The organism is Mycolicibacterium xanthum, from assembly GCF_019710635.1.
GTDB classification, from domain to species: Bacteria; Actinomycetota; Actinomycetes; order Mycobacteriales; family Mycobacteriaceae; genus Mycobacterium; species Mycobacterium xanthum.
In genome coordinates this window covers 1-55892 of record NZ_JAIFZS010000055.1, presented here as the reverse complement: position 1 = coordinate 55892, position 55892 = coordinate 1, and the positions used below count along the sequence as shown (strand labels likewise).

Genomic DNA, 55892 nt, shown 5'->3' with positions numbered 1-55892 from the left:
GAGCAGTGGCGCGACAAGAAGCGCTACCTCTGGCTGATGGGGCTCATCGCCCCGACGGCGCTGTTCGTGATGCTGCCGTTGGTCTGGGCTTTCAATCAGCTGGGCTGGCACGCCGCGGCGGTGGTGCCGCTGTGGATCGGCCCGATCCTGCTCTACATCCTGCTGCCCGCACTGGACCTCAGGTTCGGGCCCGACGGGCAGAACCCGCCCGATGAGGTGATGGAGCGGCTGGAGAACGACAAGTATTACCGCTACTGCACCTACATCTACATCCCGTTCCAGTACGCCAGCGTGATCTTCGGCGCCTACCTGTTCACCGCGTCGGACCTCAGCTGGCTCGGCTTCGACGGCGGGCTGAGCTGGCCGGCCAAGATCGGGCTGGCGCTGTCGGTGGGCCTGCTCGGCGGCGTGGGCATCAACACCGCCCACGAGATGGGCCACAAGAAGGACTCGCTGGAGCGCTGGCTGGCCAAGGTCACGCTCGCGCAGACCTGCTACGGGCACTTCTACATCGAGCACAACCGCGGCCACCACGTCCGGGTCGCCACGCCGGAGGACCCGGCGTCGGCCCGCTTCGGTGAGACGTTCTGGGAGTTCTTGCCGCGCAGCGTGTTCGGCAGCCTGAAGTCGTCGTGGGAACTGGAGGCCGCGAGGCTGCGGCGGGCCGGTAAGAGCCCGTGGCACTGGTCCAACGACGTGCTCAACGCGTGGGCGATCTCGGTGGTCCTCTACGGTGCGCTGATCGCGGTGTTCGGGTGGGCGCTGATCCCGTACATCGTCATCTCCGCGGTGTTCGGCTTCACGCTGCTGGAGGCGGTGAACTACCTCGAGCATTACGGGCTGCTGCGGCAGAAGAACCCCAGCGGGCGCTACGAGCGCTGCGCGCCGGTGCACAGCTGGAACTCCGATCACGTCGTGACCAACCTGTTCCTTTACCACCTGCAGCGGCACAGCGACCACCACGCCAACCCGACCCGGCGTTACCAGACGCTGCGCAGCATGGAGGGTGCGCCCAACCTGCCCAGCGGCTACGGGTCGATGATCGGGCTGACGTACTTCCCGCCGCTGTGGCGCCGCGTGATGGACCACCGGGTGCTCGAGCACTACGACGGCGACATCACCAAGGTCAACATCCACCCGCGGGTGCGCGACAAGGTGCTGGCCCGCTACGCCGCAGACCAGGAGCAGCAGGCGGACCAGGCGGCGGCGCGATGAGCGCCCACCGCTGCCCGGGCTGTGGCTATGTCTATGACGAGGCCACGGGCGCCCCGCGCGAAGGGTTTCCCGCCGGCACCGCGTGGGGCGACGTGCCCGACGACTGGTGCTGCCCGGACTGTGCGGTCCGCGAGAAGGTCGACTTCGAACCCGCTTAGCCCACGCTTAGCCCCGTTGACACTGCGCTCACGGCGCCGAAGTGCGAGTGATCGCCGCCGTGAGCGCAGTGCCAACGCAAGAGAACGCAAGAGAACGCAACAGAAAGGAAGACAGATGAGCGACACCGACTACAAGCTGTTCGTCTGCGTGCAGTGCGGCTTCGAGTACGACGAGGCCAAGGGTTGGCCCGAGGACGGCATCGCCCCCGGCACCCGCTGGGACGACATCCCCGAGGATTGGAGCTGCCCGGACTGCGGCGCGGCCAAGTCCGACTTCGAGATGGTGGAGGTCGCCCGGTCGTGAGCGCGCGCTGGCTCCCCGCGAGCGCGCGGTGCTGCACGCGCCGCGCGGCGCGGCGCCGTGCAGACCCGCGCTCTCGCGGAAAATGAGGGAGGAAGGGATATTGTCGCGCGTGTGAGCAGCACCAACAGCCGACGGGTCTCCTACGCCGAGGCGTCGCGGGTGCTGCTGCGCGACTCGATCCTCGACGGCATGCGCGAACTGCTGCTCAGCCGGGACTGGTCGGCGATCACGCTGTCCGACGTGGCCCGCGCCGGCGGAATCTCCCGCCAGACCATCTACAACGAGTTCGGTTCCCGGCAGGGCCTGGCCCAGGGGTATGCGCTGCGGCTGGCCGACCGGCTGGTCGACCAGATCCACAACGCCATCAACCACAACGTCGGCGACGTGTACGCGGCGTTCCTGCAGGGCTTCCGCGACTTCTTCATGGAGTCGGCGGCAGACCCGCTGGTCATCTCGCTGCTGACCGGGACCTCCAAGCCCGACCTGCTGCAGATCATCACCACCGACAGTGCGCCGATCATCACGCACTGCTCGTCGCGACTGACCGAGTCGTTCATGGACAGCTGGGTGCGGTGCAGCGAGGAGGACGCCGGGGTGCTGGCCCGCGCGATCGTCCGGCTGGCGATGAGCTACATCTCGATGCCGCCGGAGGCCGACTACGACGTCGCCCGCGACCTGGCCCGGTTGATGACCCCGTTCGCCGAACGCTACGGCGTCATCGACGCCCCATAAGGCCCGGCGGAGCGTGCTCATCACCGGGCGGTACGGTGTCAGGGATACCGCTTAGCCGGCAGAGCGCCCACCGCGCGCCTGTCCCGCGAGCCCGCAGGCTATGCGTGTCGGCATGGGTGTCCGCACGGCGCCGCCGCTGCGTCCCCATGCGATCCCGGCAATGACGAACAACAAAAGGGGCTCTAGATGACTGCGCTGACCGCCGATGTCCGCAACGGTCTCGATTTCAAGGTCGCCGACCTGTCGCTGGCCGACTTCGGGCGCAAGGAGATCCGCCTCGCCGAGCACGAGATGCCCGGCCTGATGGCGCTGCGCCGCGAATACGCCGAGGTTCAGCCGCTCAAGGGCGCGCGCATCTCCGGCTCGCTGCACATGACCGTGCAGACCGCGGTGCTGATCGAAACGCTGACCGCCCTCGGCGCCGAAGTCCGCTGGGCGTCCTGCAACATCTTCTCCACCCAGGACCATGCCGCCGCGGCCGTCGTCGTCGGACCCAATGGCACCCCCGAGGAGCCCAGGGGCATCCCGGTGTTCGCCTGGAAGGGCGAGACCCTCGAGGAGTACTGGTGGGCCGCCGAGCAGATGCTGACCTGGCAGGGAAGCCCGGCCAACATGATCCTCGACGACGGCGGCGACGCCACCATGCTGGTGCTTCGCGGCGCCGAGTACGAGCGGGCCGGCGTGGTGCCGCCCGCCGAGGACGACGACCCCGCCGAGTGGAAGGTCTTCCTGGCGCTGATCCGGGCGGGCTTCGAGACCGACAAAACCAAGTGGACCACGATCGCGAAGTCGGTCAAGGGTGTCACCGAGGAGACCACCACCGGGGTGCTGCGGCTCTACCAGTTCGCCGCGGCCGGCGAGCTGTGCTTCCCGGCGATCAACGTCAACGACTCGGTCACCAAGTCCAAGTTCGACAACAAGTACGGCACCCGGCACTCGCTGATCGACGGCATCAACCGCGGCACCGACGTGCTCATCGGCGGCAAGAAGGTGCTGATCTGCGGCTACGGCGACGTCGGCAAGGGCTGCGCGGAGTCGCTGGCCGGCCAGGGCGCCCGTGTCTCGGTCACCGAGATCGACCCGATCAACGCGCTGCAGGCGCTGATGGACGGCTTCGACGTGCGCACCGTGGACGAGGCGATCGGCGAGTCCGACATCGTCATCACCTCGACCGGCAACAAGGACATCATCACCCTCGAGCACATGAAGGCGATGAAGGACCAGGCCATCCTCGGCAACATCGGCCACTTCGACAACGAGATCGACATGGCCGCGCTGGAACGCTCCGGCGCCACCCGGCTCAACATCAAGCCGCAGGTCGACCAGTGGATCTTCGGCAGCGGCAAGTCGATCATCGTGCTGTCCGAGGGCCGGCTGCTCAACCTGGGCAACGCCACCGGCCACCCGTCGTTCGTGATGAGCAACAGCTTCTCCAACCAGGTCATCGCGCAGATCGAGCTGTGGACCAAGAACGACGAGTACGACAACGAGGTGTACCGGCTGGCCAAGAAGCTCGACGAGAAGGTGGCCCGCATCCACGTGGAAGCACTGGGCGGCGCTCTCACCCGCCTGACCAAGGAGCAGGCCGAGTACATCGGCGTCGACGTCGAGGGGCCGTACAAGCCGGAGCACTACCGCTACTGACATGGTTGCGGTGAATCGGGCGCGCACAACGACCGTGGCGGTCGGTGCGCGCGCCCGACTCGCGGCGGCGCTCGGCGCCCTGCTCGCCCTGACCGCATGCCAGCAGGCGCAGCAGGAGGAGCCGGCCGGCACCGCGCCACCGCCGCCGGTGGTGCGCCACGACGTCGAGGAGCTCGCCCGGATGTTCCCCGCGCTGGGCACCCCGGTGTCGGCGTCGTGGATCCGCTGGGACAACGGTGACCAGTCCGCGGTCAAGGTGGTCTGGATCGACGCCGTCGTGCAGGTCACCCCGGCCACCATGGATGAGCTCGTCTCCGGGTACGCCTCCGAGGACCGCGGGCAGCATCCCGCGGTGCAGAAGGTCCTCGAGCCCGACGTGCCACCCGGGCCGTTCCGCACCGGCGTCGACCTGAACATCGCCTTCGACGGCGACCGGATCAGCACCCGGGTGTTCCTCGACGAGCAGCGCGACACCGTCGTGCTGCAGTCCTGGAAGATGGGGCGCGGGGGCTCCTAGGCCGCGGCGGTGGGCGACCCTTTGCCGGATAGGCTCGCCGCGTGCTGATCGTCATCGAGGGAGTGGACGGCGCGGGCAAGCGCACCCTGACCGACGGGCTGAGGTCGGCGTTCGAGGAAGCCGGGCACTCGGTGGCCACCCTGGCGTTCCCGCGCTACGGCGCGTCGGTGCACGCCGACCTGGCGGCCGAGGCACTGCACGGCGGCCACGGCGACCTGGCGCAGTCGGTCTACGCGATGGCGGTGCTGTTCGCGCTGGACCGGTCCGGTGCGCGCGCCGAGATCGACCACCTGACGTCGACGCACTCGGTCGTCATCCTGGACCGCTACGTGGCGTCCAACGCCGCCTACAGCGCTGCCCGCCTGCATCAGGGCGTCGACGGCGAGGTGGTGGCCTGGGTGCGCGACCTCGAGTACGGGCGGCTGGGGCTGCCGGCGCCGGACTGGCAGGTGCTGCTGGACGTGCCGACCGAACTCGCCGCCCAGCGCGCGGTCAACCGGGCCGCCGAGGAGGCCGACCGGGCCCGTGACGCCTACGAACGCGACGACGGGCTGCAGCGGCGCACCGGGGCCGTCTACGCCGGTCTGGCCGCCGTGAACTGGGGTGGACCGTGGGCGGTGGTGCCGCCCGACGTCGACGCCGAGTCGCTGGCCCGACGTTTGCTGAAGGGTGTTCGCTGATTGGTGGCGGAACGCCGGGCCGACGCGTAGGCTCCAGTCGGGGGGTGTCCGCGAATCGCTTCCCGGACAACGAAGCACAAGCTCATAGGGGGGTCTATGGCAGTCGGACCGCGTTCCCGTGCCGAGTTGCTGGCGGTGCTGGACGATCTCGTCACCTGCGTCAGATCGGCCAACGAGCGGTTTGACCAGGGCAAGTTCCTCGAGGCTCGCGGCCTGGCGGGCTACGTGCGTCGCCTGCTGCACCAGAGCGGCGAATCGCAGGCCCTGATCGGTCAGCTCGGCCTCGAGGACGACCTCACCTGGGTGGACACCGCCGGCGTGCCCAACCCGAAGACCACGTCGGCGGCGGCCTGCCTGACCCTGATGCGGATCCGCACCGGGGTGCCTGGTGGCGGCAGCTATGTGCCGAAGCTGGCGATCTACCCGCCGGCGCCGATCCGCACCCGCAGCGGCGGGCACATCGAACGCGGCTCCCGGATACCGTTCGAGCACTGGTGGACCAACCCGGTGGTCAAGGACGACGACGGCGAGCAGTACTCGCGCAAGCAGCTGGTGCTGGCGCTGGCCGGCCAGAACGACCTGGAGAGCCGGGAGGCGTTCGAGACGCTGGCCGACAGCAGGTCGCTGGGCTGGGTGCTCTCCGGCGGCGCCGCGGTGGCGCGGGCCCTGGACGCCAGCCCGGTGATCGCCAGCGTCCGCCAGATCGGCTACGAGGTGCTGGCCTCGATCAGGCAGCAGCGCGACATCATCGACGCGGCCGTCGACGAACCGATCGTCATCCACACGCTGTCGGCCTGACCCGTCGGGTCACCTATTCGGGGCGAAACCGGCCGGTGGCCCGGTAAACACACCCAACACTCCGTGTGGTAGACGCGGTTTATCGCGATCTGGTGACACCATGGACACCATGAGGCAAAGGATCCTGGTCGTCGACGACGACCCTTCGCTCGCCGAGATGCTCACCATCGTGTTGCGCGGCGAGGGTTTCGACACGGCGGTCATCGGCGACGGCACCCAGGCGCTGACGGCGGTGCGCGAGCTGCGGCCCGATCTGGTGCTACTGGATCTCATGCTGCCCGGCATGAACGGCATCGACGTGTGCCGGGTGCTGCGCGCCGACTCCGGGGTGCCGATCGTCATGCTGACCGCCAAGACCGACACCGTCGACGTGGTGCTCGGCCTGGAGTCGGGCGCCGACGACTACGTCATGAAGCCCTTCAAGCCCAAGGAGCTCGTCGCGCGGGTGCGCGCCCGGTTGCGCCGCAACGAGGACGAGCCGGCCGAGATGCTGTCGATCGGCGACGTCGACATCGACGTCCCGGCCCACAAGGTGACCCGCCAGGGCGAGCAGATCGCGCTGACCCCGCTGGAGTTCGACCTGCTGGTGGCGTTGGCGCGCAAACCGCGCCAGGTGTTTACTCGTGATGTGCTACTCGAACAGGTGTGGGGCTACCGGCACCCCGCGGACACCCGTTTGGTGAACGTGCACGTCCAGCGGTTGCGAGCCAAGGTCGAGAAGGATCCGGAGAACCCGCAGGTGGTGCTCACCGTTCGAGGAGTGGGATACAAGGCCGGACCCCCGTGACCTGGCACGGCTCGGCCGTGGGCGTGACCCGGCACGGCCGGCCCGGGGACATCAGCTGGCACGGCCCGCCCGGGGACGCGCACCGATGATCTTCAGCTCGCGGCGGCGCATCCACCGCCGGTCGGCGCCACTGGTCCGGGGCATGGCGGCGCTGGGCCGAGCAATGGGCCAGGCGTGGCGGCGGTCCCTGCAGCTGCGTGTGGTGTCGTTGACGCTGGGGTTGTCGCTGCTCGTCATCCTGGTGCTCGGGTTCGTGCTGACCAGCCAGATCACCGACCGCATCCTCGAGGTCAAGGTCGGCGCCGCGACCGAGGAGATCGAGCGCGCCCGCACCACCGTCAGCGGCATCGTCGGCGGCGAGGAGACCCGGTCGCTGGACAGCAGTCTGCAGCTGGCCCGCAACACGCTGATCGACCGCAAGGCCGATGCCGGCTCGGGCCTGGCCGGAACCTTCGACGCGGTGCTCATCGTGCCCGGCGACGGGCCGCGGGCGGCCACCGCGGCCGGCCCGGTCGACCAGATCCCCAACACGCTGCGCGACTTCGTCAAGGCCGGACAGGTCAGCTACCAGTACTCCACCGTGCACACCGACGGCTTCTCCGGCCCCGCGCTGATCATCGGCAGCCCGACCGTGTCCGCCGGGTCGACGGTGACCAACCTCGAGCTCTACCTGATCTTCCCGCTCAACAGCGAGCAGTCGACGATCTCGCTGGTGCGCGGCACGATGGCCACCGCCGGCGTGGTGCTGCTCGGCCTGCTGGCCGCGATCGCGATGCTGGTCGCCCGCCAGATCGTGCTGCCGGTGCGCTCGGCGTCGCGGATCGCCGAACGGTTCGCCGAAGGCCATCTCACCGAGCGGATGCCGGTGCGCGGCGAGGACGACATGGCCCGGCTCGCGGTGTCGTTCAACGACATGGCCGAGAGCCTGCACCGCCAGATCACCCAGCTCGAGGAGTTCGGAAACCTGCAGCGGCGCTTCACCTCCGACGTCAGCCACGAACTGCGCACCCCGTTGACCACGGTGCGGATGGCCGCCGACCTGATCCACGACCACGCCGAGGAACTCGACCCCGCGCTGCGCCGCTCCACCGAGCTGATGGTCGACGAACTGGACCGGTTCGAGGGACTGCTCAACGACCTGCTGGAGATCTCCCGCCACGACGCCGGCGTGGCCGAGCTCGCCGTCGAGGCCATCGACCTGCGCTCCACCGTGCGCAGCGCGCTGAACAACGTCGGCCACCTCGCCGAGGACGCCGGCGTGGAGATGGTCGTCGACCTGCCCGACCAGGAGATCATCGCCGAGGTGGACACCCGCCGGGTGGAGCGCATCCTGCGCAACCTGATCGCCAACGCGATCGACCACGCCGAACGCAAACCGGTGCGCATCCGGATGGCCGCCGACGCCGACACCGTCGCGGTCACCGTCCGCGACTACGGCGTCGGCCTGCGCCCCGGTGAGGAGAAGCTGGTGTTCAGCCGGTTCTGGCGCTCGGACCCGTCACGGGTGCGCCGCTCCGGGGGCACCGGGCTGGGCCTGGCGATCAGCATCGAGGACGCCCGGCTGCACCAGGGCAGGCTGGAGGCGTGGGGCGAACCGGGCAACGGGGCGTGTTTCCGCCTGACCCTGCCGCTGGTGCGCGGCCACAAGGTCACCAGCAGCCCGCTGCCGGTCAAGCCGGTCGACAAGCCCGCCAACGGTGGCGCCGCAGGCCGGCGCCCCAGCCGGGAACGTGAACCCGCCGGGGAGAGCGTGTGACCCGCGCGCGTGCGCTCGCGGCGTTGCTGTCGGCGCTGCTGCTGGTGCTCGCCGGCTGCGCCGGGGTGCCCACGTCGTCGTCGCCGCAGGCGATCGGCACCGTCGGGCGACCCGCCCCGCCGAGCCTGCCCAAGCCCACCCCGGGCATGGACCCCGACATCCTGCTGCGCGAATTCCTCAAGGCCACAGCCGATCCCGCCAACCGCCACCTGGCCGCGCGGCAGTTCCTCACCGAGTCGGCGTCCAACGGCTGGGACGACGCGGGCAGCGCGCTGCTGATCGACAACGTGGTGTTCGTCGAAACCCGGCAACCGCAGCAGGTTTCGGTGACCATGCGCGCCGACATCCTCGGATCGCTCTCGGACATGGGGGTTTTCGAGACCGGCGAGGGTGCACTGCCCGACCCCGGGTCCATCGAGCTGGTCAAGACCTCAGACGGCTGGCGCATCGACAAGCTGCCCAACGGGGTGTTCCTGGACTGGCAGCAGTTCCAGTCCACCTACAAGCGCAACACCCTGTACTTCGCCGACCCGACCGGCAAGACCGTGGTGCCCGACCCGCGCTACGTCGCGGTGTCCGAACCCGACCAGCTGGCCACCGAACTGGTCAGCAAGCTGATCGCCGGTCCGCGCCCGGAGATGGCCAAGACCGTGCGCAACCTGCTCGACGAGCCGCTGAAGCTACGCGGTCCGGTGACCCGCGCCGACGGCGGAAAGACCGGCGTGGGCCGCGGTTACGGCGGGGCGCGCGTCGACCTGGAGAACCTGTCCACCACCGACCCGCACAGCAGGCAGCTGCTGGCCGCCCAGATCATCTGGACGCTCAACCGGGCCGGCATCGACGGGCCCTATGTGATCAACGCCGACGGCGCGGCGCTCGACGACCGGTTCGCCGAGGGCTGGACCACCGCCGACGTCGCCGCCACCGATCCGGGCGCCGCCGACGGTGCGGCCGCCGGGCTGCACGCGCTGGTCGGCGGCTCGCTGGTCTCCCTCGACGGTCAGCGCGCACCCCGGGTCACCGGCTCGTTCGGCCAGATCACCGGCCAGACCGCGGCAGCGTTGTCGCGCTCCGGGCAGGAGGTCGCCTCGATCGTCACGCTGCGGCCCGGCGCACCAGACATGGCCTCGACGCTGTGGGTGGGGCCGCTGGGCGGAAACGCCGCCCAGGTGATGGACGGGCGCAGCCTGAGCCGGCCGACCTGGTCGCTCGACGATGCGGTCTGGGTCGTCGTCGACGGCATCAACGTGGTCCGCGTCATCCAGGACGCCTCCGGGCAACCGGCCCGCATCCCGGTCGACTCCACCGCCGTGGCGACCAAGTTCCCGGGCGTCATCGGCGAGCTCCAGCTCTCCCGCGACGGCACCCGCGCGGCGATGGTGATCGAGGGCCGGGTCGTCCTCGCCGGCGTCGAGCAGACCGAGGGCGGCGGCTACGCGCTGACCTTCCCGCGGCGGATCGGCTACGGGCTCGGCAACACCGTGGTGTCGCTGTCCTGGCGTACCGGCGACGACATCGTCGTCAGCCGCACCGACCCGCAACACCCGGTGTCCTACGTCAACCTCGACGGGGTCAACTCCGACGGGCCGAGCCGCAACCTGCTGATGCCGGTGACCACCGTGGCCGCCAACCCGTCGACGGTGTACGTCGCCGACGCGCGTGGTGTGCTGCAGCTGTCCGCCTCGGGGGCGGACGCCGACACCGGGTGGACCGACGTGCGGCCGTTGACGGTTGCGGGTGCGGAGCCGGTGCTGCCTGGCTAAGACTGGACGTGCCGTCGGTACAGCCCACCGGCGGCCAACCCCCAGAAAGGTGCTCTGCATGGACATCGACGAGGTGAAGGTTCCCCGCAAGACCGTGATCGCGGGCGCGGGAGTCGGCTTGGCGGCGGTGACGCTGGCGGCCTGCTCGAGCGGCAGCGAGTCGGGTTCGTCCAGCTCGAGCGAGTCCAGCTCGAGCGAGTCGAGTGCGGCCGGCGAGTCGAGTGCGGCGGCCGGGGAGCCCCTGGCCACCACCGCCGACGTGCCGGTGGGCTCCGGGGTCATCGTCGGCGAGACCGTCGTCACCCAGCCGGTGGCCGGCGAGTTCAAGGGTTTCTCCGCGGTGTGCACCCACCAGGGATGCCTGGTCAACGAGATCGCCGACGGCACCATCAACTGCCCGTGCCACGGCAGCAAGTTCAACCTGGACGGCGACGTGGTCAACGGTCCGGCGGAGAAGCCGCTGAATCCGGTCGCGGTCACGGTGGAGGGCGACAACATCGTCGCGGGGTAGGGGAGGCCCTCGCGCCGGGCGTTGGGTTTTGCCGCCCGCGGCGTGTCGGGCGCCCGGCTGCCTCGACCCCGCCGCGTCCCCCGCGCGCCGCCGCGTCGCCTCGCGCCGCGTCGATCGCCGAGTGTGAATTGGCTGCGATTTCCAGCCCGACTTTTCGTAGTGGGTTCACACTCGGCGAGCGGTCGTAGGTCGTCGGCGCAGTGCTGTCGTACCGGCTCGGCACACTGCCGTCATGGGGGATCCATTCATCGGCAGTGAGGCAGTACGCGCGGCCCGGCTGACGCCGTATGCACTGCGCAGCCGCTACCGGGCGGTGCTACCCGACGTGTACCTGGCAGCCGGCACCGGGATCACGGCCGTCACCCGCGCAAAATCGGCGTGGTTGTGGACGCACCGGGGCGGCGTCATGGCAGGCCGTTCTGCCGCGGCCCTGCATGGCGCCCGCTGGGTCAACGCCCGCCGCCCCGCCGAGGTGTATTGGGACAACCGGCACGCGCCCCGCGGTGTGCGGGCTTGGTCGGACCGCGTCGCCGACGACGAGATCGAGATCGTCAAGGGTATTGCGGTGACGACTCCGGCCCGCACCGCGCTCGACATCGCCTGCCGGTACCCGGAGGACGAGGCCGTGGTGGCCATCGACGCGCTCGCCCGTGCCACCCGGCTCAAGGTCGCCGACGTCGAGCTGCTCGCGCAGCGGCACAAGGGCCGGCGCGGCATCCGTCGGGCCCGCGCGACGCTCGACCTCGTCGACCCGGGGGCAGAGTCTCCGCAGGAGACCCGTGTCAGGCTCCTGCTGATCCGCAACGGATTTCCCCGGCCGGAGACCCAGATCGCGGTCTATGACGGGGGTGGCGGGCTGGTCGCTGAACTGGACATGGGATGGCGGGACGTGATGGTCGCGGTCGACTACGAAGGCGATCATCACCGGCGGACCCGCCAACAGTTCAACAAGGGCATCCGTCGTCACGATGCCGTCACGGAACTGGGCTGGGACGACATCCGGGTGACGTCGGCCGACACCGATGGCGGCGTCATCGCCCGGGTGGCCGCGGCGTGGGAGCGCCGAGCGTGAACGCAGTGCGACTTTCTGGCCGCAAACTCGCAGTGGATTCACACTCGGCGGGGCGGGGTCCGGCGACTGGCGCGCCCAACGGAGGTCCGTGAGCGTGCTGGATCTGGTGTTGCCGCTGCAATGCGGCGGCTGCGGTGCCCCCGCGACGGCCTGGTGTCCGGCGTGCGCGAAGGAACTCGAGGTCGGGCCGGACCAGCCGCACGTGGTCAGTCCGCGATTGGACCCCGGCGTTCCGGTGCTGGCGATGGGCCGCTACGCGGGCGCCCGGCGGAACGCAATCGTCGCGGTCAAGGAGCACGGCAGAGCCGACCTGATCGCACCGCTGGCCGACCACCTGCGCGCGGGCCTGCAGCGCCTGCTGACCTGGGGAATCCTGGAGACCCCGCTGACCGTGGTGCCCGCTCCCACCCGCCGGTCCTCCGCCCGCCGGCGCGGCGGCGACCCGGTCACCCGCATCGCACGCCTGGCCACCCGGGGCCCGGGTTTGGAACTCGCGCCGGTGCTGTACCTGCGCCGGTTCACCCGCGACTCCGTGGGGCTTTCGGCGGCCGAGCGGCAGCGCAACGTCAGCGGCCGGGTCCGGCAGCGCGGCGCGGTGCAGGGCCCGGTGGTGATCGTCGACGACGTCGTGACCACCGGAGCGACCGCCGCCGAGTCGGTCCGAGTGCTGCAAACCCGCGGAACCGGGGTGCTCGCCGTGCTGACGCTGGCTAACGCGTGAGCACGATTACCCGCAGATCAATCGGGCGTGAAGAACTGAAAACAGGTGTGACGAATTGGTGGCACGACGGGGTGAACACGGACTACCGTCGGCACCAACCATCCGTGAACAGCTCACGGCGGCGCTCCGAACAGGAGACGCCGGTATCGCGCCAGCGGTAGGAGGTGAGTAGTCGACACCTTGCACCGGTGAAGGGCGCGACCAGGTATGCCCCGTCGGTGCGACTTCTTCCCTTGCCGGGCACGCATGGGCGTGCGTACGTGAAAGAGAATCGAGTTGCCAAGCATGTCAAGTTATTCCGCGGACTCAGACAGCACGATGGTGGTGGACCCGAGCAGCGCACCGGAAACCTCGCAACCCTCCGCAAACGCCGAGGTGGTGGTGAAGGGCCGCAACGTGGAGGTACCCGACCACTTCCGTACCTACGTCGCAGAGAAGCTGTCCCGCCTGGAACGATTCGACCGCACCATCTACCTGTTCGACGTCGAGCTCGACCACGAGAAGAATCGGCGGCAGCGGAAGAACTGTCAGCACGTCGAGATCACCGCCAAGGGCCGTGGCCCGGTCGTGCGCGGAGAGGCCTGCGCGGACAGCTTCTATGCCGCCCTGGAGTCGGCGGCGAACAAACTCGAAGGACGGCTGCGCAAGAGCAAGGACCGCCGCAAGGTCCATTACGGCGACAAGACGCCGGTGTCGCTGCACGAGGCCACCTCGCTCAGCCACCTGGATGAGGCGTTCACCATGCCCTCCACACCCCCCGCCGCGCCGGCCGAGCACGTCGACGACCACGAGCCGGGGCGGATCGTGCGCACCAAGGAACACCCCGCCACCCCGATGACCGTCGACGACGCGCTCTACGAAATGGAGCTGGTCGGGCACGATTTCTTCCTGTTCCACGACAAGGACAGCGACCGGCCGTGCGTGGTCTACCGGCGCCACGCCTACGACTACGGGTTGATCCGGCTGGCCTGACCAAACGGCCGGATCCGGTCCGGCGCGCAAGGTGACGGTTTGCGCGCCGGAGACCCCCGTACGATGGTGTCCGTCCACCGGTGACGACCCATCGACGAAAAAGGGTAAGAAGCGTGCTCTCGAAGTTGCTCCGTCTCGGCGAAGGCCGCATGGTCAAGCGCCTCAAGGGGGTGGCTGACTATGTCAACACCCTGTCCGACGACGTCGAGAAGCTCTCCGACGCCGAACTGCGCGGCAAGACCGACGAGTTCAAGGCCCGGGTCGCCGACGGCGAAGACCTCGACGATCTGCTCCCAGAGGCCTTCGCGGTGGCCCGCGAGGCGGCCTGGCGGGTGCTCGACCAGCGCCACTTCGACGTCCAGGTGATGGGCGGGGCCGCCCTGCACTTCGGCAACGTCGCCGAGATGAAGACCGGTGAGGGCAAGACCCTGACCGCGGTGCTGCCGTCCTACCTCAACGCGCTGTCCGGTAACGGCGTGCACGTCGTCACGGTCAACGACTACCTGGCCAAACGTGACGCCGAATGGATGGGCCGCGTGCACCGCTTCCTCGGCCTCGAGGTCGGCGTGATCCTGTCGCAGATGTCGCCCGACCAGCGCCGCGCCGCCTACGCCGCCGACATCACCTACGGCACCAACAACGAGTTCGGCTTCGACTACCTGCGCGACAACATGGCGCTGCGCCTGGAGGACTGCGTGCAGCGCGGCCACAGCTTCGCCATCGTCGACGAGGTCGACTCGATCCTGATCGACGAGGCCCGCACCCCGTTGATCATCTCCGGGCCGGCCGACGGCGGCTCCAACTGGTACACCGAGTTCGCCCGGCTGGCCCCGCTGATGGAGAAGGACACCCACTACGAGGTGGACATCAAGAAGCGGGTCGTCGGCGTGCACGAGCTCGGCGTCGAGTTCGTTGAGGACCAGCTGGGCATCGACAACCTCTACGAGGCCGCCAACTCGCCGCTGATCAGCTACCTGAACAACGCGATCAAGGCCAAGGAGCTCTTCGAGCGCGACAAGCACTACATCGTGCGCAATGGCGAGGTGCTCATCGTCGACGACTTCACCGGTCGCGTGCTGATGGGCCGGCGCTACAACGAGGGCCTGCACCAGGCCATCGAGGCCAAGGAGCACGTCGAGATCAAGGCCGAGAACCAGACGGTCGCGACGATCACGCTGCAGAACTACTTCCGGCTCTACGACAAGCTGGCCGGGATGACCGGTACCGCCGAGACCGAGGCCGCCGAGCTGCACGAGATCTACAAGCTCGGCGTGGTGCCGATCCCGACCAACAAGCCGATGATCCGCGAGGACCAGTCCGACCTGATCTACAAGACCGAAGAGGCCAAGTTCATCGCGGTCGTCGACGACGTCGCCGAACGCTACGAAAAGGGCCAGCCGGTGCTGATCGGCACCACCAGCGTGGAGCGTTCGGAGTTCCTGTCCCGGCAGTTCCAGAAGCGACGCATCCCGCACAACGTGCTCAACGCGAAGTACCACGAGCAGGAGGCCGGCATCATCGCCGAGGCCGGCCGACGCGGAGCCATCACGGTGGCCACCAACATGGCCGGCCGCGGCACCGACATCGTGCTGGGCGGCAATGTCGACTACCTGCTGGACCGGCGGCTGCGCCAGCGCGGCCTGGACCCGGTGGAGACCGCCGATGATTACGAGGCTGCCTGGCACCAGGAACTGCCGCAGGTCAAGGAGGAGGTCGAGGCCGAGGGCAAGGACGTCGTCGCCGCCGGCGGGCTTTACGTGCTGGGCACCGAGCGTCACGAGTCGCGCCGCATCGACAACCAGCTGCGCGGCCGCTCGGGCCGGCAGGGCGACCCGGGGGAGTCGCGCTTCTACCTGTCGCTGGCCGACGAGCTGATGCGCCGCTTCAACGGCGCCACCCTCGAAGCGCTGCTGACCAGGCTGAACCTGCCCGACGATGTACCGATCGAGGCCAAGATGGTCTCGCGTGCCATCAAGAGCGCGCAGACCCAGGTCGAGCAGCAGAACTTCGACATCCGCAAGGAAGTCCTCAAGTACGACGAGGTGATGAACCAGCAGCGCAAGGTCATCTACGCCGAGCGCCGCCGCATCCTGGAGGGCGAGAACCTCGCCGAGCAAGCCCACCAGATGCTCACCGACGTCGTCACCGCCTACGTCAACGGCGAGACCGCCGAGGGTTACTCCGAGGACTGGGATCTCGAGAAGCTCTGGGAGGGGCTCAAGCAGCTCTACCCGGTGGCCATCGACCACCACGACCTGATCGACTCCGACGCCGTCGGCGAGCCGGGTGAGCTGACCCGCGACGAACTGCTCGACGCGCTGATCACCGACGCCGAGCGGGCCTACGCCGAGCGGGAGGCGCAGATCGAGTCGATCGCCGGCGAGGGCGCGATGCGTCAGCTCGAGCGCAACGTGCTGCTCAACGTGCTGGACCGCAAGTGGCGCGAACACCTCTACGAGATGGACTACCTGCGCGAGGGCATCGGCCTGCGCGGCCTGGCCCAGCAGCGGCCCGAGGTGGAGTACGCCCGGGAGGGCTACGACATGTTCGTCGGCATGCTCGACGGCATGAAGGAGGAGTCCGTCGGGTTCCTGTTCAACGTCCAGGTCGAGGCCGCGCCGGCCCCGGCCGTCGCCCCGGTGGCCGCACCGTCGGGCCTCGCCGAGTTCGCCGCCGCGGCCGCGGCCAACGCGCAGCAGGAGGGCGGGGTCGCCACCAAGGAGCGGACCTCGTTGCGCGCCAAGGGAATCGAGGACGAGTCGACGCCGCTGACCTACTCGGGGCCGTCGGAGGACGGCTCGGTGGAGGTCACCCGCTCCGGCGGTGGCGGGGCCAAGCCGGCGGGCGGAACGCGGCGGGAGCGTCGCGAGGCGGCCCGACAGCAGACCCGGCAGGCCAAGCGCAGCCGCCGCTAGACGCAGCGTGACCCGTTGGGGCTGCGTTCAGGGCGGGAAAGTTCGAGTAGCCACCAGCGTGACCCGTTGAGACTGCGCTCAGGGCGGGAAAGTTCGAGTAGCCGCCGCCGTGGGTGCAGTCCGAACGAGGCCCAGCGGTCTGAACGAGGCCCAGCGGTCTGAACGTTCCCGCCGCTGACATCAGCCGATCTGCAGCGCCACTAAGCGCCAGCGGTCGCGGTGCGGCTCGATGCGCGCAGCGACGGCGTGCACCCGTCCGGCGCGGACGAACGTCGCGAACACCTCCGCCGCGGTGGGCTCGCCGCCGGTGTCCACACCGCGCACCCGCACCCGGCGCAGTGTCGCGCTGCCGCGCTGTGGTGTGCCCGCGCGCCCGATGACGTAGTCGACCAGCACCGGGGTCATCAGCCGGCGTAGCTGCGCGACCGGCCTGCGCCGGTCGATCACCTCGATCACCTGCCGCAGCGCGGTCTCGGCGAAGACCACCGCGGCCCGCGGCGGCGGTGTTTCGCGGGGCCGGTGGACACGCCGCGGACGACGGTGCAGCGACGCAGGTAACGGCCCCGGGCAGGGCGGGTCGGCCTGCGGGCTCACCGGTGCGGGCTCGTAATCGATGACCGGGGCGGTCGTCCACAGGGCGGACTGGTCCGGCGAGATCGGGGATGCGGTCATCAATGTTCTCCAGCGATCGACGGGTCCGCGGACGGCGTCGCGCGGGGGGATCTGCTGGAGAGGAGCAGACCACCCCATGATCGCACGCCCGTCGGACCCCGGAGCGCACCCGTTGTGCGCGGGTACGGAATCTGCGGATAACGTGTCGGGGTCTGACCGTTCGGGTCGGGGAACTCGAGGGAGGCGGCACCGCAGTGGTGACCAGGTTGTCGGCGTCTGACGCGTCGTTCTACCGGTTGGAGAACTCGTCGACGCCGATGTACGTCGGGTCACTGCAGATCCTGCGCAAACCCCGCAACGGGCTGAGCTACGAAACCCTGCTCGAAACCGTCGAACACCGGCTGCCGCAGATTCCCCGCTATCGGCAGAAGGTGCGGGAGGTGAAGTTCGGGCTGGCCCGGCCGGTGTGGATCGACGACCGTGACTTCGACATCACCTACCACATCCGTCGCTCCGCCCTGCCGTCGCCGGGCAGCGACGCCCAGCTGCACGACCTGGTGGCGCGGCTGGGGTCGCGGCCGCTGGACAAGTCGCGGCCGCTGTGGGAGATGTACCTGGTCGAGGGGCTGGCCAAGAACCGGGTCGCGATCTACACCAAGTCGCATCAGGCGCTGGTGAACGGCATGACCGCGTTGGAGATCGGTCATGTGATCGCCGACCGGACCCAGAAACCGCCGGTGTTCGGTGAGGACATCTGGATCCCGGCACGCGAACCCAGCGACCGCCGACTGCTGATGGGCGCGCTCGGTGAATGGATCACCGGGCCGAGCGCCCAGGCCGCCGCGGTGCGCTCGGCGGTCCGCGAGACCGTGACCAACAGCGAGCAACTGCTCGATCTCGGGCGCCGGGTCGCCGACATCGCCCGCACCGCCGCCCGCGGCACCGCCCCGAACAGCCCGCTGAACACCAGGGTGTCGCGCAACCGCCGTTTCTCGGTGGCATCCGGCAGCCTCGACGAGTTCCGGATGGTGCGCGGTCGATACGACTGCGACATCAACGACGTGGTGCTTGCGGTCGTCGCCGGCGCGCTGCGCAACTGGCTGTTGTCCCGCGGGGAGCCGGTGACCTCGACGACGACCGTGCGTGCCATGGCCCCGATGTCGGTGTACCCCGATGCCGACATCGACTCGACCAGCCCCGGCCAGGCGATCAGCGAGGTGTCACCGTTCCTGGTGGACCTGCCTGTCGGGGAGGCCAACGCGGTGGTGCGTTTGTCGCAGATCACCCACGCCACCGAGTCGCACTCGACGGCGGCCAGCCTCGTCGACGCCCGCACCATCGTGACGCTGTCCGGGTTCGCCCCGCCGACGCTGCACGCGATGGGCATCCGGGTCGCCACCAGCTTCTCGGCCCGTCTGTTCAATCTGCTGATCACCAACGTGCCTGGCCCGCAGAAGCAGATGTACGTCGCGGGCACCAAGCTGCTGGAGACCTACGCCGTTCCGCCGCTGCTGCACAACCAGGTGCTGGCGATCGGCGTCACGTCCTACAACGGCATGCTCTACTTCGGGATCAACGCCGACCGGGATGCCATGAGCGACGTCGACATGCTGCCCGGCCTGCTGCGCGAATCGCTGGAGGAGTTGGTCGACGCCGCGCAGTGAGTTTCGGCTGAGTTCCTGGTCAGGCCGGTGAAATCGCGGTGAACAAACTAAGATTTGCGGGTGGGCAAGAAGGAGTCCGGCGACACCGCTGAGAAGAAGGCCGGAAAGAAGAAGCGCAAGAAGATCGCCAACGACATCTACGAAGCCGAACTGTTCCGTCTCCAAACGGAATTGGTGCGGCTTCAGGAGTGGGTCCGGGAGACCGGCGCCCGCGTGGTGATCGTCTTCGAGGGCCGCGACGCCGCCGGCAAGGGCGGCACGATCAAACGGATGACCGAATATCTGAACCCGCGCGTCGCCCGCATCGCCGCGCTTCCGGCACCGTCGGATCGTGAACGGGGCCAATGGTATTACCAGCGCTACATCGCCCATCTGCCCGCCAAGGGCGAGATCGTGCTTTTCGACCGGTCCTGGTACAACCGCGCCGGCGTCGAGAAGGTGATGGGGTTCTGCACCCCGGCCGAGCACATGCTGTTCCTGCGCCAGACGCCGATCTTCGAGCAGATGCTGATCGACGACGGTGTGCTGCTGCGCAAGTACTGGTTCTCGGTGTCCGACGACGAACAGCTGAAGCGGTTCCGGTCGCGGATGAACGACCCGGTGCGGCAGTGGAAGCTCAGCCCGATGGACCTGGAGTCGGTGTACCGGTGGGAGGATTACTCGCGCGCCAAGGACGAGATGATGGTGCACACCGACACCCCGCTGAGCCCGTGGTTCGTCGTCGAGTCCAACATCAAGAAGCACGCCCGGCTGAACATGATGGCGCACCTGCTGTCCACCATCGACTACCACGACGTGCACGTGCCGAAGGTGAAGCTGCCGACGCGGCTGGTGTTCACCGGTGAGTACCAGCGCCCGCCGCGCGAGCTGTCGACCTACGTGCCCGACCACGTCGCGACCCTGATCGGCGACGTCAATCAGTAACCGGTGCTCCTCGCGTGCGCGGTGACGTTTTCGCTCCTCGCGTGCGCGGTGACGTTTTCGCTCCTTGCGTGCGCGGTGTCTTCATCTGCTCCTCGCGTGCGCGGTTACCCTTCCTCTCGTGCGTGTCTTCGTCCCGGTCACCCTCGCCATGCTGCAGCAGTTCGTCGCCGACGCCTCGCTGCGTCCGGTGAACGGGACGGCATTCGCGGTGACCCCCACGCTGCGCGAGGCCTACTCGCACGGTGACGACGACGAGCTGGCCGATGTCGCACTGCGCGACGCGGCGCTGGCGTCGCTGCGGCTGCTGGCCGACGGCGCGACCGGGGAGTTGCCGCCGCGGCGGGCGGTGCTGGAGGCCGACGCCGACGACGCCGAGGTCACGCTGCGGCCCGACCTCGACGACGCCGTCGTTCGGGTCGCCGGCGCGATCCCGCTCGACCGGGTGATCGCCGCCTATGTCGACAACGCCGGGGCCGAGCCGGCGGTCGAAGCCGCGATCGAGGTGATCGATGCCGCCGACCTCGGGGACGAGGACGCCGAGCTCACGGTCGGCGATGCGCAGGACCACGACCTGGCGTGGTACGCGCCACAGGAGCTGCAGTTCCTGCTGGAACTGCTCTGAAGGGCTGGATACGGCACCGTAAGTTACGGTACCGTAGGTTGAGCGCGGCCCTCGGGCTGCAACCAGATCCCCGGGCAGGAGCCGCCATGGCCAAGAACTCCATCAAGACGACGGCCAAAGTGGTCGACACCATCCGACCCACCATCGCCGGCGCGAAGGACAACCCCGGCTGGCACGCGCTGCGCACCATCGCCGGCCGGATCACCACCCCGCTGCTGCCCGACGACTACCTGAAGCTGGCCAACCCGCTGTGGTCGGCGCGCGAGCTGCGCGGCAAGGTGGTCGAGGTGCGGCGCGAGACCGTCGACTCCGCCACCCTGGTCATCAAGCCCGGCTGGGGGTTCTCGTTCGACTACGAGGCCGGCCAGTACATCGGCATCGGCCTGCTGGTCGACGGCCGGTGGCGCTGGCGGTCCTACTCGCTGACGTCCAGCCCGATCTCCAGCAAGGGCTCGAAGACGATCACGATCACGGTCAAGGCCATGCCCGAGGGGTTCCTGTCGACGCACCTGGTCGGCGGGGTGGAGGCGGGCACGATCGTCAGACTCGCTGCGCCGCAGGGGAACTTCGTGCTGCCCGACCCGGCGCCCGCGGCGGTGCTGTTCCTCACCGCGGGGTCGGGGATCACGCCGGTGATGGCGATGCTGCGTACGCTGGTCCGCAGGGGTCAGCTCGGCGATGTCGTGCACGTGCATTCGGCGCCCACCGAGGCCGACGTGCTCTTCGCTGCGGAGCTGTCGCAGCTGGGATACCGCAACGAGGGCTACCGGCTGCACCTGCGGTCGACGCGGACCGAGGGCAGGCTCGACCTGGCTCGGCTCGACGACGTGGTGCCGGATTGGCGCAAGCGCCAGACCTGGGCGTGCGGTCCGGAGGCGATGCTCGTGGCGGCCGAACGAACCTGGACCGACGCCGGCCTGGCCGAGCGGCTGCACCTGGAGCGGTTCGCCGCCGCCAGGACGGCCGCGCACGGCAGCGGCGGCACCGTCGAGTTCGCCCGGGCCGGGCGGTCGGTGACCATCGACGGGGCGACCTCGCTGATGGACGCCGGCGAGCAGGCCGGCATCCAGATGCCGTTCGGCTGCCGGATGGGTATCTGCCAGTCGTGTGTGGTGGGTCTGCTCGACGGGCACGTGCGCGATCTGCGGACCGGGGCCGAGCACGAGCCCGGCACCCGGGTGCAGACCTGTGTCTCGGCGGCATCGGGGGATTGTGTGCTCGATGTCTAGGCTTTACCGGGTAGTAACCTACGGAGTCGTAGGTTACGCTAGCGTAGGTAGACGAGAGGAGGTTGAACCATGGCAATAACCGACGTTCCCGAGTTCGCGCATCTCACCGATGCCGACATCGAGAGCCTGTCCCGCGAGCTCGACGCGATCCGCCAGGACATCGAGGACTCCCGCGGTGCGCGCGACGCGCGCTACATCCGGCGCACCATCGCCGCCCAACGCGCGCTGGAGGTCGCGGGCCGGCTGCTGCTGGCAGGCAGCTCCAAGCGCCGGTTCTGGTGGGCCGGCACCGTCACGCTGGGCGTGGCCAAGATCATCGAGAACATGGAGATCGGCCACAACGTCATGCACGGCCAGTGGGATTGGATGAACGATCCCGAGATTCATTCCTCCACGTGGGAATGGGACATGGGCGGGGCCTCCAAGCATTGGCGCTTCACCCACAACTTCATGCACCACAAGTACACCAATATCCTGGGCATGGACGACGACGTGGGCTTCGGCCTGCTCCGCGTCACCCGGGACCAGCGCTGGAAGCCGTTCAACCTGCTCAACCTGTTCTACAACACGATGCTGGCCGTCGGCTTCGAGTGGGGCGTCGGGTTGCAGCACCTGGAGCTCGGCAAGATCTTCAAGGGCCGCGACGACCGCAACGCCACGCTGATCCGGGTGCGGGAGTTCTCCACCAAGGCCGGTCACCAGGTGGCCAAGGATTACCTCGCGTTTCCCGCGCTGACCGCACTGTCGCCGCACGCCACGTTCAAATCGACGGCGAAGGCCAACGCGATCGCCAACGTGATCCGAAATGTGTGGTCCAACGCCGTGATCTTCTGCGGTCATTTCCCGGACGGCGCAGAGAAATTCACCAAGACCGACATGGCCGGTGAAAGCCGGGGCGAGTGGTACCTGCGTCAGATGCTCGGCAGCGCGAACTTCGAGAACGGCCCGGCGCTGCGGTTCATGAGCGGCAACCTGTGCCACCAGATCGAGCACCACATGTATCCCGACCTGCCCAGCAACCGGCTTTACGAGGTCTCGCTGCGGGTCCGCGAGATCTGCGACAAGTACGACCTGCCCTACACCACAGGGTCGTTCCTGGTGCAGTACGGCAAGACGTGGCGCACGATCGCCAAGCTGTCGCTGCCGGACCGGTTTCTCAGCGACACCGCCGACGATGCGCCCGAGACGCGCAGCGAGCGGATGTTCGACGGGCTCGAGCCGGGGCAGCGCAGCGGCCTGAAGTCGTCCATCGCGACGGTGCGGGCGAACCGCCGGGCCAAGCGGGCCGAGAAGGCCGCCGAGAAGCGGGCCAAGCGCCAGGATCTGGCGGCGTGACGCGCTGAGGCTGCGTGCCTCTGCTTTGAGGCTGCGCGGCCCCTGTGTTCAGACTGCGTTGAGGGCGGGAATCTTCGAGAAGATCCCGCCCTCAGCGCAGTCCCAACGGCAACTCAGCGCAGTCCCAACGGCAACCCGGCACTTACGCCGGGACGTAGTCGAAGACGTCCGGGTCGGGGCCGATACGGCCCGCCTCGCCCTTGTCCAGGTCCGAGATCGCATCGAAATCCGCCGCGCCCAGCTCGAAGTCGAACAGCGCCAGGTTGTCCTTGATGCGTTGCAGCGTCACCGATTTCGGGAACACGATGTCGCCGCGCTGGATGTGCCAGCGCAGCACCACCTGCGCCGGGGACTTGCCGATCTTCTCGGCGACGCCGGTGATGACGGGGTCGCCGAGCACCCGGCCCTGGGCGATCGGCGACCACGCCTCGGTCGCGATGCCGTGCTCGGCGCCGTAGGCCCGCACCTCGTTGTTGCCGAAATAGGGGTGCACCTCGATCTGGTTGACCGCCGGCACCGTGCCGGTCTCCGCGGCGAGCCGGTCCAGGTGGGCCACCTGGAAGTTGGACACCCCGATGCTGCGGGTGCGGCCGTCCTTGGCGAATTCCTCCAGCGTCTTCCACGTCGACACGTAATCGCCGTCGTAGAGGGTCGGTAGCGGCCAGTGGATCAAGAACAGGTCCACATAGGCGTCGTCACCGTCGAAGCCCAGCGCCGAGATCGTCGCGTCGAACGCGCGGCGGGCATCGTCGGGTTTGTGGAAACCGTTGTTCAGCTTGCTGGTGATGTACACCTGCGAGCGGTCCAGCCCGGAGGCGCGCACTCCCTCGCCGACGCCCTTCTCGTTCTGGTACATCTCCGCGGTGTCGATGTGGCGGTAGCCGACCTCCAGTGCGGTCTTGACCGCGGCGGCGGTGCCGTCGGGCGGAATCTGGAAGACGCCGTAACCCAGCTGGGGGATGCTCGTGCCGTCGTTCAACGCGATCGTGGGTACCTTGCTCAACTGTTGGCTCAACTGCCACTCCTCCTTCGCCGGCAGCGTGCCCGGTGCACGCCCGCCGCAAACCCGCCCCCCGACCACAACGTCGGCCCCGGGGTTCAGCCTTCCCGAAGTGCGGCCAGAAGTCTGCGCGCCGCCGCGACCCGACCGGCCGCCGCGCCCGTCAGCTGGTCGAGCGCGCACTCCGGATCGGCCGGCGGACCCATGTGCCCGCAGCCGCGCGGGCAGTCGTCGATCGCCTCGGCGAGGTCGGAGAAGGCCAGCACCACGTCGTCGGGTTCGATGTGGGCCAGCCCGAACGACCGGATGCCCGGGGTATCGATCACCCAGCCGCCGGTCTGCAGCGGCAGCGCCACCGACTGGGTGGACGTGTGCCTGCCCTTGCCGATGTCGGTGACCTCGCCGGTGGCCCGGTCCGCTTGCGGCACAAGGCGGTTCACCAATGTGGACTTGCCCACACCGGAATGCCCGAGCAGCGCGGTGACCTTGTCGGTCAGCAGCGCCGTCACCGCGGACAGCGGATCGTCGCGGCCCGCGGTGGTGATCGTCAGGTCGAGGTCGGCGAACTGCGCGGCGAACGGTTCGGCGGGGGCCAGGTCGGTCTTGGTCAGGCACAGGATCGGATCCAGGCCACCGGCGTAGGCCGCGATCAGCGCCCGCTCGACCAGGCCGGTGCGCGGCGGCGGGTCGGCCAGCGCGACGACGATCAGCAGCTGGTCGGCGTTGGCGACGACGACGCGCTCGGTCGGGTCGGTGTCGTCGGCGGTACGCCGCAACACCGTGCGCCGCTCGCCGCGGCGCACGATGCGCGCCAGCGTGTCGGTCCGGCCGGACAGATCGCCGACAACGTCGACGTCGTCGCCGACCACGATCGGGGTGCGGCCCAGCTCCCTGGCCCGCATCGCGGTGACCCGGCGGTGCGGGTCGCCGCCGAGCACACAACCCCAGCGGCCCCGGTCGACGGTGACCACCATGGCGGCCTGCGCGTCGGCGTGGTCGGGGCGGGTCTTGGTCCGCGGCCGCGAGCCCCGGCCGGGTCGCACCCGGACATCGGACTCGTCGTACTCGCGACGGCTCAATCGCCGACCTTCAGGTCCGCGGTCTGGCCGGACAGCATGTCCGCCCACATCCCGGGGAAGTCGGGCAGCGTCTTGCCCGTCGTGCCGATGTCCGCCACCTCGGTGCCGGGGACCCGCAGCCCGATGATCGCGCCCGCGGTGGCCATCCGGTGGTCGGCGTAGGAATGCCAGACGCCGGCGTGCAGCGGCCGCGCGGTGATCGTCAGCCCGTCGGCGGTCTCCTCGCACTGCCCGCCGAGGCGAGTGATCTCGGTGCTCAGCGCGGCCAACCGGTCGGTCTCGTGGCCGCGCAGGTGCGCGATGCCCCGCAGTTGCGACACCGACCCCGGTACCGCCAGCGCCGCGAGCGCGGCCACCGAGGGGGCGAGTTCCCCGACGTCGTGCAGGTCGACGTCGATACCGCCATAGCTCGCCGAGCCCTGCACCTCCAGATACGCGTCGCCCCGACGCACCGCCGCGCCCAGGCTCTGCAGGATCGACAGGATGTCGCCGGCCGGCTGGATGCTGACCGGCGGCCAGCCGGTGATCCGGACCGCTCCGCCGCTGACCACCGCGGCCGCCAGGAACGGTACCGCGTTGGACAGGTCCGGTTCGATGCGCCAGTGCCGCGCCGCGATCGGCCCGGGCGCCACCCGCCACCGGTTGGGCTGCGCGTCGTCGACGTCGACGCCGGCCTCGCGCAGCATCGACACGGTCATCGCGATGTGCGGCGCCGACGGGACCGACTCGCCGGTGTGCACGATGGTCAGCCCGTCGGTGAACCCGGCACCCGACAGCAGCAGCCCGGAGACGAACTGCGAGGACCCGGACGCGTCGATCTCCACGGTGCCGCCGGGCACCTCGCCACGGCCGGCCACGGTGAACGGCAGCCCGTCGCCCTGCACGCCGACCCCGAGGCCGCGCAGCCCGGCCAGCAGCGGCGCGATGGGGCGGGCGCGGGCCTGCTCGTCGCCGTCGAACGTCACCGCCGTGGTGCCCAGCGCGGCGACCGGCGGCACGAACCGCAGCACCGTTCCCGCCAGGCCGCAGTCGATGCGGCTACCCGGGGCCGGGTCGATCGCCCCGGAGACGGTCAGCTCGGTGGGGTCGGTGTCGGATGCGTCGACGCGCAGCCCCAGCGTCCGCAGCGCGCCGATCATCAGGTCGGTGTCGCGGCTGCGCAGCGCCCCGCTGACGGTCGACGGCCCGTCGGACAGCGCGGCCAGGATCAGCGCCCGGTTGGTCTGCGACTTGGAGCCGGGCACGGTGACGGTGGCGTGCACGGGGGTCGCCGTCGACGGGGCCGGCCAGATGCTCACGGTTCCCCATTGTTGCCTGTCCGCGATTTCGGTGTGCGAACGCACCCTCAGCGGCGACATTCACGCCGAAATCGCGGCGTCTGGAAGCATGAGAACCATGTGCGGGCGATTCGCGGCGACCACCGACCCGGCGCTGCTGGCGGAGAAGATCAAGGCGATCGACGAGACCACCGGCGCGGGCAAGGACGGCGCGGCCGGCAAGGACGGCGCTGCGTTCACTGCCAACTACAACGTCGCGCCCACCACCGCCGTCGCGACCGTGGTCAAGCGGCACACCGAACCCGACGACGAATCCACCCGCCGGGTCCGGCTGATGCGCTGGGGCCTGGTGCCGCCGTGGGCCAAGACCGCCGCGGACGGCGGCCCGGACACCAAGGGGCCGCTGCTGATCAACGCCCGCTCCGAGACGGTCGCCACGTCGCCGGCGTTCCGCGGGTCGGCCAAGACCAAGCGCTGCCTGGTGCCGATGGACGGCTGGTACGAGTGGAAGGGGCAGAAGGGCGCCAAGACCCCGTACTACATGTACGCCGACGACGGTGCGCCGCTGTTCATGGCGGGCCTGTGGTCGACCTGGCGGCCCAAGGGCGCGGATGAGGACAGCCGGCCGCTGCTGAGCTGCACGATCATCACCACCGATTCGGTCGGTCCGCTGGCCGACATCCACGACCGGATGCCGCTGACCATCAGCGAGCCGGACTGGGACCACTGGCTGGACCCCGACGCCCCGATCGACCAGGGTCTGCTGCGCGGCCACGGCGACCTGGACCGCATCGACATCCGTGAGGTGTCGCGGCTGGTCAACAGCGTGCGCAACAACGGACCCGAGCTGATCGAGCCCGTCGAGCCCGAACCCGTGCAAGGCACGCTGCTGTGACGGCGGCCGGGCCGCTGCACGACACCGCGGTCCTGGACGCGCTGGGCGCCGGGCTGCGCGCCGCCGGCTACACCACCGACGGGGTGGCCGCGCTGTTCGGCGCCGGCGCCGGCGCCGACGCCGCGTTCGCCCGCGGGGTGTGGTGGCCGGCGTGGCGGGCCACCGAGCGGGCCGACACCGACCGGCGGCCGTTGGCGGTGCTGGCCCGGCTGTTCCTGCTCGGCGCCGACGAGCCCCGCCACGCGGTCGAGGCGGCGCTGCCCGGCGCCGGGGTGGGGGCACTGCTGGCCAACGGCGTGCTGGAGCAGGCCTCCCCGACGACGGTGCGGGCCGCGCTGGACATTCGCCCGCACAGCGACGGTGAGCGCGACTTCTTCGTGGTGTCCGACCTCGACGCGGCGCTGCGGCCCGGGCCGGTGCAGCGCGATCACGTGCTGGGCATCGGCGGCGCCTCGGTGTCGCTGGCCCGCGCCGTGATGCGCGACCCGGTCGAACGTGCGCTGGACCTCGGCACCGGCTGCGGGATCCAGGCGCTGCACCTGTCCGCGCACTGCGAGCAGGTGGTGGCCACCGACACCAACGAGCGCGCGCTGGTGCTGGCCGCGGCCACCGCCCGGCTCAACGGGATGGCCTGGGACCTGCGGGCCGGCAGCCTGTTCGAACCGGTGGCCGGCGAGCGCTTCGGGCTGATCGTGTCCAACCCGCCGTTCGTGGTGGGCGCCGGTGCCCGCGACTACCTCTACCGCGACTCCGGCATGGCCGGGGATGCGTTGTGCGAGAGCCTGATCGGTCAGCTGCCCGATCATCTCGAGCCGGGTGGTACCGCGCAGATCATGGCCAACTGGATCGTGCGCGGCGACAAGGACGGGGCGTGGCGCGAGCGGGTCGGCGGCTGGCTGGCCGGCACCGGGCTACACGCCTGGGTGGTGCAGCGCGAGCTGGCCGACCCGGTCAGCTACGTCACGCTGTGGACCTCCGACGCCGGGGAATCCGCGCAGGACGCCGCCGCGCGCGGCGGGCAGTGGCTGGACTGGTTCGGCGATCAGCGCATCACCGGGATCGGCATGGGGGTGATCGCGGTGCGGGCGCCGCGGGTCGGGGAGCGCGGCGACCCCGAGTGCGTGCTCGAGGAGATCACCGGCGCCGACGAGGCGCCCACCGGGCCCGAGGTGGCCGCGTTCTTCGCCCGCCGCGAGTACCTGCACGACACCACCGACGAGCAGCTGCTGGCCGCGCGGTTGTCGACCGCGCCGGTGTTCCTCGAGGAGACGTCGCTGCCCGGCCCGGACGGCTGGCAGGTCGTCGGGTCGGCGGTGCGCCGACCCGGCGGGCCCGGTGCGGTGATCGGCGTCGACGAGGTGTCGCGGGCGCTGCTGGCCGGCTGCCGCGGCCAGGTGCCGCTGGGCATGCTCATCGATCTGCTCGCGGCGTCGCACGGCGTCGACGCCGCTGCGCTGGCCGCCGCCGCGATGCCGGTGGTGCGCGAGGCGATCGGCCGGGGCATCCTCTATCAGGCCCGCTGAGCGCTGACGACCACATAGGGCGTGGCGAACGCCACCGCGCCGCCGGCGACGACGTACGGGCGCAGCGCCACCTCGAACGCCGACGCCAGCCGCTGCCGGGTCGCCACGTCGACGCGCCGGAACGTCTCCACGTGCACCGGGGATTCCTCGCACAGGAAATGCAGCGCCGCCGCCATCGAGGCGAACTCCCAGTGGTGCACCCCGTGGTGCAGCTCGATGTCGTCGTAGAAGGGGGCCAGGCGATCGGTGACGACGTCGGTGTCGCCCCACTGGTCGGGGGTGAAACCCGTTGCGGGCGGGGGCCCGAGCACCGAGACCACCGGGTCGTGCAGCGGGTTGTCCACGTCGCGCATCCACGCCGAGAAGGCCAGCACGCTGGCGGGTTTGAGCAGCCGGTTGATCTCGGCGACCTGGCGGTCCGGCTCGACGAAGATGATGCCCATGTTCGACACCGCCGCATCGAACGATGCGGCGGGCAGCCCGGTGTCGGCGGCGTCGCCGGTCTGCCAGGTCACCGTGTTGCCGGTGTCGTGCTGCCCGGCGATGGCCAGCAGCGCGGGGGTGATGTCCACCCCCGTCACCCGGGCGCCGCGGGCGGCCGCGGCCAGCGCGGCGGCGCCGGTGCCGCATGCCAGGTCGACGACCTCGGCGCCGGGCAGCGGCCGGCGCCGCCCGACGGCGTCGACGACCTGCCCGGCGATGTGCGCGATGCGTTCGCCGACGGCCTGGTAGCGGCCGCCGGACCACATTGTCGGCGATGACACGGCAACAGCGTGCCACGATGACCGGGTGCATGGTGGGTATCCGGTGGTCGCGCCGCCGTTGCCGCGGCCGGTGCTGTTCGACCAGTTCTGGGCCGAGCTGACCTTCCTGCACTGGCCCGTCGAGCCGTCGGCGGTCGCTCACCTGTTTCCGGCGGGCACCCGGCCCGACGTGTTCGACGGGCTGACCTACGTGGCGCTGGTGCCGTTCGTCATGCGGCACACCCGGATCGGCACCGCGCTGCCGCTGCCCTACTTCGGCGCCTTCGCCGAGACCAACGTCCGGCTCTATTCGGTCGACGACGCCGGGCGCCACGGCGTGCTGTTCCGCTCGCTGGAGAGCCAGCGGCTGGCCGTGGTGCCGGTGACCCGCGTCGGCCTCGGCGTGCCCTACACGTGGGCCAAGATGAGCGTCACCCGCACCGGTGACCGGATCTCCTACGTCAGCGCCCGGCGCTGGCCGCGGCGCGGGCTGCGCAGCCACGTCACGGTGCGGGTGGGTGAACCGGTCGAACCGACGCCGCTGGAGGTGTGGCTGACCGCGCGCTGGGGAGCGCACACCCGCAAGGCCGGCCGCACCTGGTGGCTGCCCAACGAACACGCCACCTGGCCGCTGTGGGGTGCCGAGGTCGAGGAGTGTGCCGACGATCTGGTAGCTGCCGCGGGCATCGCGGTGGCCGGCCCGCGGCTGCGGGCGCTGTTCTCGCCGGGCGTGCACGCCCGCTTCGGCCGGCCGGCTCTCGCGAGAGTGCTTCCCCGGTAGCGCCGGCGCGCCGGCAGCTACGCAGCAGGCACTTTCGCGGTCAGGGACCGGTGTAGCCCGGCGGGTTGGCGCCCTCGACCCAGAGGTCCACGCCGAGTTCGGATCCCGGCACGCAGTCGTACACCGACAGGTCGGTGACACCGGATTCCAGCAGCACGTCCTCGCACAGCAGCGTGTTTCCGGTGTAGCTGGACGGCTTGGTCAACACCGCGTACGCGGCGTCGGAGTACACCTCCGGCTTGCGGGAACGGGCCATCGACTCGTCGCCGCCGAGCAGGTTCTGCACCGCGGCGGTGGCCACCATGGTCCGCGGCCACAGCGTGTTGGAGGCGATGCGCGCATCACGGAGTTCCTCAGCGATGCCCAACGCGCACAACGTCATCCCGAACTTCGCCATCATGTACGGCGTGGGCCGCAACCATTTCGGCTCCAGCATGATCGGCGGCGACAGCGTCAGGATGTGCGGGTTGTCCCGGCCCTTCATGTGCGGGAGGCAGGCCTGCGAGACCGCATAGGTGCCGCGCACCTGGATGCCGTTCATCAGGTCGAACCGCTTGAGCGGAACCTCCTCGATCGAGCCCAGGTTGATCGCCGAGGCGTTGTTGACGCAGATGTCGATGCCGCCGAACTGCTCGACGGTCGCCGCGACGGCCGCGGCCACCGAATCACCGTCGCGCACGTCGCCGACGATCGGCAACGCCTGGCCGCCGACCTCCTCGATCTCCTTGGCCGCGGTGTAGATGGTGCCGGGCAGCTTCGGGTGCGGTTCGGCGGTCTTGGCCACCAGCGCGATGTTGGCGCCGTCCGCGGCGACGCGTTTGGCGATCGCCAGCCCGATTCCGCGGCTGGCCCCGGAGATGAACATGGTCTTTCCCGCAAGCGTCATGCCGCCAGCCTAGGCCCCGCTATCCGGCGCGGATATCGGCGGTGACGGCGCCGGTCAACCGGACCAGGTCCCGCGGGTCCAGCGAGATCTCCAGCCCGCGTTTGCCCGCGCTGCACAGCACCCGGTCGAACTGCAGCGCCGAGGCGTCCACCACCGTGGGCAGCGGCCGGCGCTGCCCCAGTGGGGAGATGCCGCCGACGACGTAGCCGCTGGAACGCTGCGCGGCCGCCGGATCGGCCATGGTGGCCTTCGGCGCGCCGAGCGCCGCGGCGGCCGCCGTCAGCGACAGCTTCGCCGGCACCGGCAGCACCGCGACGGCCAGTCCCGTCGGCAGCGCCATGACCAGGGTCTTGAAGATCTGTTCGGGCTCCACGCCTTCACTGGAGGCCAGCGCGGTGACGGCCTCCTCGCCGAACGACTCCGCGCGCGGGTCGTGGACGTATTGCACCACGGTATGTGGGGCACCGGCCGCCACCAGGGCTGCGATCGCCGGGGTTGCTGCTCGCGCCACCGGCACAGAGTAGGGTCGGCGTGGCCCGGTGCGCCAGGTGATTCGCGGCGGGTGTGGGTGCCGGTGCGGGTCAGCCGCCGCGATGGCCGCCCAGGCGAGAACCAGGGTCACGCCCGGCCGACCGCGCCGCGGCAGCGCATGCCCAGGTTGACGAAGGCGTCGGCCGTCTCGACCGACCCGAGCACGTCGGTGCGCACCCGCACGGACAGCCCCGACGGGTCGATGGTCAGCACCGGCTGCTCGCGGTCCGCGCCGAACACCGAGCACCACTCCGAGATCGCGTCGGCCACCGCGCTCATCGTCCCGGTGGGCCCGATCCCGTCGGTGACGAAGACCAGCAGCCGCTGGTCCATGGCCGGGACGGCGCGCAGCGGCCGGCCGTCGCTGACGTTGTCGACGCCCAGCCATCGGGTCACCGCCGCGGGTGCCGACCCGATCAGCCCGGCGGCCAGCTCGCGAACCTCCGCCGGCGGCGCCGGACCGGCGACCAGCACGGGCCCGAGCGTCGCCGGGCTGGGACAGGCCCAGGTGCTGGTCACGATGTGGGTGCTCGGCGGCGACATCTGGCCGGCGAACGACCGGCTCATCGTCAGCGTCCAGTCGCCGGAAACCGGGACGACGACGGTGTCGTCACCGCCGGTGGTGATCCGCCAGCCGCGCCGGTCGAGGGCGGAGTGCAGTGCCGCGCGCCGGCGCAGCCACCATGCCAGCACCGTGGCGGCCGCCAGCAGCGCGACGGCGCCGACGACGAGGGTGGTCGAGAGGTCCATGGCGACACTGAGTATTCCCGACCTGCGGCGAGCATTCCCGACCTGTGGCGCCGCGGCGGCACGTCGCGCGCATCGCGGGGAACAACGACGGCCGCCGCCGCTGTTGTCAACGGCAGCTGTGGTGGGCGGTGTGCCCGGCCGGAGTGTGTAGTCGGTGTCGACCTTTAGGATCGGGAGAAGGGGTTTATGGTGCCAGCGTCGGCCATGCAGGCCCCGCGGCGTCCGGTGAACATGCCGGACCCGATCGGTGGCGCCGCTACAGAAGGGACGGTGTTCCCCACGATGACCGACACCGATGGGTTCGCCTCGGAGGCGGCCCTCGATGGAGCCGCAGGCCAGGACGCACAGTCACTGCCGGAGGAGACCGACGCCGAGCTGACCGCCCGGTTCGAACGGGATGCGATTCCGCTGCTCGACCAGCTCTACGGTGGTGCGCTCCGGATGACGCGCAACCCCGCCGACGCCGAGGACCTGCTCCAGGAGACGATGGTCAAGGCGTACTCGGGCTTCCGGTCGTTCCGGGCGGGCACCAACCTCAAGGCGTGGCTGTACCGGATCCTGACCAACACCTACATCAACAGCTACCGCAAGAAGCAGCGCCAACCCGCGGAGTACCCGACCGACGAGATCACCGACTGGCAGCTGGCGGCCAACGCCCAGCACTCGTCGACCGGTCTGCGATCGGCCGAGGTCGAGGCGCTGGAGCTGCTGCCCGACAGTGAGATCAAGGAAGCCCTGCAGGCTCTGCCCGAGGAGTTCCGGATGGCGGTGTACTACGCCGACGTCGAGGGCTTTCCGTACAAGGAGATTGCCGAGATCATGGACACTCCGATTGGGACGGTGATGTCGCGGCTGCACCGCGGCAGGCGTCAGTTGCGCGAGTTGTTGGCCGATGTGGCTCGAGACCGCGGTTTCCTCCGCGGTGAGCAGTCCGACGCGCCGGAGGAGGTGACGTCATGAGCGGCACCGAGAGCACGGGCGGCGCTCCCGACCCCTCCGACTCCGAAGAGCGGTGGTCCCCGCCGGTCGGGCCGGTGGATCCCGAGCACCCCGAGTGCGCCGCGGTGATCGCCGAGGTGTGGACGCTGCTGGACGCCGAGTGCACCGTCGAGACCCGTGACCGGCTGCGCCGCCACCTCGAGGAGTGCCCGACCTGCCTGCGCTACTACGGCATCGAGGAGCGGGTGAAGCGCCTGATCGCCACCAAGTGCAGCGGTGAGCGCGCCCCCGACGGCCTGCGCGAGCGGCTGCGCATCCAGATCAGCCAGACCACCATCATCCGGCGCGGCTGAGCACCCCCGCAGACACGAAACCGCCCGGCCACTCCACGAGTGCCGGGCGGTTGGCCTACCAGGGGGTCAGCGCACTGACTTCGAGCCGCAGTTGGGCCGCTTGCCGTGGTTGGCCTTGCTGTGCTTGCGGTCGCGCTTCTTCCGGCCTCGCTTGGCCATGATCTACCTCCGAGTTGGTCGTGCGGATGACTGCCCGTTCCGCCGGGCGTTGCCGCTATTGTCTCACGCGCCGGTTGGTGCTCCGTCCACAGCATCGTGTGGTTCGATAGGACCGTCAGCGCCGGCGGTGAGTTGAGTGGGGTGAAGATGGCCGAGGACGTTCGCGCCGAGATCGTGGCCAGTGTGCTCGAGGTCGTGGTCTGCGAGGGCGATCAGATCGGTGAGGGCGACATCGTGGTGCTGCTCGAGTCGATGAAGATGGAGATCCCGGTGCTCGCCGAGGTGGCGGGGACCGTCAGCAAGGTCAGCGTGGCCGTCGGCGACGTGATCCAGGCCGGCGATCTGATCGCCATCATCAGCTAGCTGCCGGTGATCCGGACCCCACGCCCGACCCTGCCGTCGGTCCGGTCCTGAACCATGTCCACTCTCGGTGACCTGCTCGCCGAGCACACCGTGCTGCCCGGCAACGCCGTCGATCACCTGCATGCGGTGGTCGGGGAGTGGCAGTTGCTGGGAGACCTGTCGTTCGCCGACTACCTGATGTGGGTGCGCCGTGACGACGGCCGGCTGGTGTGTGTCGCCCAGGTGCGGCCGAACACCGCCCCGACGGTGCTGCTGGCCGACGCCGTCGGGACCATCGCCGGGCCCGCGGATCTGCCCATGGTGGCCGCGGCGTTTGAGTCCGGTGTGATCGACGGCTCCATCGTCGAGGGGCAGGGCGGGGCGGCGGGGCTGCGGGTGGAGGCCGTTCCGGTGCGCTACCACAGCGACGTCGTCGCGGTGCTCACCCATCAGACGTCGCTGACGCCGCGGCAGGCCAGCCCGCTGGAAACCGCCTATGTCGCCTGCGCGGTGGACCTGCTGCAGATGCTCTCGGAGGGCACCTGGCCCAACGTCGGCGACCTGGCGATGTCGCGGTCGAGCCCGCGGGCCGGCGACGGGTTCATCCGCCTCGACGAGTCCGGCACGGTGACCTTCGCCAGCCCGAATGCGATCTCGGCGTATCACCGGATGGGGCTGACCGCCGAACTGGAGGGCCGCAACCTGGTCACCGTCACCCGCCCGCTGATCTCCGACCCGTTCGAGGCCCAGGAACTGGCCAACCACGTGCGCGACTCGCTGGCCGGCGGGTCGAGCATGCGCATGGAGGTCGACGCCGGCGGCGCCGCGGTGCTGCTGCGCACGTTGCCGCTGGTGGTGCACGGGGCCGCGGTCGGTGCGGCGGTCCTCATCCGCGACGTCACCGAGGTCAAGCGGCGCGATCGTGCGTTGTTGTCCAAGGACGCGACGATCCGCGAGATCCACCACCGGGTGAAGAACAACCTGCAGACGGTCGCGGCGCTGCTGCGGCTACAGGCGCGCCGCACCAGCAACCCCGAGGGCCGCGAGGCGCTGATCGAGTCGGTGCGCCGGGTGTCGTCGATCGCGCTGGTGCACGACGCGCTGTCGATGTCGGTCGACGAGGAGGTCAACCTCGACGAGGTCATCGACCGCATTCTGCCGATCATGAACGACGTCGCCGCGCCCAACATCTCCGATTCCCCGATCCGGATCAACCGGGTGGGGGAGTTGGGGGTGCTCGACGCCGACCGGGCCACCGCGCTGGTCATGGTGATCACCGAGCTGGTGCAGAACGCGATCGAGCATGCCTTCGACGGCAGCACCCCGCAGGGCTGCGTGACGATCCGCGCCGAACGGTCCGCCCGCTGGCTCGACGTGGTCGTCCACGACGACGGGCGGGGCCTGCCCGACGGGTTCAGCCTGGAGAAGTCCGACCGCCTGGGGCTGCAGATCGTCCGGACGCTGGTGTCGACCGAGTTGGACGGTTCGCTGGGGATGCACGACGTGCCGACCGGCGGCACCGACGTGATCCTGCGGGTGCCGGTCGGGCGGCGGGGCCGGGCCGGTCGAGACGGGTACTGACCGGCGGTCCGGTCGAGACGGGTACGGACCGGCGGGGTCGGTCGAGACAGGTACGGACCGGCGGGCCGGTCGAGACACTTCTGCGCGCACTTCTGCGCATCAATTCGAAAACGGGTTAATGGTGCGAATCCGTCCGGAATTGATTTCACAGAGTTACGGCCCCGACTTTCGTCGGGGCCGTCGCTGTCTGTCTGGTGCGGATCAGACCCCGGTGCGCGCCTTCGTGCGGGCGTTGCGACGCTTGAGCGCACGACGCTCGTCCTCGCTCATGCCGCCCCACACGCCGGCGTCCTGGCCCGAGTCCAATGCCCAGCTCAGGCACTCAGCGGTGACCGGGCAGCGCGCGCAGACGAGCTTGGCGTCCGCGATCTGCGCGAGCGCCGGGCCGCTGTTTCCCACGGGGAAGAACAGCTCCGGATCTTCGTCGCGACACACGGCTTTGTGGCGCCAATCCATGGCTCTTACTCCTGTTTCATGTGCGCAGCAGAGCGCACGAGGTTTACTTCGGCTGTTAACGCAAGCGCACCAAATGTTTCTGCGCTGTTGCAGAAGATGCTTTCACACGCTGAACAGATGTCAATAGCAGTTCGTTAACACGTGGGCAATGTCACTAGCGAGGTCCGTTACCGGATCGCTAACACCGTTGTACTACACTCAACTCAGCTGCGCCTTCAATCTGGCCTTGGAAAACTCTTAGAGTTCGCTTCTGCGCAGTTCAGGGCTATTTTTCGGTGGCGGAGCGACGACCGCGAGGGCGTTGGGGACCGCGGTGAAACTCATCGAGTCGCGCAGCCCGACGAAATCGCCGTCGATCTGGCACGCCACGGGCGTGTCGCTGGTCACCTTCAGCCAGGGCAGGTCGTCGTCGCGGATCAGGTGTTTGGCCTCCAGGCGCGGCTTGCGGGACGTCATCTGCCGCACCAACCCCAGGTTGCGCCACACGTTCATGCTGGTGGTGGCGAACACCCCGAGCCCGGTCTCGAACGTGGTGCCCGGGTTGGTCCACACCGGGCGCGCATTGGCGTAGGTCCATGGGCTCGAGTTGGACACGAACGCGAGATGCACGCCCGGGATCGGTTCCCGGCCGGGCAGATGCACGGTCAGCTTCGGCTCCCGGCGGGTGCTGGCCAGCACCTCGCGGATCGCCACCCGGATGTAGCGCGACGCGGTCACTTTGCGGCCCTTGGCGCGCTGGGCCTCCACCGCGGCCACCACGTCGCCGTCCACGCCCATCCCCGCGGTGAACACCCCCCACCGCTCCCCGCAGTCCATCAGCCCGATCCGCCGCCACGTGCCACCGCGCCGGAAGTCGCCGAGCAGGTCGACGAGCTGGTTGGTCGCCTCGATCGGATCCGGGCTGATGCCCAGCGCGCGGGCGAACACGTTGGCCGACCCGCCGGGCACCACCCCGACCGCCGGCGCGTGTCCGGCCGGCCCGCCGTCGTGTCCGAGGATGCCGTTGACGACTTCGTTCACGGTGCCGTCTCCGCCGTGCACGATGAGCACGTCGACCCCGTCGGTGGCGGCCTGCTGGGCGATCTCGATGGCGTGGCCGCGGTGGTCGGTGTGCGCGACGGTGAGCTTGGTGCGGCTCTCCAGCGCGTGGGCCAGCAGGTCGCGGCCCGCGGGCGTCGTCGACGTGGCATTCGGATTCACGATCAGCACGGCGCGCACGATGGCTCAGCCTAACCGGATGGCGCCGGTACCGGCGGCCTGCGCCCGCAATACCTCCATCACATTGGCGATGAGGGGTGTGCCGTGGTCCGACCGGCGCGCCGCCAACAGGTCGACCCCCAGGGCAGCGTCCGTCAGCGGTAGATACCGCACACCGGCGATGTCCAGGGCGGCCGTCGGTGCGGGCACGATCGCCACGCCGAGTCCGGCCGCGACGAGAGTGACCAGCGTCGACGTCTCCATTGCCTCGTGCCGGACCCGGGGAACGAATCCGGCGTCCGCGCACATCGCTGTCACCACGCCGTTCATCACCGATCGGCCCTGCCCCGCGTGCGCGATGAAGTCTTCGTCGAGCAGGTCGCCGACCTCGAGCTCATCCCGCCCGGCCAGTCGATGCCCCGAGGGGACCGCCACGATCAGCGGGTCTCTGCGCAGCGTCTCGACGACCACGTCCGCCTGATTGACCGGAGGCCGAAGCAGCGCGACGTCGAGTTGCCCGGCAGTCAGCGCCGCCAGCTGCGCCGGCGCCAGCATTTCCCCGCGCACCACCACCTCAACGCCGGGAAGTGATTCGCCCAGTGCCCGAACCAGTTGGGGCAGAAGCGAATAGGTGGCTGATCCGACGCATCCGATGGTCACCACGCCCTCGGCGCCCGCGGCGATGCGCCGAGCCTGTTCGCCGGCCTCGTCGACCGCGGCCAGGATCTGCACGACCCGGTCGTGGTAGGCGCGGCCGGAGGCGGTGAGTTCGACGCTGCGAGTGGTGCGGCGCAGCAGCGGCACCCCCAGCTCCCGCTCGAGTTGGCGGATCTGCTGCGACAACGGGGGCTGGGCGATGTGCAGACGTTCCGCTGCCCGGCCGAAGTGCAACTCTTCGGCCACGGCACGGAAGTACCGGAGGTGACGAAGTTCCATGATTGAAAGGCTATGCCTCTGAATCGACTTGATTTAGATATTTCCAAATATCACTTGGAGCTTCTACGGTCGACGTATGGATGTCGTGGTCTGCAATCCGGTGCGCACACCGGTCGGTCGCATGGGGGGTGCGCTCGCCTCGCTGCCGGCCGCCGACCTGGCGGCGACGACGCTGCGTGCCCTGGTCGCCCGCGCCGGGCTGTCCGGCTCGCACGTCGACGACGTGATCCTCGGCAACGGGTACGCCAGCGGGGAGGCGCCGGCCCTCGGACGCGTCGCGGCCCTGGACGCCGGCCTTCCGGCCGAGGTGCCCGGTCTGCAGATCGACCGCCGGTGCGGGTCCGGGCTACAGGCCGTGCTGTACGCGGCGGGGCAGGTGGCCACCGGAGCGGCGCGACTCGTCATCGCCGGGGGAGCCGAATCGATGTCGCAGGTCGAGCACTACGCGCTCGGGCTGCGCACCGGCGTTCGCCAGGGCGGCATCGCCCTGCTCGACCGGCTCGACCGCGCCCGCGAAACCGCCGGCGGTCGTTCCCACCCGATTCCCGGCGGCATGATCGAGACGGCCGAGAACCTGCGGCGCCGGTACGGCATCATCCGAGAGGACCAGGACGAGCTGGCGCTGCGCTCGCACCGGCGTGCGGTGGCCGCCCACGAGGGCGGCCGGTTCGCCGACGAACTCGTGCCCGTCACCGTGGCGGGCCGCCGCGGCGCCCCGGACACCGTCGTCGACCGCGACGAGCATCCCCGCGCCGACCTCAGCCTCGACAAGCTCGCGGGACTGAGCCCGGTGCGCCGCAAGGTCGATGCCGAGGCCACCGTCACCGCGGGCAACGCGTCCGGGCAGAACGACGGCGCCGCGATGTGCATCGTCACCACCCGCGACCGGGCCGAGGAGCTCGGCCTGACGCCGATGCTCGCGCTGAAGTCCTGGGCGGTCACCGGGTGCGCACCCGAGACCATGGGCCTCGGACCGGTTGCCGCCACCGCGGCCGCACTCGACCGGGCCCGGCTGAGCCTCGACGACATGGACCTCATCGAACTCAACGAGGCCTTCGCCGCCCAGGTGCTCGCCGTGCTCGCGGAATGGAAGCTCGACCCCGACGACGACCGGCTCAACCCCAACGGCTCGGGGATCTCGCTGGGACACCCGGTCGGTGCGACCGGCGCCCGGATTCTGGCCACCGCGGCCCACGAGGCGCGGCGCCGGGGCGCCGGCTTCGTGCTCGAGACGATGTGCATCGGCGGCGGACAGGGTCTGGCCGCAGTCTTCGAGGCCGTGCGATGAGCGCCGTGGACGTGCACGCGGTCATCAGCGGCAGCGGACCCGTGGTGGTGCTGTCGAACTCGCTGGGATCGACCCACCGGATGTGGGACGCGCAGGCCGCCGAACTGGAACGTCACTTCACCGTGGTGCGCTACGACACCCGGGGACATGGTGAATCGCCTGTCCCGCAAGGGCCGTACCGCATCGACGACCTCGCCGACGACCTGGTCGCCCTGCTCGACCGGCTGGACGTCGCGCGCGCCCACGTCGTCGGGCTGTCGCTGGGCGGTATGACGGCGATGCGGCTGGCCGCCCGCAATCCCGAACGCGTCGACCGGCTGGCCCTGCTGTGCACCGCTGCGCACCTGCCGCCGGCCGATGCCTGGATCGACCGGGCCGCGAAGGTCCGCGCGGGGGGCAGCGCCGCGGTGGCAGCGGCCGTCGTGCAGCGCTGGTTCACCGAGCGCTACCGCGGCGACCGCGCGTACTGGCAGGAGATGGTCGCGGCCACCCCCGCCGAGGGATACGCGGGCTGCTGCGAGGCCATCGCCGAAATGGATCTGCGCGAACAGCTTTCGCGCATCCAAGCGCCGACGTTGGCCATCGCCGGCGCCGACGACCCGGCCACCCCGCCCGCGATGCTCGAGGCGATCGTCGCCGCGGCGGCCGATGCCCGCCTGCTGGTCGTCGATGACGCCGCCCACCTGGCCAACGCGCAACAACCCGAGATCATCACACCCGCCCTGATCGAGCACCTGGAGAAGTCATGACGTTGAACAAAGTCGTCGGCTCGGCCGCCGAAGCGGTCGCCGACATCCCGAACGGAGCCAGCCTGGCCGTCGGCGGCTTCGGGCTCGCCGGAATCCCGTGGTTTCTCATCGATGCGCTGCTCGAGCAGGGCGCGGCCGATCTCACCATCGTCAGCAACAACTGCGGCGTCGACGGCGCCGGGCTGGGCCTGCTGCTGGAAGCCCGCCGGATCAGCCGGGTGGTCGCCTCGTATGTCGGGGAGAACAAGGAATTCGCCCGGCAGTACCTGGCCGGTGAGCTGACCGTCGAACTGACCCCGCAGGGCACGCTGGCCGAACGGCTACGTGCCGGCGGCAGCGGCATCGGCGCGTTCTTCACCCAGACGGGCGTCGGCACCATGGTGGCCGAGGGCGGGCTGCCCTGGCGCTACAACACCGACGGCACGGTGGCATTGGCCTCCCCGCCCAAGGAGGTCCGGGTGTTCAACGGACGCGAGATGCTGCTGGAGGAGTCGATCGTCACCGACTACGCGCTGGTCCGCGCCGCGGTCGCCGACCGGGCGGGCAACTGCGTGTTCCACGCCGCGGCGCGCAACTTCAACCCGCCGGCGGCGATGGCGGGGCGGATCACCGTCGTGGAGGCCGAACGCGTTGTCGAGGTCGGCGAACTGCACCCCGACGAGATCCACCTGCCCGGCATCTTCGTGAAACGGGTGCACGAACTGAGCCCTGAGCAGGCTTCCCGCAAGGGGATCGAGAAACTCACCACCCGCACCCGGCAGGAGGCCTCCCGATGAGCTGGACCCGCAATGAGATGGCCGCGCGCGCTGCGCGGGAACTGCACGACGGCGACTACGTCAACCTGGGTATCGGACTGCCCACCTTGATCCCGGACCACCTGCCCGAGGGCTCCGACGTCACGCTGCACGCCGAGAACGGCATCCTCGGCGTCGGACCGTTCCCGTACCAGGACGAGGTCGACCCCGACCTGGTCAACGCCGGGAAGCAGACGGTTTCGGTGGTCGCCGGCGCGTCCTACTTCGATTCGTCGACCAGTTTCGCGATGATCCGCGGCGGTCACGTCGATGTGGCGGTGCTGGGCGGAATGCAGGTCGCCGCCAACGGAGATCTGGCCAACTGGATGGTGCCCGGTGCGATGGTCAAGGGTATGGGTGGTGCGATGGATCTGGTCAACGGCGCCGGCCGGGTGATCGTCCTCATGGACCACACCGCCAAATCGGGTGCCGCCAAGCTTGTTTCGTCCTGTGATCTACCGCTGACCGGTAAGGCGGTGGTGAGCCGGGTGATCACCGATCTGGGCGTGTTCGATGTCGACGGGGACGGATTCGCGGTGGTCGAACTCGCGCCCGGGGTCGACTACGACGACGTCGCGGCCAAGACCGCGGCCGCGCTGACCGACCGCCGGGCGGCCGCCGTGGCGTGAGTGGACGTCAGTCTTCGGCCAGCACGCCCGATGCGATCCGGAACGCGGTGTTGGCATCGGGAACGCCGCAGTAGATCGCGCTCTGCAACAACACCTCTTTGATCTCGTCGACGGACAGCCCGTTGCGCCGGGCGGCGCGCACGTGCATCGCCAGTTCGTCATGGTGGCCGCGCGCGATCAGCGCGGTGAGCGTGATCATCGACCGCGACCGGCGATCCAGACCGGGACGCGTCCAGATCTCCCCCCAGGCGTAGCGCGTGATGAGGTCCTGGAAGTCGGCGGTGAAGTCGGTGGTGGCGGCCACCGCCCGGTCGACGTGGGGGTCGCCGAGAACCTCACGGCGGACGGTCATCCCGTCGTCGTAGCTGCTCATGAATTCTCCTTCAGGTAGCCGGACGCGCGGTGCAGCGCCGCCTCGACGAACTCGGTGGCCGCGCCCAGATAGGTCGGCGCGGGTTCGCGTCCGCTCAACCGGGACATCGTCTGCTGTTCGGCGTCGATTCCCCGGGCGGCGCCGAGATGGGCCACCGCGCGCGCCGCGTCGAACCGCAGCCCGCCCAGGAGTTCGGTGGCCTGCGAGGCCGCGACGACGGTGCGTCTGGTCAGGGTGCGCAGGGTCGCCCACTCGGCGTGCCAGCCGCCGTCGGAGCGTTCGTCGACCGACGCGGCCGACGCGGCGTGCAGGGTCGCCGCCAGCGGGGGAGCGGTCAGTGCGGCGCGTCGCAGCAGCACGGCGAGCACCGGATTGTCCTTGTGCGGCATCGTCGACGAGCCGCCGGAGGAGCCTTCGGCGAATTCCGCGATCTCGGTGCGTGCGCCGATCGCCACATCGTTGGCGATGTGGCCCCAGCAGTCACAGCACGTCACCAGCGCGTCGGCGGTGCGGGTCAGCCGGGAGCGCGACGTGTGCCACGGATGCGACGGTGCCACAGCCAGTTTCGTGGCCAGGGCGGCCGACAGCCGCTGGGCGGCCGCCGCCGAGCCGGCCAACTCCGTGGTCGCCGCGAGCGTGCCCGCCGCCCCGGCCGCCGAGACCGCGGGCGAGGGTGCGCCGTCGAGCACGTCGGCGGCGTCGAGCACGGCGCCCAGCCACCGGGCGAACCTCAGCCCGGCGGTACCCGGCAGGGCCGCCTGGGTGAGGGTGTGGGTCAGCACCGGATCGTCACGGTGCGTGCGCACCAGCGCGGCCAGCGCGGCCACCTGGTTCCCCAGTTCGGTCCGCACGGCGGCGAGCGCGTCGCGCAGGCACAGCATCAGTGCTGTGTCGATGACGTCCTGACTGGTCAGGCCGCGGTGGAGCCACCGCGACGCCTCGCCGTCGGCGCGCGATCGCAGCAGCGCGACCAGGCCGGTCACCGGGTTGCCGTCGCGTTCGGCGGCCACGGCCAGCGTCTCGGCGTCCGCGGGTCCGACGAGGGTGCCCAGGTCCGCGGCAGCCGTGGCGGGTGCCACGCCGTGTTCGACCAGGACGTCGAGCCAGGAGTTCTCGACCTCGACGAGCGCATGCAGGAAAGCCGAGTCGCTCATCAGCGCTCCGGCGCGGTGATCACCCGGCCAGAACAGGTCGGTCACGCTCAGTGCCCCGGGTAGCGCAGGAAGACGGTTTCATCGGGGCCTTGGAGGTGGATGTCGAAGCGCAGCCCGTCGGCGTCGCGTTCGGCGATCAGGGTGTCGCGCCGTTCGGCGGGCAGTGCCGCCAGCAGCGGGTCTCCGGCGAGCGCCGGTCCCGGAACGTAGGCGCGGGTGAACAGGCGGTTGAGCAATCCGCGTCCGAACACCGTCACGAGGAAGAAGGCGGCCTTGCCCGGCTCGGTCGGGCCGGGCTCCAACGTGGAGAAGCTGTAGTGGCCGTCGTCGTCGGTGGACACCCTGCCCCAGCCGGTGAACGTCCAGCCGTCGCGGTGCAGTGAGCCCGCCGAGCCGGGCACGGCGCCCTCGGCGTCGGCCTGCCAGATCTCCAGCATCACATCCGGTACCGGGGCTCCGGCACCGTCGGTGACCGTCCCGTGGAACCGGATCGCCCCGGGTGCCTGTGGGGGCACCAGCGCTGCGCCGCGGTCGAAGGGCAGGGCATAGCCGTAGAACGGACCGATGGTCTGGCCCGGTGTTGCCGTCATGGTGCTCATCGGTAATCCCCCTGGGTGTTCTCCACGAGCGTGCGCTGCGAACCCGTCAGCACGATGTCCCACCGGTAGCCGGTGCTCCACTCATGCGTCGAGACGTCGTGGTCGTAGGTGGCGACCAGCCGGTCGCGGGCCTTCTGGTCGGTGATGGACTGATAGATCGGATCCAGGCTGAACAGCGGGTCCCCCGGAAAATACATCTGGGTGATCATGCGCTGGGTGAAATCCGTTCCGAACAGCGAGAAGTGGATGTGGGCCGGGCGCCATGCGTTGCGGTGGTTCTTCCAGGGGTAGGGGCCGGGCTTGATGGTGGTGAAACGGTAGGTGCCGTCGTCGTCGGTCAGGCAGCGTCCCACGCCGGTGAAGTTCGGATCGATTGGGGCGGCGTGCTGGTCGCGCTTGTGCACGTAGCGGCCCGCCGCATTGGCCTGCCAGACCTCGACCAGCTGCCTGCGCACCGGGCGCCCCTCGCCGTCGACGATGCGTCCGGTGACGACGATCCGCTCGCCGATCGGCTCGCCGGCGTGCTGGATGGTCAGGTCGGATTCGAGCGCGTGCACGTCGCGCCGGCCGAAGACCGGCGTGTGCAGCTCGACACCCTCGGGGTCGGCGTGCTGCGGCTCGTTGACCGGGTGGCGGAGCAGGCTGCTGCGGTAGGGCGGGTAGTCCAGTCGGGGCTGGGTCTCCTCGATCCCGGAGTGCAGGTAGGCCGACTCGATGGCCGCCATCTCGGCGTTGATCTCCGACTGACTTGCCGACGCGCTGTCGGGGTCGGTGTTGGTGATTGCTGTCATGTTATTCACACTAGGTCACCCGGAAGCCGGCGCGGAAGCCTATGCTTCTGCTGAGCGGAAGGAATCGCGAGATGGCGGGTAATGCTTCGGCGCCCGGGATCACCGTGGCTGAGCGTTTGCTGGCTGTGGTGGGTGCGTTCGACGCGCGACATCGTTCGCTGACGTTGACCGACCTGGCCCGCCGGGCCGGACTCGCCGTGCCCACCGCGCATCGGCTGGTCGGCGAGTTGGTGGCCGGCGGCGCGCTCGAGCGGCGCGGGGACGGCCGCTACGTGATCGGCCGGCTGTTGTGGGAGGCCGGCTTGCTGGCCCCGGTGAGTGGCCGGTTGACCGAGGTAGCCGAGCCTTTTCTTAGTGACATCTATGCCGCGACGCTGGCCACGGTGCACCTGGCGGTGCGCGACGGTGACCAGGTGTTGTATGTGCAGCGACTGGCGGGCCGGGCGTCGGTTCCGATTGTGTCCACGGTCGGCAGCCGCTTGCCGATGCACTGCACCGGGGTGGGGAAGGTGTTGCTGGCGTACGCCCCGGACGACGTCCGGGCCCGCGTGCTCGGGAATTTGCCGAAGATCACCCCGCGCACCATCACCTCGGCTCGTGTCCTGGACGGGCAGTTGGTGCGAATTCGGCGAGAGGGTGTGGCGGTGACGGCCGAAGAGATGTCGATCGGAGCGTGTTCGCTGGCGGTCCCGGTCGTGCAGTCCTCCGACCAGAGCGTGGCGGCGGCGATCGGGGTGGTCGTGCCCTCGCTGAAGCGCGACCGGCAGCGCCTGATCGGTGCACTGCAGGTCGCGGCCCGGGGCATCGGGCGGCTGCTGTGACCACGTCGCCGAAATCGCATTCCGGCAGGGCTCCTCTCGGAGTTCGCCTGCCGGAATGCGATTTCGGCATCGTGTGGTCAGTGGGTGACCAGCTCCCTGGCCGGTGCGGGAACGGGCTGGCCCAGCAGCTCGGTGGGCACGTCCTTGGTTTCGCGTGCGGTCAGCGCCGCACCCGCGGCGATCAGGCAGATGACCGCGGTGAACACGCTGATCACCGTCCAGCCGCCGTCGCGCACCCCGCCCAGAGCCGTCACGATCGACGGCGCGAACCCCGCCATCAGGAAGCCCAGCTGCGTACCGATCGCCATCCCGGAGAACCTGACCTGGGTGGAGAACATCTCGCCGTAGAAGGAGGGCCACACCGCGTTGGCCGCGGCGTACCCGAACGAGAAGGTCGCGATCGCCAGCGCGAAGGTCAGCACGTGATTGCCCTGGCTCATCGACAGCATGTAGAACGGCATCAGCACCGCCGACGACAGCGCGCCGTAGATGAACACCGGCTTGCGTCCCACCCGATCGGCCAGCCGGCCGAACAGCGGCTGGCTGCCCAGCGCGACGACGTTGGCGGCCACGACCAGCCACAGCGTCAGGTCGGCGTCGAGCCCGACCTGCTTGCCATAGGCCAGCGCGAGGTTGGCGAAGACCGTGGACACCGCAGCGATGAACGCGCACAGGATCACCCGCAGGACGTCGCGCCAGTGGTCCCGCAGCAGCGGCACCAGCGGCATCCGGGCGATCGTGCCCGCGTTCTTGGCCTCGGTGAACTGCGGGGTCTCATGCAGTTGGCGGCGGATGAAGTAGGCAACCACGACCACGGCCGCCGACAGCCAGAACGGCACCCGCCAGCCCCAGCTGAACTTGGCCTCGTCGGGCAGCGCCATGAACGGGATCATCACCAGCGAGGCCAGGATCAGGCCGCCCTGGGTTCCGGTCAGCGTCCACGATGTGTAGAAGGCGCGCTGGTCGTCCGGGGAGTGCTCGAGGGTCAGTGAACTCGCTCCGGCCTGTTCGCCGGCGGCCGACAGGCCCTGCAGCAGCCGGCAGATGACCAGCAGCACCGGCGCGGCCCAGCCGATGGTCGAGAAGGTGGGCAGGCAGCCGATCACGAACGTCGACAGGCCCATCAGCACGAGCGTGAACATCAGCACCCGCTGACGGCCGATCCGGTCACCGAAATGGCCGAGGATGACCGCGCCGACCGGACGCGCGATGTAGGCGAAGCCGAAGGTGGCGAACGACATCACCAGCGCCGCTTCGTTGTCCGACGGGAAGAACACGTGCGGGAAGATCAGCGCGGCGGCGGCGCCGAACAGAAAGAAGTCGTAGTACTCGACCGCGCTGCCCATGAAGCTGGCGAGCGCCGCCCGCTTGGGCGTCTTCTCCGGAAGTGTCTCCGGGTGGTGCGTTGTGGTCATTCGGGGCTCCTTGGGCGAATTGTGCCGGACGGGTGGATGTTTGACGGTTGTTCTGGTCATTCGGCGACCAGTGAGCGGAAGTGGCGCGACATCCGCGTGGCATCCGGGGTGACCCCGGTGATCAGCGCGAACGCGTCGGTGGCCTGGTGCACCGCCATGTGGCCGCCGTCGAGCGTGCGGCATCCGGCGGCCCGGGCGGCCCGCAGCAGGGCGGTGTCGAGGGGGCGGTAGACGATGTCGGCCACCCACAGCCCCGGGTGCAGCAGCTCCGCGGAGAACGCCATACCGGGATGGGCCGCCATCCCGGTCGGCGTGGCGTGCACGACGCCGTCGCTGTCCGGGAGCAGGGCCGAGAGCTTGGCGAACGACGATGCCTCGATGTGCGCGGCGGCGTGACGGGTGGCCAGCGCGTCGCCGAGGGTGCGCGCGCGCTCCTCGTCGAGGTCGACGATCGTCAGGTGACCGGTCCCGAGGCGCAGCAGCGCTTCGGCGACCGCGGTTCCCGCGCCACCGGCGCCGACGAGAACGACATCGTCGAGGGGCGCTGCGGGCAGGCCCTCGCCGAACCCGTGCGCGAAGCCGGTGACGTCGGTGTTGAAGCCGGTGGCCCCGCCGCCGGGTCCGAAGACGACGGTGTTGACCGCTCCGAGCGCGGCGGCCACGGGGTCGACGTCGTCGAGGTGCTCGAGGACCAGCTGCTTGCAGGGGTGGGTGATGTTGAGTGCGTCGTACCCGAGGGCCCGCGCCCAGGCCAGCACCTCGCCGACCCGGGCCGGGGGGCAGCCCAGCTCGTCGAGGTCGATGGTCCGGTAGACGTACTCGAGCCCCTGCGCGTGAGCCTCGGCCATGTGCAGCGCCGGTGTCAGCGACGGGCCGACGCCGGTTCCGACGAGTCCGACGAGATAGGGACGTTGTGACATGTCCGCCTCCCCTTAATGTACTAACTGGTTCGTACGCTAAGTAGAGCATTGTGGCGCAAGCCGCGTCAAGGACAAAATGTGACGACGCCCATAGTCGGTGGTAGAGCCGCGCCGAGGCGGGTCAGGAGGGCGGTTCGGTCAGCGTGCCGAGGTGGTCAACCAGCCGACGACGACGTCGCCGAGCATCCGGCGCAGGTGCGCGCGCTGGGAGACGTCGGCCAGGTCGATGTCGAACAGGAAGCCGAAGGTGTAGCGGTTGGCGACCTGGAACACGCAGTACGAGCTGATCACCAGGTGAACGTCGAGAGCGGTGACGTCGGCCCGGAACAGCCCCGCGTCCCGGCCGTCCCGCAGGATGTCGTCGAGCAGGGATGTCGCCGGGGCGGACAGTTCCCGTAGCGATGACAGGCGGCGGATGAACTCGCCGCGGTGAATGTTCTCGATGGATACCAGCCGGATGAACGCGTCATGGGCGATGTGGTGGTCGAAGGTGACCTCCGCGAGCCGGCGGATGGCCTCGACGGGATTGGCGTGATCGACCGTGAGCTTCTGTTCCGCGTCGCGGATCCCCCGGTAGGCGTGCTCCAGAACCGCCAGGTAGAGCTGCTCTTTCCCGCCGAAGTAGTAGTAGATCATCCGCTTGGTGGTCCGGGTGCGTTCGGCGATCTCGTCGACCCGCGCGCCGGAGTAGCCCGACTCGGCGAACACCTCGGTGGCGACCGCCAGAAGTTCGGCGCGGGTGCGCTCGGCGTCGCGCTGGAGTTCGGTCTTCGGCTTGGCGGCCACGATCGCTGAGCTTACTGTTCGCCCGTCGGTTGCGTCCGCACCCTTCCGCTCTAATGAACTAATTGGTACATTGCTGTGATGAGGACCTCGATCGCAACCGTGTGTCTGTCCGGATCACTGGTGGAGAAGCTGCACGCGTGCGCCGCGGCGGGATTCGACGGTGTGGAGATCTTCGAGCCCGATCTGATCGCCGGCGACCACTCGCCGGAGGAGATCCGCGCGCTGGCCAGTCGCCTCGGGCTGTCGCTGGATCTCTACCAGCCGCTGCGCGACCTCGAAGGCGTCGACGAGGCCACCTTCGCCGACAACATCCGCCGGGCCTCGGCCACCTTCGCCACCGCTGCCCGACTCGGCATCGACACCGTGCTGGTGTGCAGCAACGTCGCCACCGCGACCGTCGACTCCGACGAGGTCTCCGCCGATCAGCTGCGCCGCATCGGCGAGGCCGCCGAGACCCACGGCATCCGCATCGCGTTCGAGGCCCTGGCCTGGGGGCGATTCATCGACGACTACCGCCGCGCGTGGCACGTCGTCGAACTCGCCGACCATCCCGCGGTCGGCATCTGCCTGGACAGCTTCCACGTGCTCTCCCGCGGCCACGACCCGTCGGCCATCGCCGACATCCCGGGCGAGAAGATCTTCTACCTCCAGCTCGCCGACGCTCCCGCGTTGTCGATGGACGTGCTGTCGTGGAGTCGCCACCACCGGCTGTTCCCGGGCGAAGGCGCGTTCGACCTGTCGCGATTCGTGACCTGCGTGCTGGCGGCCGGGTACGAGGGGCCGCTGTCGTTGGAGGTGTTCAACGACACGTTCCGCCAGACCGACCCCGGGCAGACGGCGGTGCACGCGCTGCGCTCGCTGCTGTGGCTGCAGGACAACGTGGCCACGGCCAACCCGGAGGGCTGGCGCCCGGCGCTCAGCACGTTGACGGTGGCCAAGCCGCCGACGGCCTTCGACTTCGTCGAGCTCAAGGCCGAGGACACCAGTGAGATGGAGGTGCTGCTCGCCCAGCTCGGCTTCGCGATGTGCGGCCGCCACCGCACCAAGCCGGTGTCACTGTGGTCGGCCGGCAACGCCCGGGTGGTGCTCAACGAACAGCAGGCCCGCGACCGGCAACCCCACGTGGCGGCGGTGGGCCTGCAGGTCCCCGACTCCGGCGCCACCAGCGCACGGGCCGCCGAGCTGATGGCCCCGGTCGCCTACCGGCGCACCCATGCCTCCGAACAGCCCTTCGGCGCGGCCGTCGCCCCCGACGGCACCGAGTTCTTCTGGATCACCGAGTCCCACGGCGTCCCCGAATGGGTCGCCGAGTTCGAGGCCGGCCTGTCGAACCCGTCGGCCCCGGTGGACGTGATCGACCACGTGAATCTCAACCAACCCTGGCAGACGGCCGAGGACGCCGTGCTGTTCCTGGCCAGTGTGTTCGGTCTGACCGCTGACCCGCCGGCCGAGGTGCCCGGGCCGCGGGGGCTGGTGCGCAGCCAGGTGATGCGCACCGCCGATGGGGCGATCCGGTTGCCGCTCAACGTCGCGCCGCATGCTCTCGAGGGCGCCGGCATGGCCCAGCACGTGGCCTTCGCCTGCTCCGACGTCGTCGCGCTGGCGCGCAGCGCGGCCGAACGCGGACTGCAGTTCCTGCCCGTGTCCGACAACTACTACGACTACCTGCACGGCCGCTTCGGTATCGACGGCGCCGAGCTCGCCGAGCTGCGAGAGCTCAACCTGCTCTACGATCGCAGTCCGGCGGGGCATTTCGTGCACTTCTACACCCGCACCGTGGGGTCGGTGTTCTTCGAATTCGTCCAGCGCTTCGGGCACTACGACGGCTACGGGGTGGACAACGCCCCGGTCCGGTTGGCAGCCCAGCGCGGCAGCGTCGGCACGGTGCGGCCGAGACCGCGGCCGGCCGCCGGTACCGTACAACGGTGACCGAACGCCGCCTGCTCCTCGTCAACGGGCCGAACCTGAACCTGCTGGGCACCCGGCAGCCCGAGGTGTACGGCAGCACCACGCTGGCCGAGATCGAGGCGCGGGTCAGCGCCGTCGCCGCCGAGCACGGCCTGGCGGTCCGGGCGGTGCAGAGCAATCACGAAGGTGTGCTCATCGACGCCATCCATGCGGCCCGGACCGACTGCGCCGCCATCGTCATCAACCCGGCGGCCTACAGCCACACCTCGGTGGCCATCGCCGACGCGCTGCGCTCGGTCGGGCTGCCGGTCGCCGAGGTGCACCTGAGCAACATCCACGCCCGCGAGGAGTTCCGGCACCACTCGTATGTCTCCGCCGTCGCGGAGATGGTGGTGGCCGGGGCCGGCCCGCTGGGCTACGAGCTGGCGGTGCGCTACCTGGCCGACAGGCTTTCCCGGTGACCCCGCGCGCGGTGCGCATCGCCGGCGGGATCGCCGGACTGGAGGGCGCGGCGGCCGTCGTGGTCGCGGTCGTGCTGATCGTCCGGCAGGCGGCCGGTCACCACGAGGACGCCATCAGCGGGTACGGCACCGCGGCATGGTTCGCGATCATGGGCTCGGTGGTGGCGGCGGCGGGCTGGGCGCTGTGGACCGGGCGCCGCTGGGGCCGGGGCATCGCCGTGTTCGCCAACCTGCTGCTGCTCGGGGTGGCCTGGTACGTGTTCACCTCCGGGCAGCTGCGCTACGCGGTCGGGGTCGCCGCGGTGTCGGTCGCGGCGCTCGGCCTGCTGTTCAGCCCGTCGACGCTGCACTGGGTGGCGCGGGCCGGCGACCAACGCTGAGGTTCACCGGCCGGATTCGGCCAGTTCCGCGAGCTGCGGGCCCGACACCCGGTAGGTGATCCACTCGCTCTGCGGCCGTCCGCCGATGCCGTCGTAGAACGCGATGGCGTTGACGTTCCAATCCAGCACCGCCCAGCTCAGCCGGGTGTAGCCGTGCTGCACGCACTCGGCCGCCAGGGTGGCCAGCAGCCGGCGGGCCAGGCCGCGCCTGCGGAACCGCGGCCTCACGTAGAGGTCCTCGAGGTAGACCCCGGGCACGCCGTCCCAGGTGGAGAAGTTCAAGAACCACAGCGCGCCGGCGGCCGGCTCGCCGTCCACGTCGACGACGTGCGCATACAGCGTGGGCCGGGGCCCGAACAGCGCCTCGGCGAGCTGGGCCTCGGTCACCGTGCACTCCTGCGCCGCACGCTCGAACTCGGCCAGCTCGTGGATCATCGCGGTCAGGGCGGCCTCGTCGCCGGGGCGCGCGGTGCGGATGACGGTGCCGGTCACGGTGTCACTCCCAACGCGGACAGGATCGTCCGGAACTTCGTGGTGGTCTCCGCGACTTCGTCGTCCGGATCGGATTCGGCCACGATGCCACCGCCGGCGTGCGCGACGGCCGTGCGCCGGTCGGCCGACAGCTGGGCACACCGGATCGACACCACCCACCGGCCGTCGCCGCGCTGGTCGCACCAGCCCACGGTGCCCGCATAGAACCCGCGGTCGCCCTCGATCTCGGCGATCAGCGCGGTCGCCTCCGCGTTGGGGGAGCCGCCGACCGCCGGCGTCGGGTGCAGCGCGACAGCGAGATCCAGTGCGGTGGTGGACTTCTCGCGTAGCCGCCCGGAGATGGGCGTGTACAGGTGCCATACCGCAGCGGTCTTGCTCAGCTGGGGCTGTTCGGCGATCTGCAGGTCGGTGCACAGCGGGTCGAGCGCCTCGCGCAACGCGTCGACGACCAGCTGGTGCTCGTGGCGGTTCTTGGCCGAGTCGGCCAGCGCCGCGCCGCTGGCCGCGTCCTCGTCCGGGTCGGCCAGCCGCGGCGCCGAACCCGCGAACGGCCGGCACACGACCTGGTCCCCGTGGCGGGCGACCAGCAGCTCGGGGCTCGCGCCGACCAGCACCGTGCCGGAGTAGCCGTCACCGGCCGCGGACAGGTCGACGAGGTACTCGGTGGCCTGCGGGTCGTCGGCGACCAGCCGGTGCAGCACGGTCCTGGCGTCCAGCCGCCCGTCGGCGACCAGCCGCAGCGCCCGGGCCAGGACCACCTTGGTCAGGGCGCCGTCCGGGTCGCGCAACCGTTGCAGGGCGGCGCGGATGCGGTCGCGGTGCTCGTCGGCGGGCGGCAGGGTCTCGGCGATCTCGACTGTCGGCAGCTCGCGCAGCGGCCAGGCGGGCAGCTCGGCGAAGGACCGTGCGGTCTGCGGGCGGATCAGCGCGGCCGGCGTGGACAGGTCGAAAGGCAAGGCGCCCACGATGATCGGCGTGCTGTGGGAGGCGAGGGCGGCGCGCGCGTCGGCGATGTCGGGGAAGGCGGTGTGCACCCCGTCGGCGACGATCACGCCATCCGGGCCGGCGAGGACGAAGGACGGTTCCCGGGTCACGCCGATCCGGCCGGGTCGGGGCGGCCCGTCAGGCCCAGCGCGACGAGTTGGCGCACCCCGTGCTCGAACGCGCACACCGCGACCGACCCCGCGGGCATCGCGAACCGGATGCCCTCGTAGAGGGGTTGCTCGAGCCAGCGGGTGATGACCGACCGGGAGAAATGGCCGTGCCCGACGAACACCACGTCACGGGACTCCAATTGCTGCAACGCCATCGCGATCGCCTTGTCGGCGCGCGCGCTGACCTGCGCGGAATTCTCCCCGCCCGGGCAGCCGTGGGTCCACACCAGCCAGTTCGGCACCGCCCGGCGGATGTCCACCGTCGTGGTTCCCTCGTAGTCGCCGTAATCCCATTCGCTGATCAGCGGATCGACCTCGTCGACGGTCAGGCCGGCCAGCTCGGCGGTGATGCGGGCGCGAATCCGTGGGCTGCTGACCACGAACGGATCGTCCAGCTGCAGCTGCCGCAGCGGGTCGGCGGCGGCCGCGGCCTGCTCGCGGCCGTGCGGGGTCAGCTCCAGCTCGGTGCGGCTGGTGTGCTGGCCGCTCTTCGACCACTCCGTCTCGCCGTGGCGGAGCAGGACCAGCCGGTGTTGCAGGACTCCCACAGTCCCGATTGTGCCCCACGGGGTGCGTCGGCATGCGCGGGCGGGTCAAAGATGAACAGTGCTCGCCGGACGTGACAGGATGGGCGGTGTGACGCGGGTACTTGCTGTCGCCAATCAAAAGGGTGGGGTCGCCAAGACCACGACGGTGGCATCGTTGGGTGCGGCGATGGTGGAGCTGGGGAAACGGGTGCTGCTCGTGGACCTCGATCCGCAGGGCTGTCTGACGTTCTCCCTCGGTCAGGACCCCGACAAGCTGGCCGTCTCGGTGCACGAGGTGCTGCTCGGCGAGGTCGAGCCGGGCGCTGCGCTGGTCGGGACGTCGGAGGGAATGACGTTGTTGCCGGCCAACATCGACCTGGCCGGGGCGGAGGCGATGCTGCTGATGCGGGCCGGCCGGGAGTACGCGCTCAAGCGCGCGCTGGCCAAGGTGGAGGCGACTGCCGACCCGTTCGATGTGGTGATCGTCGACTGCCCGCCGTCGCTGGGGGTGTTGACGCTCAACGGCCTGACCGCCGCCGACGACGTGATCGTGCCGCTGCAGTGCGAGACGCTGGCCCACCGCGGGGTCGGGCAGTTCCTGCGCACCATCAACGACGTGCAGCAGATCACCAACGCCGACCTGACGCTGCTGGGTGCGCTGCCCACGCTGTACGACTCGCGCACCACCCACAGCCGCGACGTGCTGCTCGACGTGGCCGACCGCTACAACCTGCCGGTGCTGGCGCCCCCGATCCCCCGCACCGTGCGGTTCGCCGAGGCCAGCGCCTCCGGGTCATCGGTGCTGACCGGGCGCAAGAACAAGGGGGCGCTGGCCTACCGGGAGCTGGCGACCGCGCTGCTCAAGCACTGGAAGAACGGCAAGGGGCTGGCCACCTTCACCCCGGAGGTCTGAGCTCCCTTCGGCGCCCCGGAGGTCTGAGCCCCCCTTCGGCGCCGAACTGGCATTCCAGCAGGGCTGCTCTCGACTTTTCGCTGCCGGAATGCCATTTCGGCGGGCGGCGGGGGCGGGGCGGCGGGGCGGGGGAGACGCCGGGGTCAGCCCAGGGCGACCAGCTCGTCGCCGCGCTGTTCGAGCAGCGTGGACCCGGCCACCGCGGGCACGACCGGGCCGTCGACCGGCGAGCGCTGCAGCGCGATGTGCCGGTCGCCCTGCCCGGTTGCCGGATCGAACAGGTCGTAGCCGCCGCTGACCGGCACCATCAGCCGCCCGGCCATCACGGTGGCCGGGCCGACCGGCGCGTTCGGGCCCACCGCGGCGACGGTGTACTTGTACTGAAGGTTGTTGGCGGAGAACACCATCAGGTCCTCGCCGGTCCACCAGGTGATCAGGTCGCCGGCCCGTGACGCGGTCGCCTGCGGGGACGGGGGCCCGCTGACCACCGTGCTGTCGATGACGGTCCCGGTCTCGTCGATGATGTCCACCCGCGGTTTCGGGGTGGGCACGTACAGCGCGGTCGTCGTCTCGGTGACGGCGACCACCCGCGCTCCCGCCCCGTCACTGACGCCCTTCTGCTGGACGTACTTGACCTCCGGGGTGTCCTCCTCGTCGGACGGCCGCAACAACGTCAGCCGCAGATCGGACTGGTTGGCGCAGGCCTCCAGCACCGAGACCGCCGACGAGCTGGCCGCGGCCGAGGTGAACCGGCAGTCCGGCGACGCCGGGGTGCCCGGTTTGATCGGGGCGTCCAGCGCGCCGTAGCTGAGCATCCGCACCATGTCCGAGCGCCACAACTCCAGCCGGGTCTCGCCGGCGGACAGCACCGCGGTGCCGTCGCTGGACAGCGTCACGTGCTTGTCGGAGTAGCTGGTGCGCGCCGGTCCGCGCCTGCCGGTCTTGGCGTCGACGGTGCTGACCTGCCCGCACCCCCGGACGTCCGGATACACCGCGACGGCGTAGTTGTAGACCCAGGTCACGCCGCACAGCTCCAGGTCGCGGGCATAGCTCCACACCGTGTCGCCGGTGCCCGGATCGTGGCCGGCCATGGTCTGGCCGTCGCCGGTGACCACCGCGCCGCCGACCACCACGGGCGCGCTGGTCTCGGCGCTGGGCGCGCTCCACAGCTGCCGCAGCAGGTTGGGCACCTCGGCGGCGGGCTTCAGCGCCGGCAGCGGGTTGTCGGCCGGGCGGCTGACCGTCGCGCGCGCGTCACTGGTCCACCAGACGACGGCCACGACGAGCGCGACGACTCCGGCGATCGCCGCCGCCACCACGAGGTCCGTGCGGGTGCGGCGCTCGGGTTTGACCATCGAGCGGGGGGGGGGGGGGGGGGG

60 protein-coding genes are annotated in these 55892 nt (G+C 70.2%); 37 read left to right on the top strand and 23 right to left on the bottom strand.

Annotated elements, in window-relative coordinates:
• The first annotated feature begins 36 nt into the window (after window positions 1-36).
• The 16 genes from JDV09_RS20305 to secA all read left to right on the top strand — a co-directional run bounded on the left by JDV09_RS20305 (window position 37) and on the right by secA (window position 16545).
• Window positions 37-1215 carry an alkane 1-monooxygenase gene (locus tag JDV09_RS20305; protein ID WP_255605712.1) on the top strand — a complete coding sequence of 393 codons (1179 nt, stop codon included), beginning with the start codon at window positions 37-39 and terminating at the stop codon, window positions 1213-1215.
• Entirely contained in the window at window positions 1212-1373 is a 162-nt protein-coding gene (locus tag JDV09_RS20300) for a rubredoxin (protein ID WP_221370932.1), read from the top strand. Before JDV09_RS20305 ends, JDV09_RS20300 begins: the two co-directional genes overlap by 4 nt.
• Before the next feature lie 115 nt (window positions 1374-1488).
• The gene (locus tag JDV09_RS20295; RefSeq protein WP_221370931.1) at window positions 1489-1677 is read left to right on the top strand and encodes a rubredoxin; all 189 of its coding nucleotides are present in this window, start codon (window positions 1489-1491) and stop codon (window positions 1675-1677) included.
• A 99-nt stretch (window positions 1678-1776) separates the two neighbouring features.
• Window positions 1777-2409 carry a TetR family transcriptional regulator AlkX gene (gene alkX / locus JDV09_RS20290; RefSeq protein WP_308124186.1) on the top strand — a complete coding sequence of 211 codons (633 nt, stop codon included), beginning with the start codon at window positions 1777-1779 and terminating at the stop codon, window positions 2407-2409.
• A gap of 186 nt (window positions 2410-2595) precedes the next feature.
• Window positions 2596-4053, top strand: a complete 1458-nt coding sequence (gene ahcY, locus JDV09_RS20285; protein WP_221370929.1) for an adenosylhomocysteinase — start codon at window positions 2596-2598, stop codon at window positions 4051-4053.
• 1 nt (window position 4054) lies between these two features.
• Window positions 4055-4570, top strand: a complete 516-nt coding sequence (locus JDV09_RS20280; protein ID WP_255605695.1) for a hypothetical protein — start codon at window positions 4055-4057, stop codon at window positions 4568-4570.
• A 41-nt stretch (window positions 4571-4611) separates the two neighbouring features.
• Window positions 4612-5250 (top strand): dTMP kinase, encoded by a 639-nt coding sequence (locus JDV09_RS20275; protein ID WP_221370928.1) that lies wholly within the window; start codon window positions 4612-4614, stop codon window positions 5248-5250.
• A gap of 96 nt (window positions 5251-5346) precedes the next feature.
• Entirely contained in the window at window positions 5347-6048 is a 702-nt protein-coding gene (locus JDV09_RS20270; protein WP_221370927.1) for a hypothetical protein, read from the top strand.
• A gap of 100 nt (window positions 6049-6148) precedes the next feature.
• On the top strand, window positions 6149-6835 hold the full coding sequence (mtrA, locus tag JDV09_RS20265) for a two-component system response regulator MtrA (protein WP_221370926.1): 687 nt from the start codon (window positions 6149-6151) through the stop codon (window positions 6833-6835).
• Window positions 6836-6920: 85 nt separating this feature from the next.
• Window positions 6921-8591 (top strand): MtrAB system histidine kinase MtrB, encoded by a 1671-nt coding sequence (mtrB, locus tag JDV09_RS20260; RefSeq protein ID WP_221370925.1) that lies wholly within the window; start codon window positions 6921-6923, stop codon window positions 8589-8591.
• Window positions 8588-10354, top strand: coding sequence for an MtrAB system accessory lipoprotein LpqB (gene lpqB, locus JDV09_RS20255; protein WP_308124184.1), 1767 nt, complete (start codon window positions 8588-8590; stop codon window positions 10352-10354). The genes mtrB and lpqB overlap by 4 nt, the downstream gene beginning before the upstream one ends.
• A 58-nt stretch (window positions 10355-10412) precedes the next feature.
• Complete coding sequence (locus JDV09_RS20250; RefSeq protein WP_221370924.1) at window positions 10413-10865, top strand: QcrA and Rieske domain-containing protein; 453 nt, start codon at window positions 10413-10415, stop codon at window positions 10863-10865.
• A 232-nt stretch (window positions 10866-11097) separates the two neighbouring features.
• The gene (locus JDV09_RS20245; RefSeq protein WP_221370923.1) at window positions 11098-11937 is read left to right on the top strand and encodes a type IV toxin-antitoxin system AbiEi family antitoxin; all 840 of its coding nucleotides are present in this window, start codon (window positions 11098-11100) and stop codon (window positions 11935-11937) included.
• A 94-nt stretch (window positions 11938-12031) separates the two neighbouring features.
• Window positions 12032-12658 (top strand): ComF family protein, encoded by a 627-nt coding sequence (locus tag JDV09_RS20240; RefSeq protein ID WP_221370963.1) that lies wholly within the window; start codon window positions 12032-12034, stop codon window positions 12656-12658.
• A gap of 285 nt (window positions 12659-12943) precedes the next feature.
• Complete coding sequence (gene hpf, locus JDV09_RS20235) at window positions 12944-13630, top strand: ribosome hibernation-promoting factor, HPF/YfiA family (protein WP_221370922.1); 687 nt, start codon at window positions 12944-12946, stop codon at window positions 13628-13630.
• 113 nt (window positions 13631-13743) lie between these two features.
• On the top strand, window positions 13744-16545 hold the full coding sequence (gene secA, locus JDV09_RS20230; protein WP_221370921.1) for a preprotein translocase subunit SecA: 2802 nt from the start codon (window positions 13744-13746) through the stop codon (window positions 16543-16545).
• 180 nt (window positions 16546-16725) lie between these two features.
• Here the strand turns inward: secA and JDV09_RS20225 are convergent, their stop codons facing one another.
• The gene (locus JDV09_RS20225; protein WP_221370920.1) at window positions 16726-17217 is read right to left on the bottom strand and encodes an Rv3235 family protein; all 492 of its coding nucleotides are present in this window, start codon (window positions 17215-17217) and stop codon (window positions 16726-16728) included.
• Window positions 17218-17411: 194 nt separating this feature from the next.
• Between JDV09_RS20225 and JDV09_RS20220 the strand changes: the two genes are divergently transcribed.
• From JDV09_RS20220 to JDV09_RS20200, 5 genes are all read left to right on the top strand, one after another.
• Window positions 17412-18821 (top strand): WS/DGAT/MGAT family O-acyltransferase, encoded by a 1410-nt coding sequence (locus tag JDV09_RS20220; protein WP_221370919.1) that lies wholly within the window; start codon window positions 17412-17414, stop codon window positions 18819-18821.
• A gap of 123 nt (window positions 18822-18944) precedes the next feature.
• Window positions 18945-19745, top strand: coding sequence for a polyphosphate kinase 2 (ppk2, locus tag JDV09_RS20215; protein ID WP_372452984.1), 801 nt, complete (start codon window positions 18945-18947; stop codon window positions 19743-19745).
• Window positions 19746-19863: 118 nt separating this feature from the next.
• Window positions 19864-20367 (top strand): DUF6912 family protein, encoded by a 504-nt coding sequence (locus tag JDV09_RS20210; protein WP_372452980.1) that lies wholly within the window; start codon window positions 19864-19866, stop codon window positions 20365-20367.
• Window positions 20368-20453: 86 nt separating this feature from the next.
• Window positions 20454-21596, top strand: a complete 1143-nt coding sequence (locus JDV09_RS20205) for a ferredoxin reductase (protein WP_221370917.1) — start codon at window positions 20454-20456, stop codon at window positions 21594-21596.
• Between the two features lie 69 nt (window positions 21597-21665).
• Window positions 21666-22931 (top strand): fatty acid desaturase family protein, encoded by a 1266-nt coding sequence (locus JDV09_RS20200; protein ID WP_221370916.1) that lies wholly within the window; start codon window positions 21666-21668, stop codon window positions 22929-22931.
• A gap of 142 nt (window positions 22932-23073) precedes the next feature.
• Here JDV09_RS20200 and JDV09_RS20195 read toward each other — a convergent pair whose 3' ends face one another.
• The 3 genes from JDV09_RS20195 to aroA all read right to left on the bottom strand — a co-directional run bounded on the left by JDV09_RS20195 (window position 23074) and on the right by aroA (window position 26368).
• On the bottom strand, window positions 23074-23934 hold the full coding sequence (locus JDV09_RS20195; RefSeq protein WP_221370961.1) for an aldo/keto reductase: 861 nt from the start codon (window positions 23932-23934) through the stop codon (window positions 23074-23076).
• Between the two features lie 95 nt (window positions 23935-24029).
• On the bottom strand, window positions 24030-25010 hold the full coding sequence (gene rsgA / locus JDV09_RS20190; protein ID WP_221370915.1) for a ribosome small subunit-dependent GTPase A: 981 nt from the start codon (window positions 25008-25010) through the stop codon (window positions 24030-24032).
• Window positions 25007-26368, bottom strand: coding sequence for a 3-phosphoshikimate 1-carboxyvinyltransferase (gene aroA / locus JDV09_RS20185; RefSeq protein ID WP_221370914.1), 1362 nt, complete (start codon window positions 26366-26368; stop codon window positions 25007-25009). Before aroA ends, rsgA begins: the two co-directional genes overlap by 4 nt.
• A gap of 37 nt (window positions 26369-26405) precedes the next feature.
• Here aroA and JDV09_RS20180 point away from each other — a divergent pair, with 37 nt between their 5' ends.
• Window positions 26406-27182: an SOS response-associated peptidase gene (locus JDV09_RS20180; protein WP_221370913.1), complete on the top strand. Its 777-nt coding sequence runs from the start codon at window positions 26406-26408 to the stop codon at window positions 27180-27182.
• Complete coding sequence (locus JDV09_RS20175; protein ID WP_221370912.1) at window positions 27179-28705, top strand: DUF7782 domain-containing protein; 1527 nt, start codon at window positions 27179-27181, stop codon at window positions 28703-28705. Before JDV09_RS20180 ends, JDV09_RS20175 begins: the two co-directional genes overlap by 4 nt.
• On the opposite strand, the gene JDV09_RS20170 is transcribed toward JDV09_RS20175, so the two are convergent.
• Entirely contained in the window at window positions 28693-29469 is a 777-nt protein-coding gene (locus JDV09_RS20170) for a class I SAM-dependent methyltransferase (RefSeq protein WP_308124182.1), read from the bottom strand. The two genes, JDV09_RS20175 and JDV09_RS20170, sit on opposite strands and share 13 nt — an antisense overlap.
• On the opposite strand from JDV09_RS20170, the gene JDV09_RS20165 reads away from it, so the two are divergent.
• Window positions 29453-30229, top strand: a complete 777-nt coding sequence (locus JDV09_RS20165; RefSeq protein ID WP_372452983.1) for a YqjF family protein — start codon at window positions 29453-29455, stop codon at window positions 30227-30229. The genes JDV09_RS20170 and JDV09_RS20165 overlap by 17 nt on opposite strands.
• Window positions 30230-30269: 40 nt before the next feature.
• Here JDV09_RS20165 and JDV09_RS20160 read toward each other — a convergent pair whose 3' ends face one another.
• The 3 genes from JDV09_RS20160 to JDV09_RS20150 all read right to left on the bottom strand — a co-directional run bounded on the left by JDV09_RS20160 (window position 30270) and on the right by JDV09_RS20150 (window position 32396).
• A complete protein-coding gene (locus JDV09_RS20160) occupies window positions 30270-31115 on the bottom strand; it encodes an SDR family oxidoreductase (RefSeq protein WP_221370911.1) in 846 nt (281 codons plus the stop codon).
• A 19-nt stretch (window positions 31116-31134) separates the two neighbouring features.
• Window positions 31135-31626 (bottom strand): aminoacyl-tRNA deacylase, encoded by a 492-nt coding sequence (locus JDV09_RS20155; protein WP_221370910.1) that lies wholly within the window; start codon window positions 31624-31626, stop codon window positions 31135-31137.
• A 107-nt stretch (window positions 31627-31733) separates the two neighbouring features.
• Window positions 31734-32396: a hypothetical protein gene (locus tag JDV09_RS20150; protein ID WP_221370909.1), complete on the bottom strand. Its 663-nt coding sequence runs from the start codon at window positions 32394-32396 to the stop codon at window positions 31734-31736.
• Window positions 32397-32678: 282 nt separating this feature from the next.
• On the opposite strand from JDV09_RS20150, the gene JDV09_RS20145 reads away from it, so the two are divergent.
• Both JDV09_RS20145 and rsrA read left to right on the top strand, forming a co-directional pair.
• Window positions 32679-33356 (top strand): sigma-70 family RNA polymerase sigma factor, encoded by a 678-nt coding sequence (locus tag JDV09_RS20145; protein ID WP_372452978.1) that lies wholly within the window; start codon window positions 32679-32681, stop codon window positions 33354-33356.
• Window positions 33353-33688: a mycothiol system anti-sigma-R factor gene (rsrA, locus tag JDV09_RS20140; RefSeq protein WP_221370908.1), complete on the top strand. Its 336-nt coding sequence runs from the start codon at window positions 33353-33355 to the stop codon at window positions 33686-33688. Before JDV09_RS20145 ends, rsrA begins: the two co-directional genes overlap by 4 nt.
• Before the next feature lie 66 nt (window positions 33689-33754).
• Here rsrA and JDV09_RS27540 read toward each other — a convergent pair whose 3' ends face one another.
• Window positions 33755-33847, bottom strand: a complete 93-nt coding sequence (locus JDV09_RS27540; RefSeq protein ID WP_104863173.1) for a 50S ribosomal protein bL37 — start codon at window positions 33845-33847, stop codon at window positions 33755-33757.
• A gap of 147 nt (window positions 33848-33994) precedes the next feature.
• Here JDV09_RS27540 and JDV09_RS20135 point away from each other — a divergent pair, with 147 nt between their 5' ends.
• Window positions 33995-34210, top strand: coding sequence for a biotin/lipoyl-binding carrier protein (locus JDV09_RS20135; protein WP_221370907.1), 216 nt, complete (start codon window positions 33995-33997; stop codon window positions 34208-34210).
• Between the two features lie 54 nt (window positions 34211-34264).
• Window positions 34265-35770 carry a two-component system sensor histidine kinase PdtaS gene (locus JDV09_RS20130; protein WP_221370906.1) on the top strand — a complete coding sequence of 502 codons (1506 nt, stop codon included), beginning with the start codon at window positions 34265-34267 and terminating at the stop codon, window positions 35768-35770.
• A 201-nt stretch (window positions 35771-35971) separates the two neighbouring features.
• On the opposite strand, the gene whiB1 is transcribed toward JDV09_RS20130, so the two are convergent.
• The 3 genes from whiB1 to JDV09_RS20115 form a co-directional block, all read right to left on the bottom strand.
• Window positions 35972-36226 (bottom strand): transcriptional regulator WhiB1, encoded by a 255-nt coding sequence (whiB1, locus tag JDV09_RS20125; protein WP_221370905.1) that lies wholly within the window; start codon window positions 36224-36226, stop codon window positions 35972-35974.
• Window positions 36227-36463: 237 nt separating this feature from the next.
• Entirely contained in the window at window positions 36464-37444 is a 981-nt protein-coding gene (locus JDV09_RS20120) for a diacylglycerol/lipid kinase family protein (RefSeq protein ID WP_221370904.1), read from the bottom strand.
• Window positions 37445-37450: 6 nt separating this feature from the next.
• On the bottom strand, window positions 37451-38359 hold the full coding sequence (locus tag JDV09_RS20115) for a LysR substrate-binding domain-containing protein (RefSeq protein WP_221370903.1): 909 nt from the start codon (window positions 38357-38359) through the stop codon (window positions 37451-37453).
• 76 nt (window positions 38360-38435) lie between these two features.
• Here JDV09_RS20115 and JDV09_RS20110 point away from each other — a divergent pair, with 76 nt between their 5' ends.
• From JDV09_RS20110 to JDV09_RS20095, 4 genes are read left to right on the top strand one after another with little or no spacing between them, the layout of a single operon-like run.
• Window positions 38436-39647: an acetyl-CoA C-acetyltransferase gene (locus JDV09_RS20110; RefSeq protein WP_221370902.1), complete on the top strand. Its 1212-nt coding sequence runs from the start codon at window positions 38436-38438 to the stop codon at window positions 39645-39647.
• Window positions 39644-40396, top strand: a complete 753-nt coding sequence (gene pcaD, locus JDV09_RS20105; protein ID WP_221370901.1) for a 3-oxoadipate enol-lactonase — start codon at window positions 39644-39646, stop codon at window positions 40394-40396. Before JDV09_RS20110 ends, pcaD begins: the two co-directional genes overlap by 4 nt.
• Window positions 40393-41172: a CoA transferase subunit A gene (locus tag JDV09_RS20100; protein WP_221370900.1), complete on the top strand. Its 780-nt coding sequence runs from the start codon at window positions 40393-40395 to the stop codon at window positions 41170-41172. Before pcaD ends, JDV09_RS20100 begins: the two co-directional genes overlap by 4 nt.
• On the top strand, window positions 41169-41819 hold the full coding sequence (locus JDV09_RS20095; RefSeq protein WP_221370899.1) for a CoA transferase subunit B: 651 nt from the start codon (window positions 41169-41171) through the stop codon (window positions 41817-41819). The genes JDV09_RS20100 and JDV09_RS20095 overlap by 4 nt, the downstream gene beginning before the upstream one ends.
• A gap of 7 nt (window positions 41820-41826) precedes the next feature.
• Here the strand turns inward: JDV09_RS20095 and pcaC are convergent, their stop codons facing one another.
• Genes pcaC through pcaH form a run of 4 tightly spaced genes read right to left on the bottom strand, consistent with a single transcriptional unit; the run spans window position 41827 to window position 44736 of the window.
• On the bottom strand, window positions 41827-42192 hold the full coding sequence (gene pcaC / locus JDV09_RS20090; RefSeq protein WP_221370898.1) for a 4-carboxymuconolactone decarboxylase: 366 nt from the start codon (window positions 42190-42192) through the stop codon (window positions 41827-41829).
• Entirely contained in the window at window positions 42189-43391 is a 1203-nt protein-coding gene (locus tag JDV09_RS20085; protein ID WP_221370897.1) for a lyase family protein, read from the bottom strand. The genes pcaC and JDV09_RS20085 overlap by 4 nt, the downstream gene beginning before the upstream one ends.
• Before the next feature lie 2 nt (window positions 43392-43393).
• On the bottom strand, window positions 43394-43945 hold the full coding sequence (pcaG, locus tag JDV09_RS20080) for a protocatechuate 3,4-dioxygenase subunit alpha (protein ID WP_221370896.1): 552 nt from the start codon (window positions 43943-43945) through the stop codon (window positions 43394-43396).
• Entirely contained in the window at window positions 43942-44736 is a 795-nt protein-coding gene (gene pcaH, locus JDV09_RS20075) for a protocatechuate 3,4-dioxygenase subunit beta (protein WP_221370895.1), read from the bottom strand. Before pcaH ends, pcaG begins: the two co-directional genes overlap by 4 nt.
• Window positions 44737-44807: 71 nt before the next feature.
• On the opposite strand from pcaH, the gene JDV09_RS20070 reads away from it, so the two are divergent.
• Window positions 44808-45557: an IclR family transcriptional regulator gene (locus tag JDV09_RS20070; protein ID WP_221370894.1), complete on the top strand. Its 750-nt coding sequence runs from the start codon at window positions 44808-44810 to the stop codon at window positions 45555-45557.
• 77 nt (window positions 45558-45634) lie between these two features.
• Here JDV09_RS20070 and JDV09_RS20065 read toward each other — a convergent pair whose 3' ends face one another.
• The 3 genes from JDV09_RS20065 to JDV09_RS20055 form a co-directional block, all read right to left on the bottom strand.
• Window positions 45635-46972, bottom strand: coding sequence for an MFS transporter (locus JDV09_RS20065; RefSeq protein ID WP_221370893.1), 1338 nt, complete (start codon window positions 46970-46972; stop codon window positions 45635-45637).
• A gap of 56 nt (window positions 46973-47028) precedes the next feature.
• A complete protein-coding gene (locus JDV09_RS20060; protein ID WP_221370892.1) occupies window positions 47029-47892 on the bottom strand; it encodes a shikimate dehydrogenase in 864 nt (287 codons plus the stop codon).
• A gap of 138 nt (window positions 47893-48030) precedes the next feature.
• Complete coding sequence (locus JDV09_RS20055) at window positions 48031-48678, bottom strand: TetR/AcrR family transcriptional regulator (RefSeq protein ID WP_221370891.1); 648 nt, start codon at window positions 48676-48678, stop codon at window positions 48031-48033.
• Window positions 48679-48756: 78 nt separating this feature from the next.
• Here JDV09_RS20055 and JDV09_RS20050 point away from each other — a divergent pair, with 78 nt between their 5' ends.
• From JDV09_RS20050 to JDV09_RS20040, 3 genes are read left to right on the top strand one after another with little or no spacing between them, the layout of a single operon-like run.
• Window positions 48757-50607, top strand: a complete 1851-nt coding sequence (locus tag JDV09_RS20050) for a bifunctional sugar phosphate isomerase/epimerase/4-hydroxyphenylpyruvate dioxygenase family protein (protein WP_221370890.1) — start codon at window positions 48757-48759, stop codon at window positions 50605-50607.
• Window positions 50604-51047: a type II 3-dehydroquinate dehydratase gene (gene aroQ, locus JDV09_RS20045; RefSeq protein WP_221370889.1), complete on the top strand. Its 444-nt coding sequence runs from the start codon at window positions 50604-50606 to the stop codon at window positions 51045-51047. Before JDV09_RS20050 ends, aroQ begins: the two co-directional genes overlap by 4 nt.
• Window positions 51044-51427, top strand: coding sequence for a hypothetical protein (locus JDV09_RS20040; RefSeq protein WP_221370888.1), 384 nt, complete (start codon window positions 51044-51046; stop codon window positions 51425-51427). The genes aroQ and JDV09_RS20040 overlap by 4 nt, the downstream gene beginning before the upstream one ends.
• Window positions 51428-51430: 3 nt before the next feature.
• Here the strand turns inward: JDV09_RS20040 and JDV09_RS20035 are convergent, their stop codons facing one another.
• Genes JDV09_RS20035 through JDV09_RS20025 form a run of 3 tightly spaced genes read right to left on the bottom strand, consistent with a single transcriptional unit; the run spans window position 51431 to window position 53621 of the window.
• Window positions 51431-51862 (bottom strand): GNAT family N-acetyltransferase, encoded by a 432-nt coding sequence (locus tag JDV09_RS20035; protein WP_221370957.1) that lies wholly within the window; start codon window positions 51860-51862, stop codon window positions 51431-51433.
• Between the two features lie 53 nt (window positions 51863-51915).
• The gene (locus JDV09_RS20030; protein WP_221370887.1) at window positions 51916-53013 is read right to left on the bottom strand and encodes an isochorismate synthase; all 1098 of its coding nucleotides are present in this window, start codon (window positions 53011-53013) and stop codon (window positions 51916-51918) included.
• On the bottom strand, window positions 53010-53621 hold the full coding sequence (locus JDV09_RS20025; protein WP_221370886.1) for an acid phosphatase: 612 nt from the start codon (window positions 53619-53621) through the stop codon (window positions 53010-53012). Before JDV09_RS20025 ends, JDV09_RS20030 begins: the two co-directional genes overlap by 4 nt.
• A gap of 79 nt (window positions 53622-53700) precedes the next feature.
• Between JDV09_RS20025 and JDV09_RS20020 the strand changes: the two genes are divergently transcribed.
• Window positions 53701-54513: a ParA family protein gene (locus tag JDV09_RS20020; protein WP_221370885.1), complete on the top strand. Its 813-nt coding sequence runs from the start codon at window positions 53701-53703 to the stop codon at window positions 54511-54513.
• A 143-nt stretch (window positions 54514-54656) separates the two neighbouring features.
• Here JDV09_RS20020 and JDV09_RS20015 read toward each other — a convergent pair whose 3' ends face one another.
• Window positions 54657-55868, bottom strand: coding sequence for an Rv3212 family protein (locus JDV09_RS20015; RefSeq protein ID WP_221370884.1), 1212 nt, complete (start codon window positions 55866-55868; stop codon window positions 54657-54659).
• Between the last annotated feature and the right edge of the window lie 24 nt (window positions 55869-55892).

Coding starts and splice junctions, on each gene's coding strand:
- JDV09_RS20305 (WP_255605712.1), top strand. CDS start 37: ATGGGGCTCATCGCCCCGACGGCGCTGTTCGTGATGCTGCCGTTGGTC.
- JDV09_RS20300 (WP_221370932.1), top strand. CDS start 1,212: ATGAGCGCCCACCGCTGCCCGGGCTGTGGCTATGTCTATGACGAGGCC.
- JDV09_RS20295 (WP_221370931.1), top strand. CDS start 1,489: ATGAGCGACACCGACTACAAGCTGTTCGTCTGCGTGCAGTGCGGCTTC.
- ahcY (WP_221370929.1), top strand. CDS start 2,596: ATGACTGCGCTGACCGCCGATGTCCGCAACGGTCTCGATTTCAAGGTC.
- JDV09_RS20280 (WP_255605695.1), top strand. CDS start 4,055: ATGGTTGCGGTGAATCGGGCGCGCACAACGACCGTGGCGGTCGGTGCG.
- JDV09_RS20270 (WP_221370927.1), top strand. CDS start 5,347: ATGGCAGTCGGACCGCGTTCCCGTGCCGAGTTGCTGGCGGTGCTGGAC.
- mtrA (WP_221370926.1), top strand. CDS start 6,149: ATGGACACCATGAGGCAAAGGATCCTGGTCGTCGACGACGACCCTTCG.
- mtrB (WP_221370925.1), top strand. CDS start 6,921: ATGATCTTCAGCTCGCGGCGGCGCATCCACCGCCGGTCGGCGCCACTG.
- JDV09_RS20250 (WP_221370924.1), top strand. CDS start 10,413: ATGGACATCGACGAGGTGAAGGTTCCCCGCAAGACCGTGATCGCGGGC.
- JDV09_RS20245 (WP_221370923.1), top strand. CDS start 11,098: ATGGGGGATCCATTCATCGGCAGTGAGGCAGTACGCGCGGCCCGGCTG.
- hpf (WP_221370922.1), top strand. CDS start 12,944: ATGTCAAGTTATTCCGCGGACTCAGACAGCACGATGGTGGTGGACCCG.
- JDV09_RS20225 (WP_221370920.1), bottom strand. CDS start 17,217: ATGACCGCATCCCCGATCTCGCCGGACCAGTCCGCCCTGTGGACGACC.
- JDV09_RS20205 (WP_221370917.1), top strand. CDS start 20,454: ATGGCCAAGAACTCCATCAAGACGACGGCCAAAGTGGTCGACACCATC.
- JDV09_RS20200 (WP_221370916.1), top strand. CDS start 21,666: ATGGCAATAACCGACGTTCCCGAGTTCGCGCATCTCACCGATGCCGAC.
- aroA (WP_221370914.1), bottom strand. CDS start 26,368: ATGTCGCCGCTGAGGGTGCGTTCGCACACCGAAATCGCGGACAGGCAA.
- JDV09_RS20180 (WP_221370913.1), top strand. CDS start 26,406: ATGTGCGGGCGATTCGCGGCGACCACCGACCCGGCGCTGCTGGCGGAG.
- JDV09_RS20160 (WP_221370911.1), bottom strand. CDS start 31,115: ATGACGCTTGCGGGAAAGACCATGTTCATCTCCGGGGCCAGCCGCGGA.
- JDV09_RS20150 (WP_221370909.1), bottom strand. CDS start 32,396: ATGGACCTCTCGACCACCCTCGTCGTCGGCGCCGTCGCGCTGCTGGCG.
- JDV09_RS20145 (WP_372452978.1), top strand. CDS start 32,679: ATGACCGACACCGATGGGTTCGCCTCGGAGGCGGCCCTCGATGGAGCC.
- rsrA (WP_221370908.1), top strand. CDS start 33,353: ATGAGCGGCACCGAGAGCACGGGCGGCGCTCCCGACCCCTCCGACTCC.
- JDV09_RS27540 (WP_104863173.1), bottom strand. CDS start 33,847: ATGGCCAAGCGAGGCCGGAAGAAGCGCGACCGCAAGCACAGCAAGGCC.
- JDV09_RS20135 (WP_221370907.1), top strand. CDS start 33,995: ATGGCCGAGGACGTTCGCGCCGAGATCGTGGCCAGTGTGCTCGAGGTC.
- JDV09_RS20130 (WP_221370906.1), top strand. CDS start 34,265: ATGTCCACTCTCGGTGACCTGCTCGCCGAGCACACCGTGCTGCCCGGC.
- whiB1 (WP_221370905.1), bottom strand. CDS start 36,226: ATGGATTGGCGCCACAAAGCCGTGTGTCGCGACGAAGATCCGGAGCTG.
- JDV09_RS20115 (WP_221370903.1), bottom strand. CDS start 38,359: ATGGAACTTCGTCACCTCCGGTACTTCCGTGCCGTGGCCGAAGAGTTG.
- JDV09_RS20110 (WP_221370902.1), top strand. CDS start 38,436: ATGGATGTCGTGGTCTGCAATCCGGTGCGCACACCGGTCGGTCGCATG.
- pcaD (WP_221370901.1), top strand. CDS start 39,644: ATGAGCGCCGTGGACGTGCACGCGGTCATCAGCGGCAGCGGACCCGTG.
- JDV09_RS20100 (WP_221370900.1), top strand. CDS start 40,393: ATGACGTTGAACAAAGTCGTCGGCTCGGCCGCCGAAGCGGTCGCCGAC.
- JDV09_RS20095 (WP_221370899.1), top strand. CDS start 41,169: ATGAGCTGGACCCGCAATGAGATGGCCGCGCGCGCTGCGCGGGAACTG.
- pcaC (WP_221370898.1), bottom strand. CDS start 42,192: ATGAGCAGCTACGACGACGGGATGACCGTCCGCCGTGAGGTTCTCGGC.
- pcaG (WP_221370896.1), bottom strand. CDS start 43,945: ATGAGCACCATGACGGCAACACCGGGCCAGACCATCGGTCCGTTCTAC.
- pcaH (WP_221370895.1), bottom strand. CDS start 44,736: ATGACAGCAATCACCAACACCGACCCCGACAGCGCGTCGGCAAGTCAG.
- JDV09_RS20070 (WP_221370894.1), top strand. CDS start 44,808: ATGGCGGGTAATGCTTCGGCGCCCGGGATCACCGTGGCTGAGCGTTTG.
- JDV09_RS20065 (WP_221370893.1), bottom strand. CDS start 46,972: ATGACCACAACGCACCACCCGGAGACACTTCCGGAGAAGACGCCCAAG.
- JDV09_RS20060 (WP_221370892.1), bottom strand. CDS start 47,892: ATGTCACAACGTCCCTATCTCGTCGGACTCGTCGGAACCGGCGTCGGC.
- JDV09_RS20050 (WP_221370890.1), top strand. CDS start 48,757: ATGAGGACCTCGATCGCAACCGTGTGTCTGTCCGGATCACTGGTGGAG.
- JDV09_RS20035 (WP_221370957.1), bottom strand. CDS start 51,862: ATGATCCACGAGCTGGCCGAGTTCGAGCGTGCGGCGCAGGAGTGCACG.
- JDV09_RS20020 (WP_221370885.1), top strand. CDS start 53,701: ATGGGCGGTGTGACGCGGGTACTTGCTGTCGCCAATCAAAAGGGTGGG.
- JDV09_RS20015 (WP_221370884.1), bottom strand. CDS start 55,868: ATGGTCAAACCCGAGCGCCGCACCCGCACGGACCTCGTGGTGGCGGCG.